We start from the raw sequence: 55,783 nt of genomic DNA, 5'->3' as shown, positions 1-55,783 counted from the left end.
CGGAGGTCGGATGGACCACTGGATTCGGCCACGTTCCTCCCCACACGGGGCCCGTGGCCGAGGGATGAGGATGCATGAGCGGCAACACTTCCCCCACTGGTGCACAGCACCAGGGAGAAGCCTCACAGAGCGAGACCCCTGTGCTCAGCACGCCCTACGGGCAGCCCGAAGGCGTGCGTCGTCAGTCCGTCTTCCAGGCGGCTGCAAAAGTCGCGGCACCGCACGCGCATTCCGCCAACACCGCCGCAAGCGGTATGAGCGCGGAGCAGAGCAGCACCGAGGAGATTGAGGCGGTCGTCCCGGCAATGACCTCAGAGCCCTCAGAGCCGGGTTCCGGCAGCGAGCCGAGTGATCAACCGAGCACCGAGGACGCCTCGGGAACCGAGGACACCGCAGGCGCCGACCATCCCGCCGCAGCCGACCCGGGCACGGCCGTTTCCCCTGCGCTCTCCCCTGCGCTCACGTCCCCCGATGCTGAGTCGTCCCCGTCGTCCCCGGACGAGCCGCGGCGTCGTCGCCGTTGGCCCCTGGGGGTCGCGGCCGCCGCGCTCATCCTGCTGGGCGTCGTCGGTGCCGGAGGCTACGCCTACGCCGCGCACTACGACGGCCGGGCCGTCCCGGGCACGACCGTGGCCGGCACCGACGTCTCCGGCAAGAGCCGGCAGGAGGTGGTGGCCGCCATTGAGGAGCGCGCCAAGAGCACCAAGGTCGACATCTCCGGGGACGTCACCGCCAGCGCCTCCCTGGCGGACCTGGGAACCACTGTGGACGCCCAGGCCACCGCCGACGCCGTCATGGCCCGAGGCGACACGCTCGGCGAGAAGCTCCGCGCCCTGGTCTCCCAGGGCAAGGGCGAGGTCCCGGTGGTCTCCACCACTGACAAGACCAAGGTGAGCAGCTACGCCACCTCCCTGATCCCCGAGGACCGCGCCAAGGCGCACAACGCCACCGTGGTCCTGGGCGATGACGGCACCGCCTTCACCATCACGAGCTCGTCCACGGGCTCCTCCCTGGACGCCGACGCCCTGGCTCAGGCAGCGCAGAAGGCCGCCACGTCCCTGGACTCGTCGTCGATCTCGCTGAAGATCACGAATGCCGACCCGAAGGTCTCCGACTCCGACGCCCAGAAGGTTGCCGACAAGGCCAACAGCTGGGTCTCCCAGGACGTCACCATCACCATGGGCGAGGACTCCTACACGGCGGAGGACACGGACAAGGCCTCGTGGATCAAGGTCACCAACTCGGCCGACTCCGCCCCGACCATCGCTGTGGACTCCGCGAAGGTCTCCCAGTGGGTCAAGACACAGGCCGAGGAGGCCAGCTCCAAGCCCGTCACCGGCGAGCGCAACGTCAATGCCAGTGGTCAGGTGGTCTCCACCCCGACAGAGGCCAAGGACGGCAAGACCGTTAACAACGCCGATGCGGTATCCACCGCGATCACACAGTCCCTGGGCAGCAACAAGGCCTACTCCGGCTCCTTCGAGGCCACAACGGTCAAGGCGGAGTGGAAGGAGCGCACCATCGCCAATGGCGCGGAGAAGCTGCCCTACCAGGCCGCCCCGGGTGAGAAGTGGGTCGACCTCAACCTGTCGAACAAGACGGTGACCGCCTACGAGGGGGCGACCGTCGTGCACGGCCCGGTCTCCATCGTCGACGGCGCCACCGATACCCCGACGGTGACCGGCACCTACAAGGTCTACCTGCAGTACGAGTCCCAGACCATGCGGGGGGAGAACGCCGACGGCTCCCCCTACGTCGCCGAGGACGTCCCGTGGGTGAGCTACTTCTACAGCGGCTATGCCTTCCATGGTGCGGGGTGGCGCTCCAGCTTCGGGTACTCCGGTTCCCACGGCTGCGTCAACATGCCGGTCTCCGAGGCGCAGTGGATCTACAACTGGGCCGACACGAACACGGTGGTCCAGAGCCACTACTGAGCCGGTATCAGGTATCAGGGCCAGTATCAGCCGAGTCGCAGCTGGGGCGGGGCACCTTCCGACAAAGGAGGTGCCCCGCCCCAGTCGTGAGTCCTCAGGAGACCGCCTGGGGTCCTCCATCCAGGAGCGCCACGAAACCCTCCTCGTCGAGGATCGTCAGTCCCAGCTCTCGGGCCTTGGTCTCCTTGGAACCCGCCTTGTCCCCCACGACGACGAAGCTCGTCTTCTTCGAGACACTCCCCGAGGCCTTGCCGCCGCGCGAGACGATGGCCTCCTTGGCGCTGTCTCGGGTGAATCCCTCCAAGGAGCCGGTGACGACGACGGTCAGGCCCTCCAGGGTGCGCGCCGGCTCCTCCTGCTCCTCCGAGGCCTCCTCCCGGGTACGGACCCCGGCGGACTCCCAGCGGCTGAGGATCTCGCGGTGCCAGTCGACCTCACGCCACCGTGCCCAGGACTCGGCGATGGTGGGTCCGACGCCGTCGACCTCGGCCAGCTCGGTGACGTCGGCCTGGCACAGGGCCTCCAGGGACCTGAATCGCGCCGCCAGGGCCCGGGCGGCAGTCGGCCCAACGTGGCGCACGGACAGGGCCACCAGGATGCGCCACAGCGGGCGGCTGCGGGCCTGCCGGAGCTGGGAGAGCATGGAGGTGGCGTTCTTCCCCGGCATCGTCGCCTTCTTGACCCGCCCGTCGGCGTCGTAGGTCTGCTTGGTCCAGAAGAAGCGGCTCAGGCGCCAGTCCCCGGTGGGGACCCCACGACGGGAGACGGGGCGCCAGACGAAGACCTCGCGCAGGTCGTCCTCAGTCAGGTCGAACAGGGTGGCCTCGCCGGTGAGCACCGGTGTCTGCTCGGTGATCCCCGCCTGCCTCAGGAGCTCCTCGACGGCCTCCACCCGCTGGGAGACGTGGAGGGAGTCGAGCTCGCCGGGCGGGAGGCTGAGACGTCCACCTTCGGTCTCCAGGCTCCGCCCCGCCGCGAGCGCGGTCAGGGCCTCGCGGCGTCCGGCGTCGGGTTGGGTGAGGGCGCCGGCGGCCTCATCTCCCAGCCCTTCGACGTCCAGGGCGCCCCGGGAGCCGATGTGGGCGATCCGTTCGGTGAGCTGGGCGGGGCAGGAACGGGTGTTGGGGCAGCGCAGGTCGACGTCGCCGTCCTTGGCCGGTGCCAGCTCGGTGCCGCAGGACGGGCAGTGCGTCGGCATGACGAAGTCCCGCTCGCTGCCGTCACGTAGGTCGGCGACCGGCCCCAGGATCTCGGGGATGACGTCGCCGGCCTTGCGCACGATGACCATGTCCCCGATGCGCACGCCCTTGCGGGCCACCTCAGTGGCGTTGTGGAGAGTGGCGCGAGCCACCGTCGAGCCGGCGACCAGGACCGGCTCCATCATGCCGAAGGGCGTGACGCGTCCGGTGCGCCCGACCTGGACGGCGATGTCCAGCAACCGGGTGCGTACCTCCTCGGGCGGGTACTTGTAGGCGGTGGCCCAGCGGGGCACTCGGGAGGTGTGGCCCAGGCGGCGCTGAAGGGAGTGGTCGTCGAGCTTGAAGACGATGCCGTCGATCTCGTGGATGAGGTCGTGGCGGTGGGTGGCGTAGCGCTCGATGTAGGCCTCGCGCTCGGCGCGTCCCCTCACCACGGCGTTGTAGGGGGACACCGGCAGCCCCCAGCCGGCCAGCAGCTCGTACCACTCGTGCTGCCGGGTGGGGAGACTCTCCCCCGGCGCGGGGGTGATCGCGCCGACCCCGTGGGCGATCATCGCCAGGGGCCGGGAGGCGGTGACGGCGGGGTTCTTCTGGCGCAGCGAGCCGGCTGCCGCGTTGCGGGGGTTGGCGAAGACCTGCAGGAGGGGGGCTCCGTCGGCCTGCCGCTGCAGGTTGCGGGTGCGGCGCTCCTCGTTGAAGGCCTCGAAGTCCTGGGTGGGGAAGTAGACCTCGCCGCGCACCTCGAGCAGGGAGGGGTGGGCGTCGCCGGCCAGGACCAGGGGGACCGAGGCGATGGTGCGCACGTTGCCGGTGACGTCTTCACCGGTGGTGCCGTCGCCGCGGGTCGCGGCCCGGGTGAGGATGCCGTCCTCGTAGGTCAGGGCCACGGCCAGGCCGTCGATCTTGACCTCGGCGGTCATGGCGAGGTCGTCGTCGCCGACCCCGGTCTCGGTGACCATGCGCTCGGCCCACTCCTGGACCTCGTCGAGGGAGAAGACGTCCTGAAGGGAGTACATGCGCTCGTGGTGCGGGGCGGGGGCGAAGTCGGTGACGGCGCGCCCGCCCACGGAGCGGGTCGGTGATCCGGCTCGGGCCAGGAGGGGGTGGGCCGCTTCCAGTTCCTCCAGCTCCCGGTAGAGGGTGTCGTAGTCGGCGTCGGACAGGGGGCTCTCGGCATCGATCGCGTTGTAGTAGGCGTCGCGGGCGGCCTCGATGTCACGCACCAGCTCGCTCCAGCGTTCCCGGGCGGCGGTGGGGATGGCGCTCAGATCCACGGGGCCGCGCTGATCGGAACGTGCCGAGGAGGGGGCCGGGGCGGGAGCGGAGCCGCGGGACGCATCGGTGTCAGTCATGGGGCCATCTTCCCCCAAGCGGGTTCACACCGGGTTGCGCCCGTGTCCACAGTGACCATGAGCATCCCCGAACGGCGAGGTTGTCCACACCCGGGGTTGCCCGACGGCGACGTGACGGTCTCCAGCAGCGATTCTGGAGGCATGAGCGCGACCGCCGATGTCCTGGACCTCCACCCGCTGCTGCCGGGAGAGGTCTCGCCCTCGTTGTTCCGGCGCTCGGCGGGTGAGGCGGCCGCGGACGCGGCTCTGGCCGCCTTGGCCGGCCCGTGGCACCTCGCGGTCCTGGACGGTCCTGACCGCGGCCTGGTGATGGCCGTCAGGGACGGCGCTCTCCTGGGACGCGGCGAGGTCCTCAGCGACCCGTTGGTCTCCCGCCGTCATCTGCGCCTGCGGGTTCACGGCGGCCGGGTCCTGGCGCAGGACTGCGGATCGGCCAACGGCTCCTACCGCTACTGGCACGTGGGGATGTGGCTGCGTGCACGCCGGGAGATGAGGTTGAAGGAGGGGGCGCTCCTGCGGCTGGGAGACAGCGTGCTCGAGCTGCGCAGGCGCCCCTGTGACCTGGTGGTGGCGGCCCCTGCGACGTCGGCCTCGTCAACGGCATGGTTGATGGTGGGCTCACTGGTCTGCGTCCTGGTCATGGCCGGCTCGGCGGTGATCGCGCTCAGGACGGGGAGCCGGGGCGCGATGGGCATGGTCATGGTGGCGCCGATGGTCGCGATGACGATCATGCGCCTGGTGCCCTTCCTGCAACAACGGAGAGCCCAGCGCGCCGGGCGCACCGGGCGTGCGGGTGGAGCCCGATGGCGCGCTCGCCGGCGCCGCCGGGGACGCCGGCCGGGCTGGAGGCACGGCGAGCCGGACCCTGCCACGATGCTGCTGGCCGTCGCGGCGCGCTCCAGCATGTCTCAACCCGTCCGGGACTCCCCGGCCGAGGACTCGACGTCCGTCTCCGGCGCCCAGGAGGTCCTGGCCGCCTGGAGTGCCGGACGCCGACGACGCTGCGTCCTGTCGCTCTGCGACGGCGAGAGCCTGGCCCTGGTGGGCAAGGGCGCCGGCAGTGCGCTCAGATGGTGGTGCGCCCAGCTTCTGGCCCGCGATGAGGTCCGGGTGACCGTGCTGGATGACCCACCGGGTGCCCCGCCGGATGAGCGCTCCGGTGATCGGGGCGGTGTGGAGCGTGAGTGGCAGCAGGCAGGCGACCGGCTGGGGGTCCGTCTCTCCTGGGGCCCGCAGGCGCATCCTCGCAGCGCGCAGATAGTGACCTGCTCGCACGATGGGGTCCCGCCCCAGGCGCTGAGCACGCGGCCCGCTCCGGCCGGGGCGCCGTCGTTCTCACCGACCTGGTGGGAGACGGTTTGTCACCTGAGCCGCTCCCGGATCACGTCACCACCCCGGGCGTCGTCCCAGGGCGATGGCGTCCCCGATCTGGTCCCCCTCAGTGCTGTCATGGACGACCTCGACGCCCACGAGCTGCGGGCGCGGTGGGAGGAGCGGACGCACTCCTCGGACCGGGGCGCGCCGGCGCTGTCGGCGGTGCTCGGAGTGGGAGCACGAGGACCGGTGCGTGCCGACCTGGTGGCGGACGGCCCGCACGCTCTGCTGGCCGGGACAACGGGTTCAGGGAAGTCCGAGCTGCTCATCTCGTGGCTGGTGCAGCTGGCGCTGAGCCGAGCGCCGGATCGCCTCACCCTGGTCCTCGTCGATTACAAGGGCGGTGCCGCCTTCGGACCTCTGGCCGGCCTGCCGCACACGGCCGGGGTTCTGACGGATCTGGATCCCGCTGGCACCCAGCGCGCCCTGTCCTCCTTGGAGGCCGAGGTGCGCCGCCGCGAGCGGATCCTGGCCGCCCACGGCGCCAAGGACCTCTCCTGCCTGCCGCCGCAGGTCATCGTCCCCGATCTGGTGGTGGCGGTGGACGAGTTCGCCACCTTGGCCGGCGAGCACGCCGAGGTCCTGGAGTCCCTGGTGCGTATCGCCGCCCAGGGGCGCAGCCTGGGGATCCACCTCATTCTGGCCACGCAGCGTCCTCAGGGGGCCGTGTCCCCGGCGATTCGGGCCAACACCTCCTTGCGGGTGTGCCTGCGGGTGCTCGACGCCGCTGACTCCAGGGACGTCCTGGGGCACGACGGGGCCGCCCGGCTCGGTCATCATCCCGGCAGGGTCCTGGTCAGTGGAGCCGGCAGCATCGAGGACGGCGGCCTCGATCCGGCAGGCCCCAGCAACGGGACCAGTGGTTGTCCCAGTCCTGGTAGTCAGGTGCTTCAGGCCCCCTGGTGCGGCTCGACGCGTGAGGTTCAGGAGGTCGTCGACCTTATCTCACGCGCGGCCGAGGGGCACGCCGCCCCGTGGCGCCCTTGGGCGCCGGCCCTGCCCACCTCGATCAGCGCGGCCGAGGCACTCGAGCTGGGACGGCTCCGAGGTCCCCGAGCACCGGGGGAGCTTGAGGAGGGGACGCAGGGGGCGCTGGTCCCCGCGGACCCGGCCGGCCACGCACCACTGTCCGGGCACGACGACGACCGTCTTCTCCTGGCTGTGACCGATCTTCCTCGCCAGCAGAGCCTGGGGGTGTGGCACTGGAGGGTCACGCGCCCGCTGCTGGTCCTCGGGGCCCCGAGGTCGGGGCGTTCCACCGTCATCGCCTCGGCTGCGATGGCGGCACTGGGCTCGGGCAGAGGGGTGCACCTGTGCGGCTTCGTTCCCCCGGCCGCCGGCGCCTGCGGCCGGGCCACAAACGCGACCTCCCCCGTGCGCAGGCTCTTCACCCACCCCGGGGTGGGCACGGTGGTCGGTACGGAGGACCCGCGACGCCTGGCCCGGCTATGGGGACTCGCCGCCAGCGGGCACCTCGGCGCAGACCTGCTGTGCCTCGACAACGTCGACGCTCTCATCCCGACCATTGATGAGGTGCTGGGCCCCGGCCAGGGCAACGCCCTGTTGGAGGCCGTCATCCGTACTGCGTCCGCGACGGGCACTCCCCTGCTGCTGACCGCCCCCTTGGCCGCCTCCACCGCCCGGTGGACCGGTTCCATGGGGCTCAGGCTGGTTCTCGGTGCGGCCACCAGCACGCAGGCCGCTCTCGCCGGTCTTCCACGCGGGGTGGTCACCGGTGGCGCCCCGGGGCGCGGCGTCATCCTGGACGGGGCGACGACGACCGCCTGCCAGATCGTGCTCCGTGAGGACTGCCCGGTTTCCGGATCCGAGCGCGACGGTGGCCACGCGCTGCGGCTCGAACCGCTGCCGACCCGGCTCACCTGGGAGGACGTCCCGGAGGGCACCTGGGCCGTGGGAGGGGACGCGGCCGCACCGGTCACACTTCCGGCCGGCACCAGCGTCCTGGTCGCCGGGCCGCCCGGCTCGGGGCGCTCCACGGCGCTGCGGGCACTGGCTCAGGCGCTTGCCTCCGACGCCCTCGTCGTCGACGACCTGGACCTGGCGGACGTCACCGCCGCCACTCAGGTGGAGGCTGCGCTAGCGCGCTCCGAGGTGGTCCTGGCCTCCGCCTCGACGGAGAAGGTCGCCACGACCTTCCGCGGCGCGATCTCCACCATGCGTGAGCGCGAGGCGCTCGTCGTGCTGTGGCCCGGTATGCGCCCTGCCGATCAGGCTGCCGGCATCTCCTTGCGGACGGTCACCGACCCCAGAGCGATGACGCTGCCCGGTCGTGGAGCACTCGTCTACCGTGGAACGTGCCTGCCCATTCAGATCGTGCTACCCCGCCCTGAAGACGACGATCGCCCTATTGAATACCCTGTTTAACAGGCATTCTCAATGAAGGAAAGTGGTGTTATCTCAACACCTCAGCATCCTGTGAGGATCACGACAGGGTATCGGCACAGGTCTCATGATCGAGGTCTTGCCCACCGCCCCCCGTCATGTGAAAGTTGTTCTCGGACGCGGCCGCCGTTCCCTGACAAGCTGGGCCGGCGCCAACCGCATGACCGATGACCTTGTAGGGGGCCCTTATGGACTGGCGCAGCCAAGCCGCATGTCTCACCGTTGACCCGGAGCTCTTCTTCCCTGTGGGAAACACCGGTCCCGCCATCGCCCAGATCGCCAAGGCGAAAGAGGTGTGCGGCCGCTGCGAGGTGGTGGACACCTGCCTGAAGTGGGCGCTGGAGAATGGTCAGGATGCCGGCGTCTGGGGAGGCATGAGCGAGGACGAGCGCCGTTCCCTCAAGCGCAGGGCGGCCCGGGCCCGCCGGTCATCCTGAAAACTGATCGAGTTCTTCGTACTGCGGTGTTCGCACGGTTAATCGTACGAACACCGTTTTGTTGATCCAGGTGTTGTCAACAGCCGGCCATCAAAAGGTCAGGCCTCAGCCCTGGCAGCCCTCTGGTTAAGGCGGGCGTGAATGACGACGTCAGTGCCCCCTCCGTTCAGAGGCTCCCAGTCAATGACCCCGCGCAGCTCCCCGCGCACGAGCGTGGTGACGATCCGTGTTCCCAGGCCGGTCATGAGGGTGTCCGGTGCCAGACCCGCACCGTTGTCCATCACGTGGACCTCGAGCCGGCCCTCGTCACGGTGGGCCGTGACTGTCACGCGGCCGTCACGGCCATCGAGGCCGTGCTCGACGGCGTTGGTCACAAGCTCGGCCAGCACCGTGGCCAGCGCCTGCGCCGTGTCGGCATCGACCACTCCGAAGGAGCCCTCCAGCTTGGTGCTGACCTCACCCGTGGGCGTGGCCACGACCGCGGCCATGCGCAGGATGGAGGAGAAGACCTCATCGAAGTCCACGTGCTCGTTGACGTTGTGGCTCAGGGCGTCGTGGACGGTGGCGATGGTAGTCACCCGGCGCTCGGCCTCGGACAGGGCCTGGCGGGTCTCCTCGTTCGAGGCGCGGCGGGCCTGCATGCGCAGCAGCGCCGAGACGGTCTGCAGGTTGTTCTTGACCCGGTGATGGACCTCCCGAATGGTGGCGTCCTTGTTGAGCAGGACCTGCTCACGCCGACGCACCTCGGTGACGTCACGAACCAGGAGCACCGCGCCGGAGCGGCGCCCCTTGAGCGTCAGCGGGATGGAGCGCAGGGAGAGGAACACTCCCCCGACCTCGACCTCGGTGAGCCAGGCCTGCCTGCCCATGAGGACCACGGCCAGCGTCTCATCGACGGGGGTGCGGGCGGGGATGATCGAGGTGACGGCCTCAGCCAGCAGGATCCCCTCCAGCTCGCCCTCGATCCCCAGGCGGTGGAAGCAGGAGCGCCCGTTGGGGCTGACATAGACGATCCGCCCCTCCTCGTCCAGGCGCAGGACGCCGTCGGCCACGCGCGGCGTGCCGTGTCGGATCGTGGTGCCGGCGTCCTGAATGGGGAAGTCGCCCGAGGCGGTCATCTGGCACAGGACCTCGGCGATCTCCTCCATCTCCCGCTCAACGATGCGCCCGCCCCGGATGACGCCCACCGAGGTCTCCCGAGTCACGACGGCGATCGGCGTACCGGCGTGAGCGACCGGGATGTACTCCTCCTGGACCGCGGCGGTACCGGTCCAGTAGGGCTCGGCGGCATCCTGGATCTGGGCGGTGGACAGTGACTCCATGGCCATGGCCTCGCGTGAGGCCGGCATGCGCCGCCCGATCACGTCCTCGAGGTGGACGGTGGTCCCACCAGAGGGACGGGTATGGCCCGCGGCGATGAAACGCCCCGCGCGGGTACGCACCCACAGGACCAGGTCAGAGGTGGATAGGTCCGCAATCAGCTGCCAGTCGGCCACCAGCTGGTGGATCCAGTCGAGGTCGGCCTCGGCGAGGTCGACTGCGTCTCTCAGGGCGCTGGGCAGAAGATTAGGCACCTCTCAAGGTTATCGGCAGTGAGCGGAACCGGCTCGTTGAGCCGACTAATTGCCAAGCAGGACACATGTTCGGGACCTGAGTGGTCCCGTGCTCAGCCCAGCGGGCCGCGCCACGGCTCCTGGTCCCCTCCGCGGTCGGAGCATGCCCCGGCCCGGCGAAACATGACAGGATCGCACCATGAGGAAGACCATCACCATCACCTATCCTGCAACTCCGGCACGCACTGCGCAGATGCTCGCCGATCCCGCCTACCAACAGGCGCGGGTCTCGCGAGCCGGGCTCGACAACACCTCGGTGGACGTCGCCCAGCGCGGTCAGGGTTTCGTGGCCACCATCGCCGGGAGCATCCAGCCCTCCCAGCTGCCCTCGGTCGCCTCGCGGTTCGTGCGCTCGGCGGTGTCCTTCTCCGTGGCTGAGTCCTGGGGCGAGCCGAAGGATGACGGCTCTCGCTCCGGCGGCTATGACGTGACGGTCAAGAACGCCCCGGTCAGGGTCAGTGCCACCTCCACCATGGCCCCCGCCGCGGACGCCGCCGGTGAGGCCACCACCGTCACCGTCGACGTCGACCTCAAGGTCACCGTGCCGCTGGTCGGCAAGACCATCGAGGAGAAGGCCATGGGCATGGTGGGGCGCGTCGTCGCCGATGAGGAGAGCCGGGCCACCACCTGGCTCGCCGAGCACTGATCCGCGTCTCGATCACTCACCTCGATCACTGACTGTGCGCTACGTTGCCCAGGGCTGTTATTCCCGTGCTGCGCCGCTGTCCGCCAGTGGCGCAGCACGGGGCTGTACGCCGGTTCCGCCGCCGAGTCTCGTCCGATTTCATGGCACGATCAGGCCATGAGCACTTCCAGCACAGCCGCCTCCGCCCCTAACGCCGTGTGGGCCGAGCGCGCGGGCACCCGCCAGTACATCGGCCGCAACTCCTCGGGCGCCGAGGTCCGCATCGGCATGGGCCCGGGCGAGTTCTCTCCCGGTGAGCTGATGAAGATCGCCCTGGCCACCTGCAACACCCTGTCTGCCGACCACCGTCTGGCCAAGGCCCTGGGCGAGGACTTCGAGGCCACCGTGGGCTGCTCGACCGTCAAGAACGACGCCGAGGAGCGCTACGAGTCCTTCCAGGTCGAGATTGTCACCGACCTGTCCTCGCTCGACGCCGAGCAGCGCGAGCTGCTCAGCCAGCGGGTCGCCGGCGCCGTCGACCGCCACTGCACGGTGGGCCACACCATCGAGCACGGCGCTTCCTACACGACGACGATCGTCGACCCCAACGAGGACTGAGCGCTCAGCGCCCCATCCGCTGAACCGGCCGCTCTCCCCGATTCCCCCTGTGTCACTCAGGCAAGGAGACCACCGTTGAACACCTCCCGATCTGGGCGCCCCACCGCGCTGGAGCGAGCCCTCGACAAGGCGATCGCCATCCCGGCCGCCCTCATCGAGGAGCGCGTCGCACGGATGCGCCGAGACCGTCCCGGGGCAGACGCCGCCGAGCTCGTCGAGATGGCCGGTGCCCGTTTCCGGAGGGACGCGGGGCTGTCATCGGGAGCGGTCGGGGCCTCCGCGGCCATTCCCGCCATCGGTACGGGCGCGGCCGCCGCCCTGACAGTGGGACAGAGCGCCGCCTTCATTGCCTCGGCCGTCACCTACATCCTGACTGTCGCGGAGATCCAAGGGGTCCACGTCGTCGACACCGAGCGCCGTCGAGCCCTGGTCCTCTCCGCCCTCCTGGGAAAGGAGGGATCCGAGGCGGTTCAGGGCCAGCTGGGCCTGTCCTCGATGTTCTGGGCGGCTCAGCTGCTCATGCAGATGCCCCTGCCGTCGGTGAAGTCGATCAACGCCCGCCTCATCAAGCGGATGGCCAAGCACTCGGCCGCCAAGGGCGGCGCACTGGCGCTGGGGCGTCTCCTCCCCTTCGGGATCGGGGCCGCCATCGGATGGAAGGGGGGCCGGGCGCTGGCCAACCAAGTCATCGAGGGGGCGCAGGCGGCCCTGGGACCCGAGCTCGCTGTGGGCGGCTACGTCGTCGACAGTTCCCATATCGAGGTGATCGAAGCATGAGCGCAGCCAGCAGCCAGAGCAAGCCGTCGCCGTCGGCCGCCCAGTACCCGGCGCTGGCGCAGATGGGGCTCCTCCCCCCGCCAGACGTCGACGTCGCCTACGAGAACCTCCTGGCCGACGTCCTGGCCAACGGGACCGCGAAGTCCGACCGTACCGGCACCGGGACGCGTTCACTCTTCGCCCGCCAGCTGCGCTACGACCTGCGCCGCGGCTTCCCGCGCATCACCACGAAGTTCGTGGCCATGAAGGCCGTCAAGGGTGAGCTGCTGTGGTTCTTGCGCGGGGAGACGAACGTGCGCTGGCTCCAGGAGCGGGGCATCACCATCTGGGACGAGTGGGCCGATGACTCCGGTGAGCTGGGGCCGGTCTACGGCTCGCAGTGGCGCTCCTGGCCCACCCGGGACGGGGGCGCGATCGACCAGATCGCCGGGCTCATCGACACGCTGCGCACCGACCCGGACTCGCGGCGCATGCTGGTGTCGGCCTGGAACGTCTCCGAGCTGGGTTCCATGGCGCTGGCCCCCTGCCACGCCTTCTTCCAGTGCTACGTGGCCGATGGCCGCCTGAGCCTGCAGATCTACCAGCGCAGTGCCGACCTGTTCCTGGGGGTGCCCTTCAACATCGCCTCCTATGCGCTGCTGGCCCACATGCTCGCCCAGCAGGCGGACCTGGAGCCCGGTGAGCTCATCTGGACCGGCGGGGACTGCCACATCTACGACAACCACGTCGAGCAGGCCCGCACCCAGCTCTCCCGGGTGCCCAGCGCCCATCCCTTCCCCACGCTGCGTCTGGAGCGGGCCGAGTCCATCGACGCCTACGACATGGACGACATCGACGCCTCCCAGGGCTACGAGCACCACCCCACGATCAAGGCCCCGGTCGCGGTATGAGCGGCCTGGGGATGATCTGGGCCCAGGACGTCACTGGCGCCCTGGGGGCCGACGGCAGCATGCTGTGGCGCGTGCCGGCGGACTTCGCCCATTTCAAGGCCACGACCATGGGCTGCGGGCTGGTCATGGGGCGCACCACCTGGGACTCACTGGGAGGGCCCCTGCCCGGGCGGCGCAATGTGGTTCTCACCCGTGACCGCTCCTGGCGGGCCGAGGGGGCGATCCGCGCCGGCTCGCTGCGCGAGGGGCTCTCGCTGGCGGCGCGGGGCCTGGCCGCTGAGCTGGGGCACGATCCTCGTGAGGGGGATGCTGCGGGGCTGCCCCGCCTGTGGGTCATCGGTGGCGGGAGCGTCTACGAGCAGGCGCTGGCTGATGGCCTGCCCGATGTGCTCGTCGTCAGCGTCCTGGACCTGGACGCCAGTAAGCGGGCCCGCGAGCGCGGCCTGCCCGACTCGGCGCTCGTGCGCGCGCCGGGGATCAGCACTCAGCAGTGGGCCATCGATCCGGCCCTCTCCGACCCGCAGGGCCGGTGGCGCCCTGTGTCCGGGGACGCGCGCTGGCGCGTGGAGACCTGGCGGCACCTGTAGACGCGCTCGAAACGCCCTCGGTGAGCGTCTCAGCGGATACTCAGTGGTCGGCGTCGTAGCGCGCCCGGGCCTGGCTGACAGCGCCGAGGTGCTCGGTGGCCCAGGCCTCAACGTGAGCGAGCGCCTCCGCCAGCCCCTTACCTGAGTCAGTGAGCTCGTAGGTCACTCGCGGTGGGATCTCCGGGTACTGATGGCGCTCAATGAGTCCATCGCGCTCAAGGCCCCTGAGGGTCTGGGTGAGCATCTTGGTGGAGATACCGTCGACGCGGGTCGATATCTCCTTGAAGCGCTGTGGCTGGCCCGCTTCGTGAAGCGCCCCGACGACGAGCACGGTCCACAGGTCGCCGAGCGACTTGAGCAGACGGCGTGAAGGACAGCTGCGGTTATAGGGGTTGGGCGCCATCTCCCCCGCCTTCTGCATGCCGGTCGGCTGCTCGGTATCAGCCACATTGTCTCCTCAGGTGCTTGGTCATCAGCCCGTCGTCGGTCGCCCACGAGTATGGACGACCGACGACGGACACGGACGACAGGCTACCTGCCAACCGGGCGCCTTACTCGGATACGACGGCGAGGCCCCCGGTCCAAGCGACCTGCTCCGTGACGCCCAGGGCGATGTTCAGCGCCCCGAGTGCCTCCAGACGCTCCGCCCGCTTGAGCTCGCCGGCGTCGGCCCACGTCAGTCCGGCGGCCTCGACGAACGAGCGCAGGCTCGTCTTGGCCTCCGCAGAGTCGGAGGCGGCCAGGACAGTGGCCGGGCGAGCGCCGATGGTGCCGCTCGCCAGGACGGCGGCGAAGACGGTGTTGAAGGCCTTGACCACCTGGGCGCCCGGGAGCCTCACGGCGAGCTCGGCGGCCGCAGAGCTACCGGCCGGTACGAGCGAGTCGAGGGTGGTGAAGTCAAGGGGGTTGGTCGGGTCGACGACGACCTTGCCGGCGAAGGCCTGCGCGCCGTAGGTGGCGATGACGTCGTCAATGGCGGCGTAGGGCAGGGCGAGGACGACGATGTCACCGGTCAGGGGCGAACCGATCTCGGCCACGTCGACGCCCGAGAGGTTGGAGGCCTTGGAGGTGTCGCGCACCAGGACCTGAGTGCTGGCACCGGCCTTGACCGCCAGACCTGCGACCGCCGATCCGATGTTGCCGGCGCCGATGACGGAGATAGAGGGGACAGACATGAGAGCTCCTTAGTGTTGTTGGTGGACGAACAACTAAACTCTCTCACACACAATCACTTTCCAAAAGAGAGTGACTGTATACAAGAGATCACATGCGGTTGTCCGCACGCTCTCTGCCATCACTGACACGCCGAGCACCGCGGGCCTCTCGTCGCTCAGAGCAGCTTCTTGGAGGTGAGCCAGTCGGTGGCGATGGTCTTGGAGCTGAGCTTCTCGCCGGTGGAGCGCTGGTTGAGGGAGCGCAGCTCGTCGGGGGTCAGCAGGGCCGAGACCCGGTTGATGGCGGTGGCCGCGATGGCCGGCAGTGAGGCGGAGACCAGCGGGGTGACGTTCTGCGGGAGGATCAGCATCTGGGGGTCGGAGAGGATGACGAGGTCCTTGACCCCGATGGCGGGATCGGAGGAGTAGATGTCGGCGACGTCGACGGTGCCGTCGGTGAGGGCCTTGACGGTCAGGGGCCCACCGGAGTCCTCCACCGGCGTGACGGAGGCGTCGACGCCGTAGACGGCCTTGAGGCCCTTGGGACCGTAGGGACGGGTGGCGAACTCCGAGTTCGCGGCGATCGTGACGGGCCGCCCCAGTGAGGCCAGGTCGCCGATGGAGGTCAGGGAGTGGGCCTGGGCGGTGGCCTTGGTGACGGTCAGGGAGTCCTGGTCCGTCGCCTCGGCCGGGTTCAGGACGGTCAGCGAGTGCGGCAGGATCCTCAGCAGGGTATCCTGGATGGAGGCGGTATCGCTGGCGGTGCGGGAGGCGGTCGCGGCGGTGGGGCTGCCCGAGGCGGAGGTTTTGCTGTAGTACTCCAGCAGGTTGCCGCCGTACTCGGGGATGACGTGGATCTTGCCGGCCTCGAGCTCGGGCAGGTAGACCTCCCGCTGGCCGATCTGGTACTGGCGGGTGACGCTCAGGCCCGTCTTCTCCATCATCTGGGCGTAGAGCTCGGCGATGATCTCGTTGGAGTAGTACTGCTGGCTGCCGATGATGATCGGGCCGCCGGAGTAGCCCCCCGAGGCTTGGTCGACGGCGAAGGGGTCGGTGTCGGAGCAGGCGCTCAGGGCGAGCAGGCCGGTGGTCGCGCCGATGCCGGCCAGCAGGCCGCGTCGCGTCAGCTGCTTGCCGGGGCGCGGGTTGGACGGTGCGGTCATGCTGATTCCTTCCGGTGCTGCCGGGCATCCGGGGGCGTGACCCCCCACTGGATGAGGGCGAAGACGGCCTCGGAGGCCAGGGCCAGGGCGATGACCAGGAGCGCGGAGGCGAGCATCATGACGTAGTCCTGGGTCTTGAGGCCCAGGAACATGAGTCGGCCGAGCCCGCCGGCGCCGGTGTAGGCGGCCAGTGTGGCGGTGGAGATGACCTGGAGGCAGGCTGAGCGCAGCCCGCCGACGAGCAGCGGCGCCCCCAGGGGGATCTCGACCCGGCCCAGCACCTGCAGCTCGCTCATGCCGCTGGCCCGGGCGCCGTCGACGGCCATGGTGGAGGCTGCCCGCACCCCGCTCATGGCTCCGGCCAGGACACTGGGCAGGGCCAGGATGACGAAGGCGATCATGGGGGCGCTCAGGCCGACCCCGAGCACGAGGCCGAACAGCGTGATGAGGCCGAGGGTGGGCAGGGAGCGGGCCGCGCCGCTGAGCGGCTGCACCCAGGTGCGCCCGCGTCCGGTGTGCCCCACCCACCAGCCGGCGGGGACCCCGATAAGAGCGGCGATGAGGACACCGGCCAGGGAGTAGAGGACGTGCTGGACCAGCAGTGGGCCGACCCCCATGGCCCCGCTCCAGTGAGTGGGATCGGCGATGTAGGCCAGTGCGGCCAGGACGAACCTCACGCCGTGCCCTCCTGGTTCTGCGAGACGGCTGCGCCGGCTTCGGCGCGCTTCCAGGTCCAGGGCAGGCACAGCCGCCCCAGCGCGAGGACGAGCCCGTCCAAGACGAGTGCCAGGGCCGCGGTGGCCGCCAGGCCGGTAACGATCTCCGCAGTGATGCCGCGCTGGAAGCCGTCGGTGAACAGCCAGCCGAGACTGCGCACACCGAGGACCGCCCCGACAGTGGTCAGTGAGATCGTCGAGACCGTCACCACGCGCAGGCCTGTGAGGATGGCGGGTCCCGCCAGCGGCAGCTCGACGGTGAGGAAGCAGCGCAGGCGCCCCATGCCCATGGCGGTGGCGGCATCCAGGACGCGGGCGTCAACGGCGTCGAGCGCGTCGGCGGTGGCCGGCACCAGGAGCGCCAGCCCGTAGAGAGTCAGGGCCACGATGACGTTGAGCGGGTCGCGGATGCCGGTGGCCAGGATGATGGGAAGGACGACGAACAGGGCGAGGGACGGCACGGCGTAGAGCAGCGAGGAGCCGGTCACGAGCACGGCGCGCAACGGGCGGGCCACGCGGGCCAGCCGGGCGATGGGGATCGCCAGGACGAAGGAGGCGATGATCGCGGGAACCGCCTGGAGAAGGTGGGCCAGCAGGTGCCCGGCGATGGTGGGCAGGTTGGCCAGGACCCAGCTCATGCCCGCTCCTCCGCCTCCGTGGAGACTTCGTCGGCCAGGCGCCCGACGGCGCGGCCGGCCCGGTCCAGGACGATCCGGGACTCGGCGACGTCCGTGAGCCGAAGCTGACGGGCGGCGTCGTCGAGGCCGAGGAAGCGGGCGACGAAGTCGTCGGCCGGGTCGGCCATCAGCTGGGGGCCGCTGCCGCGCTGGGCGACCTGGGCCCCTTCGCGCAGGAGGATGATCTCGTCGCCCAGGGCCAGGGCCTCGTCAACGTCGTGGGTGACGAAGATGATGGTCTTACCCAGCTCGGCCTGGATGCGGACCATCTCGCGCTGGAGGTCGCGGCGCACGAGCGGGTCGACGGCGCCGAAGGGCTCGTCCATGAGGAGCACCTCGGGGTCGGCAGCCAGCGCCCGGGCCACACCGACCCGCTGAGCCTGGCCGCCGGAGAGCTGGTGGGGGTAGCGCCCGGCCAGGTCGCGGTCAAGGCCCAGCATGTCCATGAGCTCGAGCGCCCGCTGCCGGGACTCATGGCGCCCTACGCCTTGAAGACTGGGGACCAGGGTGATGTTGTCGATGACGCGCCGGTGCGGCAGCAGCCCCGCGTTCTGCATGACGTAGCCGATGGAGCGACGCAGAGCCACGGCATCGCGGGTGGCGACGTCCTCGTCATCGATGAGGACCCGTCCGCTGGAGGGCTCCACCATGCGGTTGACCATGCGCAGCAGGGTCGTCTTGCCACAGCCGGACGATCCCAGCAGGACAGTGGTGGTGCCGGCCTCGATGCGGGCCGTGAAGGAGTCGACGGCAGGAGAACCTGATTCGGTGCCCCTCCCGGCCGGATACGACTTGGTAACGGCATCGAAGGTAATGGTGCTGCTCATTGCGGGTGCCGGGTGTCCTCTCATGGCCTCTGGGGCGGCGCGTCCCGATGTCGTATCGCAACCGTACCAGCCGTCACCTACCGATCTGCCAGGTGACGGCCTTTCCCAAGATGATTGGTGCAGGATTGCAAGCAAACACCCAGGGAGCCACCATCTGCCCACCGGAGGTACGAACATGCCAAGCCCGATCAACACTGCTATGCCTGCCACTCCCCCAACCATGATGGCGGCTCGACTCAGCGAGCCGGGGAGTATCGACAACCTCCGCGTCGTCGAGCTCCCGGTGCCGACTCCGCCGGAAGGCTGGGTACGCCTGAAGGTCATGGCCTTCGGCCTCAACCGCAGCGAGTACCACTCCGTGCACGGCATGGCTGAGGGGATGACCTTCCCTCGCGTCCTGGGGATCGAGGCCTCCGGGGTCATCGACCTGGACCCCGAGGGCACGCTGGAACCCGGCACCCAGGCGGTCACGATGATGGGCGAGATGGGACGGGTCTTCGACGGCGGCTACGCCCAGTACGTCGTCGTGCCGCGCACGCAAATCATCACCTTCCACTCCGCTCTACCGTGGGACGTCATCGGCTCGGTGCCGGAGACGCTGCAGACGGCCTACGGGGCTCTCACCACGGGGCTGGATCTCCAACCGGGGCAGAGTCTGCTCGTACGCGGGGGGACCTCAGCACTCGGGCTGGCCACGGCCGCGCTCGCAGCCGACATGGGCTGCCAGGTCTATGCGACCTCTCGCCGTGAGGCCGGGCTGGAACTGCTGCGCTCACGAGGCGCCACAGCGCTCCTGGATGACGGCGCCGTCGCCTCGCGGCTGCGCGAGGCAGAGCCGAGTGGGGTTCACGCCGTCCTTGAGCTGGTCGGGGTGCCGACGCTGCGCGACTCGCTGGCGGCGACGGCGGTTCACGGAACGGTGTGCTTCTGCGGGATGCTGTCGGATTCGTGGACGATTCCCAACTTCTACCCGATGGACTGGATCCCCAACGGGGTGCGCCTGACCACCTACTCCGGCCAGGCCCAGGACCTGCCAGCGGAGGTGCTTCAGCGAACCCTGGACCGGATCGAGTCAGGCGATCTCGATCTCCTGCCCGTCCACTCCTACCCTCTGGCAGACATCGCCCAGGCGCACGAGGACATGGCCTCGGGACGTCACGTGGGCAAGCTCGTTGGTCTGCCCTGGGACTGAGTCGACGCGCTCAGGCCGCCAGGGACACGGCGTCATCGACTCGGAAGTCACCCTTGATCAGGGCCTGAATGCCTTGTGCGTAGGAGCTTGCCGCAGGTCCTGCAGTGCGACCCAGCACATCCTCCAGCCACCGGGAGTAGGCGGCGTCGACGGCACTGGCAACACGGTTGAGAGCATTTCCGATCATGATGATCTCCTTGGTAAATCACTGGTGTATCAACGAGTTCTGTGTCGATCTCTTTCGACACCCACTACTGTAGGAGACCATATGATCATTGAGAATCTTCATTTCGACGTAAAGTGATCATCCGTGAGTACCTTCTCCCCCACCAGCCGTCAGCGTCAGATCCTCAAGAGCCTGAGCACGTCGACGATCATGAGCGTGAACGCTCTGTCGAGACTCACCGACGTCTCCGGGGTGACGATCCGTCGCGACCTGGCAGAGCTCGCTCACGAAGGCCTGATTACCCGCGTTCATGGCGGCGCCCTGCGCGCGCCTCGACGCGGGGCCAGCCAACCGATCTCCCTGCGCCGCAGCGAGGACCTGGGGGCCAAGAGGGTGCTGGCCCGAGCCACAGCAGCACTCGTTGATGACGGGGAGAGCGTCATCATCGACAACGGAACTACCTGCGAGATGGTGGCTGAGAACCTCGTTGGGCGCGACATCCGGGTCCTGTGCCTGTCGCTGTCGGCGGCTGCGACACTGGCCTCCGCACCCGGCCCGGTCGTCACTGTCCCCGGGGGGATCGTCGAGACCGACACGCTGGCGATGCTGACGACGACCGCAGTCGACGCCGTGCGCCGTTTCCGTGCCGACGTGGCCGTCCTGGGCGCCTGCGCAGTCTCAGCGCAAAGCGGCCTGACCTGCACCGAAGATCATGACGCCGTCCTCAAGGCGGCCATCATCGGTTCATCATCCCGGTGTCTCATGCCGGCTCCGCCACGCAAGCTGACGCGTTCGTCCACCTACGGCTTCGGTGCGCTGAGCGACCTGGACACCCTGCTGACGACGACCAACATCGACCCGGAGACGCTGACTAGTCTGCAGGAGGCAGGCGTGTCCGTCGAGGTGCACGACGTGTAGCGACCGTACAGAGACGCGGCCACTCAGCTCTCCGGTGGGGATCACCGAGTGCTTTCGTGGTCTGTCCGCCTCAGAAGGCCGGGCGCAGGGCGACGTCGTCGGAGTAGTCCGAGGCAACGAGCTCGACACGGTTGCCCTCGGGGTCGAGCACGGTGGCCTCATAGTAGCCGTCGCCGGTCTCGCGAGGTCCGTCGACGACCGGCACGCCGGCCTCGGACATGTACGAGGCCAGACGGTCGACGTCATCGCGTCCCGGCAGGCCGAAGGAGACATGAGCCCACCCCAGCCCGGCGGTCTCGCGCCCCTCGGCCAGCTCCGGACGGGTCATGATCTCCAGGCGGGTTCCCCGCTCGTCCGCGGGCCTCTCGGCGAAGTGGAGGATGTGGGTGCGCAGGCCGGTCCTCGGGTTCTCATAGAGACCGTTGGCATGCCCGTCGAACCAGTGGGAGTAGAAGTCGCGGGCGTCATCGAGGTCGGCGACCCAGATGGCAACGTGGTCGAGGTGCGGCATGATCGTTCCTTTCCTGACGAGGCGAAATCACTGTCGACAACCAGAGTTGATCGTACGATCACTCTTCTAGACAGTGATTTTCTAGCATTGAATCAACGGATCTCCGGAATTCCGACCCGTTGACACTAACGGTAGAAGAGCATACGATCATTGTCATTGTTCGTTCTCCAGCAAAATGATCACCTCATCGCCGTTGATGCGGAGGAAGCATGCCCAACAGTCCCCACGAGAGGCGCCGTACTATCCTGCGCGCCCTCAGCCCCACGACGGTCCACAGCGTGCAGGCGCTGTCCCGGCTGACCGGGGTCTCAGTCATCACCATTCGCCGGGACCTGACCGAGTTGGCACGCGAGGGTCTGGTAACCCGGGTCCACGGCGGTGCCCTACGTGCACCGCGGCGTGGAGCTGCCCGCCCGGTCTCCATGCGTCGCGGTCAAGACGTGGAGATCAAGCGCCGTCTGGCACAGGCCACCGCCGACCTCATTGAGGACGGAGAAGCGGTCATCATCGACTCCGGGACTACCTGCGAGATGGTGGCCGAGCAGCTCGCCGGCCGCGATATCCGGGCCCTATGCCTGTCGCTGGGCGCCGGCGCGGCGCTGGCATCCGTGCCTGGGGCCGCGGTGACCATCGCGGGCGGACCGGTTGATCCGGAGTCCCTCTCCCTGTTCTCCGCTGAGGCGGTCGAGGCGGTGCACGCATTCCGCGCCGACGTCGCGGTCCTATCCACCTGCGCCGTATCCACCCGTGAGGGCCTGACCGCCATGGAGTCCGACGACGCAATGATCAAGCGCGCCATCATGGCCTCTTCCACCCGACGCGTTCTACCGACCGCACCGAGCAAGATTACCCAGACCAACACCTACCGGTTCGGACGCATCGAGGACCTCGACGCGCTGCTGACAACAAGCAAGATCGACCCCGAGGCCCTCGAGGAGCTGCGGGGCGCCGGGGTTGACGTCGTGCTGTGCGACTAACGGCGAACGACCAGGTCGGAGCGGCGCAGCTCAGCCCGGGATGCTCCAGGATATCCTCCGGAACCTCAGGGATCAGGAGGCCGCCTGCTTGGTCACCCAGGCGATGAAGTTCTCCTCGCCGGTGCCGGTCAGCTCGGCCATCGTGTGCCCCTGCCCCCAGATGGTGGCGAAGTCGACGTTGCCGGCTCCGGCCTGCTGGAGCGCCAGGGCGAGGTTCACCTCGACGGTGGAAGCCGTGTCGCCCTGGGTGATGCCGGTGCGGATGCGCCAGGCGGGGGCGATGGTGGAGCTGCCCCGCCCCTTGGAGTCCTGGGTGAGGTAGTACAGGGGGTCGTACATCGCCACGCGCGTGACCATGTCGGTACCGACCGAGTCCTTGGCGGCCAGGTCCTTCTCGTAGGCGGCGACGCCGTAGTCCTTGTTCCAGCCTGACAGGCTCGCGTACCTCGACTGCCCCTTGGAGATGACCTCGCGGCTCAGGGAGGAGAAGTGCTGCTTATTCTCCCCCGAGCCCATGACGAGGTTCTCGGTCTGGGCACGGTCAACGCCGTCGAAGGCCCCCACGTCCTTGGAGGCGTTCTTCTGAGAGGTGACGAAGCCCTGCAGGCCAGTGATCGTCGCAGTCTTCTTGGAGGCGTCATAGGTGACCCACTGCGAGGAGGAGTTGAGGAAGGCGATGTACTCCTCCACCGTCTTGTAGGTGGTGGACTCGCCACTGCCCTGACTGCCGCCTCCGGGAGTCCCGCCCTTGGGGGGCGTGCCGCCACCGTCACTGGGTGGGGTTCCCGACGGCGTCCCGCCGCCTCCGCCGGGCCCCATCCCCGCCATCTCGGTGGAGGAGGGCGTGTAGGGGAAGGTGGTGGCCGACAGGAAGTCGTTGAGGGACTTCTGGATGACCGCCACGAGGTGATCGTAGTAGGAGCCCGACAGGTAGGTGCCCTGGGAGGAGGACTCCAGGGTCAGGGGCTTGCCCTGAGAGTCGGTGAGCTTCAGCCCGTTGAGGTAGGCGGGGAAGGCGGCCGCGAGGTCCTGGGAGTAGGCCCGCGTCCAGGTGCCCTCGGCCCGGGTGTCGGAGGAGGCGAACTGGCCCATGTTCCACTCGTAGGCGGCGTTGGCGCTGTCCAGGCTGGTGATCGGGCACCAGCACATGGCTCCGGCGACGGCGTCGGACAGGGCCTTGCCGCTGGTGTCAGTGGTGGCGGCCCCCAGGACGGCCAGGTAGGGGGCGAACAGCTCGCTGTCCCCGGAGGCTCCGGCGACGGCACTCTGCGCCCCTCCCCCGCTGTGCCCGAAGACGTAGACCTTCGCGGCGTCGCCGGGCACGGCGGCGGAGTTGTAGCGCCGGTAGCGCACGGCGGCCTTGAGGTCGGCAACGCCCCAGGGCGCGTTGCCGGAGTAGGTCTGGGAGTTGGAGTCCTTGCCGCGCAGGCCTGCGTGGACGTAGATGAAACCGGCCTCCATGTAGGCCTTGATGGTGTCGTAGGAGTACTCGGTGGGCGGCTTCTGGGCGGAGTATCCCGGGGTGTTGACCGGGACGACGGTGGGGGCGGTGGCGGCGGTGAAGCTGCCGACGGCGCCCGAGGCGTTGACGGTGACCGTGTAGGTGCCGTTGCCGTTGTCCTTTCCGGTGAAGTAGGCACCGGGCACGTAGATACCCAGGGTCTCATAGTCCGAGGCCTGGGGCGTGGCCACGTAGCGCAGACCCAGCTGGTAGTAGACCTTGTGGTCGGCGTCGTAGCGCCAGGCGGCGCGGTCCAGGGCGAGCTTGGCGTCGGTGGGTGCCTGCGACGAGGCCGTGGAGGAGGCCTGGGCGGTGGCCCCTCCGGTGGAGCAGGCCCCCAGGCCCAGGAGTCCCGCGGTGGCGGGCAAGGCGGCAAGGATGGTGCGTCGTGGCAGGTTCATCGTGGTTCCCTCCGGCATGCTCAGTCGCGTGCCTCGCTCGGGTGTCTGCGTACGTGGCTAGCACATCACCTTAAGGCAAGGACGATCCCAGGACGCGGCTGTGCCGCTTCTGTGAGTCGGCATCCGCCTGGTGGCGAGCGCGCCAGGATGCAGGCTCGGCTCGCACGACGACGGCGCCGTCCTCGCGTGAAGGGCGGCGCCGTCGTCGGATTGAGGGGCAGTCCTGAGAATCAGTCCTCAGCGGCGCTGGGGTGAGTCATGTCCATGGGCACGACCCACTTGTCGAACTCCTCGGCGGTGACGAAGCCGAGCTCGAGGGCGGACTCGCGCAGGGACAGGCCCTTGTGGTGCGCGTTCTTGGCGATCTTGGAGGCCTTGTCGTAGCCGATGTGGCGGTTGAGGGCGGTGACCTGCATGAGGTTGGTCTCCAGGTTGGCCTTGATCCGTTCGGTGTTGGGCTCGATGCCGTAGGCGCAGTGAGTGTCGAAGGAGACGCAGGTGTCACCCAGGAGCTGGATGGACTCCAGGACGCACCAGGCCATGACCGGCTTGAAGACGTTGAGCTGGAAGTTGCCCTGGGATCCGGCGAAGCCGACGGTGGCGTCGTTGCCGAAGACCTTCGTGGCCACCATGGTCATGGCCTCGCACTGGGTGGGGTTGACCTTGCCGGGCATGATCGAGCTGCCGGGCTCGTTCTCCGGGATGATGAGCTCGCCGATGCCGTTGCGGGGGCCGGAGGCGTACCAGCGCACGTCGTTGGCGATCTTCATGAGGGCGTCGCCCAGGACCCGCAGGGCTCCGGAGACCTGAACCAGGGCGTCGTGGGCACCCAGGGCGGCGAAGAGGTTGCCCGCCTGGGTGAACTCGATACCGGTCTCCTCGGAGATCTTCTTGGCGCACAGGGCCCCGAACTTCGGGTGGGCGTTGAGACCGGTGCCGACGGCGGTCCCGCCAATGGCCAGCTCACGGGCGCGGGAGTCGGCGTAGCGGATGCCGTCGAGGGCGAAGTCGATCTGGGCGACCCAGCCGCTGATGACCTGCCCCAGGGTGATGGGGGTGGCGTCCTGCAGGTGGGTGCGGCCCACCATGACGACGTCGGCGTAGGCCTTGGCCTTGGCGTCCAGGGTGTCGCGCAGCTGCTGGACGCGCGGGTACATGGCGGCCAGCTCGTTGACGACGGCGATGTGCATGGCCGTGGGGAAGGTGTCGTTGGAGGACTGGCCGCGGTTGACGTGGTCGTTGGGGTGGACCGGGGTCTTGGAGCCGCGCTCGCCGCCGGCCAGCTCGATGGCGCGGTTGGAGATGACCTCGTTGGAGTTCATGTTGGACTGGGTGCCCGAGCCGGTCTGGAAGACCACGAGCGGGAACTCGGCGTCGAGGTCACCGGCGATGACCTCATCGCCGGCCTTGGCGATGAGCTCGGCGATGTCGGCAGGCAGCTCACCGAGCTCGGCGTTGGCCAGGGCGGCGGACTTCTTGAGAATCCCCAGGGCCTTGATCATGGGGCGGCCCCACACGAAGGTCTCGCGGCCGATGTCGAAGTTGTGCAGGCTCCGCTCGGTCTGGGCCCCCCAGTAACGGTTGGCGTCCACCTCGACGGTGCCCATGGAGTCGGATTCGGTGCGGGTCGTGACAGCCTGGTTGGGCGTCTTTGCATCAGTTGTCATAGATGCAAGGTTAGGCGCTCGTGCTCGCCGCCGTGCGGGGACGGGCGTCCCAGACACGTCTCAGATCGCTACCGGCCAACACCGCCGAAGGCGCGTCACACGGGTCGCAGCTGCTCCAGGGCCAGGTCCAGCAGATCCGCAAGATGGTCATTGCCGTCAATGGTCCGGGGCTCATGGAGATGACCGGTGATCTGCAGGGCGGCGAGCCCATGAAGCAGAACCCAGATGACGGTGGCGATCTCACGGGTGGGGCCGGGTCGTAGCTGCCCGGCCCCCTGAGCCTGGGCAACGAGCTCGCCGACGGCGGCCATGGCGTCGTCAGCGGCCTCCTCCAGCCCGGGGTCCGGCTCCGCAATCGGAGCGTCCCCGAAGACCAGCTGGTAGTGGTGGGGGCACTCGACTGCGTAGTCGATGTAGGCCCAGCAACCGGCGCGCAGCCGCTGTCGCGCCCCCCGGTGCCGCTCCGCACCGTGACGAATCCGCTCTGCGATCTGCCGCAGTGTCCGGCCCGCCAAGGCACGCATGAGCGCAGCCTTGTCCGCGTAGTGACGATAGGGCGCCGAGCGGGACACGCCGGCAGCCTCACCAACGGCACGCAGCGTCACCGCCTCGGGTCCCTTGTCCTCGAGCAGCGTTGCAGCGGCGTCGAGGATGGCGGCGCGCGTCGGACCTGGATCACGAGGGCTCATGACCCAAGCCTACTCACATGTTGACACAGTCAACTTTCCAGTTATGCTGACATTGTCAACTTAACCTGAGAAGAGGAACGACTCATGACCGACACCACCCGAACCGATGCCGACTTCGACGCGAGCTACCTGCGTACCTGGACTGAGCCCGACGCCGGTCAGCGCCTTGCGCTCATCGAGCAGATGTGGGCCCCGCACGGGTCGCTGCACATCTCCTCACCCGCCTTGACCGTTACAGGAACAGCCGACATCGCTGAGCACATCAACCGCGTCCACAACGACCGCATTGCAGGTCAGGGCCTGATCTTCAGCTATGACCAGCGCATGGAGTCCGGCGACGCACTTTTGCTGCGCTGGTCGATGACCGCCCCAAGCGGCGACATCGTCGGGCGCGGAGTCGACACCGTCTTCCGCGACGTCGACGGCAAGGTGACGCGCGCCTACATGTTCATGGGCGTGAACTGACCCGAGCGAGCCCCTGCGACTCGCCTCGACGTCGGCAGCTCAGGACATCGCCGCCAGCACCGCCTCGATGCCGGCGGCGATCGTCGTGCGCGCGCCGGCCGCGAGGCGGACGACCTCGTCGGGATCGGTGGGCGCCTGCGCGAAGGACAGGTCGGAGACGACGCTCATGCCGGCCACGCGCACCCCGAGCTGGTGCAGGGCGATGGCCTCCAGGACGGTGGACATGCCCACGCAGTCGGCACCGGCGGACTCCAGCATTCGCGTCTCCGCCATGGTCTGATACTCCGGCCCGCGCACAGCGGCATAGACGCCTGACCTCTCTGTGACACCGCGCAGGACGTCAGCGAGCTCGTCGTCCCACACGCTGCGAACGTCAGTGAAGACCGGGCCGTCGAAGGGTGAGGAGCCGGTGAGGTTGAGGTGGTCGGTGATCGTCATGACCTCGCCGATGTGCCAGCTGCGCAGGCACCCGCCGGCGTTGACCAGGACGGCCCCGCGTACGCCGGCAGCGGCCGCGATACGGGACAGGGCGACCACGGGTCCGGGCCCGTGCCCCTCGTAGAGGTGGGTCCGTCCGCGAGCCACGAGGACGCGCCGCTCTCCCCCATCCTCCTGGGCGCCCGCCTTCCGGCCACGAGCGACGGCATAGGAGTCGAGGCGATCCTCATGTCCCGGCGCGACCGGGACCATGACCTCGGGCAGGTCGGACAGGTGCAGGCTCGCCGCCGGCTCACCCCAGGAGACCAGGGCGTCGGCGGCGCCGGACCCCAGGACCACCAGCAGGTCGTGGCCAGGCGCGCCGGTACGACGGGCGATCTGATGGGCGCCCTCCACGGCCGGGCCCGGACCTTCTGCGCCGGCAGAGGCGCTCAGGGCCTCCAGACGCTCAGGCTCAAGGGAGAGGACAGCTGCATGGTCGTTCACGAACGCGCCTCCTGGCGGGCCACCCGGCCTCGGCCGAGGGCGAGGTGCCCGAGCACACCGATGAGCAGGGAGACCAGCACACCGAGGTTGGCTCCGGCCCAGGCCCCGTCGCGACCCCCGAGAGGCCCGAGCAGGTAGCCCTGCCAGGACAACCAGGAGGCGGCCGAGTTGACGACCAGCCCCCAGCCGACGACGGAACCGACAGCCACGAGGGTGATGGCCTCCCAGTTGACCGAGCCGTAGACGCCGTCGGGAGTGAAGAGGGCCTCCTCGTCGTAGTCGCGCCTGCGCAGAATGACCTCGGCGACCATGACTCCGGCCCAGGCGGCGATGACCACTCCCAGGGTGGTGAGGAACCCCTGGAAGGGGCCGAGGAAGTCATCGGCACCGAAGATGACGGCGATGGTGCCCACGGTCATGATGGTGGCGTCGATGGAGGTGGCCACGTGCCGGCGCACGGGCAGGCCGGTCGCCAGGAGCGACAGGCCCGATGAGTACAGGTCCATGATGATGCCGCCGGCCAGCCCGAGGATGGCGACGATCGCGAAGGGGATGAGGAACCACGTGGGCAGGATCGTGGTCAGAGCACCAATGGGGTCGGTGTTGATGGCCTGGCCGAGCTCGGCGTCGGAGCCCACCAGGAGGATGCCGAAGAAGACGAGCACCACGCAGGGCAGCGCCGATCCCAGCGTGGTCCAGCCGATGACGCCGGCTGTCGAGGCCTTGCGGGGCAGGTAGCGGGAGTAGTCGGCGGCGGCATTGACCCAACCGAGGCCGAAGCCGGTGGCCACCATGACCAGGGCTCCGATGAAGGCCGCGGGGCCGCCCGACGGCAGGGCCAGGAGCGTGCGGAAGCTGATCTGGGGAGCGACGAGGACGAGGTAGATGATGGTGAGGACACCGGTGGCCCAGGTGATCCAGGTCTGGACCCTCATGATCGCCTCGAAGCCGAGGATGCCGGCGCTGGCGGCCAGGCCGACGGTGAGCAGGAAGCCCAGGATCTGGGCACCGACCTGGTTGTGCCAGCCCAGAGCCTGGAACACCGTGGCCGAGGCCAGGGTGGCGGAAACGCACAGGACGGTCTCCCAGCCGACCGTGAGGATCCAGGACAGGGCCGCGGACAGGCGGTTGCCGTTGTAGCCGAAGGCAGCTCGGGACAGCGCCAGGGTGGGGGCGCTGCCTCGTTTGCCCAGGACGGCCACGACGCCGCACAGGAGGAAGGAGACGATGACACCGACGCTGCCGGCAACGACCGCCTGCCAGAAGGACAGTCCGAATCCGAGGACCCAGGCGCCCCAGGACAGTCCCAGCACGGAGATGTTGGCCGCGAACCAGGGCATGAAGAGATCGCTCGGTCGTCCCTTGCGATCGGACTCGGAGATGACGTCAAGACCGGCGTTCTCGACGCGGGTGGCGGCGGGAACGTCCGCGGGTGCACTGCTCATGGGCGATCGACCTCGGTGTCGGTATCAGGAGGCTCTCGAAGGAGAGATGCCTGAAGTCTACGGGCTTGGAGATGCGGCGAACGACGCCGGAGAGAGGAATCGAGCGACCGCACCCTCAAAGAAATAGGATATATCACACATTTGAAGTGATTTCTATAGAAAATCTCACTGGATATCGGGCTGTGTCTCAGATGCACACATGTATAGTCGAACCATCCCCCCGTCTCCACCTCGCGGAGACTCACTACGGAAAGGAGCTCTCATGAGCGACAACGGAACCTTCGACAGGATCGCCGGCAAGGCCAAGGAGGCCGCGGGCAAGGTCACTGGCAACAAGGACACCGAGACCGAGGGCAAGCTCCAGCAGGCCGAGGGCAAGATCAAGGAGGTCGCCGAGGACGCCAAGGACGCCATCAAGGGTGCGGTCAACCACCTCAAGGGCGACAAGTAAGCGTCGTCGCGACATACGTCGAGCGCCCAGCCTCCTTCAAGAGGCTGGGCGCTACTGCGTTGCCGAGACCGGCGTCAGCTACTCGCAGGGATCAGGGTCGGAGCCACGTTGACCACGCTCTGCGAGGGGTCGGCCTGCCCCCAGGAGTTGTTCCCCCAGGTCCAGGTCCCCTTGTCAACCGTGGCCCACGTGTCATAGCCGGAGGTGCCGATCTGGGTGGCCCCGTCGATCTTGTCCACCTGCACCAACCCTGACGGGGTGTCGGAGACAGTTCCGTTGACCTGCCCGTAGCGGTTGGAGCCGAAGCACCAGACTGTGCCCTTGGCGAGCGCACAGGTGTGCTCGTAACCGGAGACGAGCGCGGTGGGAGCGGCCGGCAGCTTGCCGACCTCCACGGCCTGGTTGACCAGCGCCTCATCAGTCTTCTTGCCGAGCTGGCCGACCTCATTGGCGCCCCAGGCATAGACCTTGCCCGAGTCATCCACGGCCACGGCGAAGCCCTTGCCCACGCTCAGCGCAGACACTTTGACCTTCTCCAGGCCGGGCACCGCCGTCGGCGAGACACGTGCGCCCTGAGTGTTGGCCTGGGCGTCAGCGCCCCAGCAGGAGACTCCGGTGCCACCGGAGGAGCAGACGAAGGAACCGCTGCCGGCGCGCAGGGTCGTAGGCTTGCTGGCAGCAGGGGCCGCCGCAGCGGAGGACGACGGAGCCGCCGCGTCCTTGCCGGGCCACAGCCAGTGCCCTCCCAGGGCACCCCCGACCAACCCGAGGGCGAGCACACTGACCGCTACGACCGGGAGGACCCAACCGCGACGTGGAGCACTACTCGGGTACTGGGAGACATCGCTCTGCGGCGCCTCCATCTCTGTCACCGCGGGCAACGGCTGAAGCCTGTAGCCCTGCGGCTGAGGCTGCGTCGGTGTCGCCATCTGCGGCTGGAGCGGCGCGACCGCAGCCGGCTGCTGAGCAGGCTGAGTCGGCTGAGCCGCTCCGTAGTCCACAGTGTCGCCACGAGCGCCGTCGCCCCTGAATACGCCGTCAAAGGCCGCTGGCTGTGTGGGCGCCCCGTACATGGGCGCGGACTCCTGAACGGGCACCTGCTGCTGAGCAGGCGGGTACCCGGCAGGCTGCTGAGGGGAATATCCGGCAGATGCTGCGATCTGTTCTAGCTGCGCACGCTGCTCGGGCGTCCAGGCGTGTCCGGCGGCAAGGGCCTCCTGAGCACGCTCAGGACTGCCGCCGATGAACCACAGCACCCTGTCCCCGTCGAGCATCCGGTCATCCATGGGCCAGACCTCTCCTCAACGTCAAGGACCGATGTGTGTCAGTAGGTCAGCCTACGGCGAGCCATGAGCATGGCGGCGCCTGTCGCACCGGTGCCCAGCACCATCCAAGCCGCGGTCGTTCCCGCCCCGGTCTGGGCGAGGGTGGAGCGACCTGCGGTGGCGGTGCCCTGCTGGCCAGAGGCAGCCTGCTCGCGGGGCGCAGCGGCCTGCTCACCGGGAGCCTCCGCGGCGCCCTGGGGGGCGCTCTCCTCGGCAGCCGCAGGGGCGCCACCCTCAGAGGACTGCTCGGGGGCCGGGGCCTGCTGCTCGGGAGCGGCCTGAGAACCGGCAGGATCACCCTGCTGCTGGTCTCCCTGGTTCGGCTGGGGCTGCTCAGCCGGAGCCTCCGGCTTGTTCTCCTGCTGCTGCGCCGCGGTGTTGTTGGCAGCCGGAGCCTGGGGTGCCGCCTTACCCGCGTCCTCGGCGGGGGCCGGAGCAGGCTCCGGGGCGGGGGCAGGCTTGTCGCCATCGGGCTTGGGGGCGGCCGGGGAGGGGGTGTCGGGCTGGGGAGCGTCGGCCTTCGCGCCACCGGCCTGCGGCGCCACCTGCTCGGCGGCGGGAGCGGGGTCCGTCTCGGCAGCAGCCGCGCCGACCGGGACGACGGACAGGGCCACGGCCGCGGACGCGGCCATCCATACGCTTCGCTTCATGGGAACTCCTTCAGGATGTGAAAGCGACAACTCTCACATCGGGTGATGAGGATGTGGATGCGGACACCTTACCCAACGCAGCCCGGGTCCTGTCACGCCACCGACACGGGCACTACTCCACTGTTGGGCACTTCACATCTCCGCCGCGCGGGGGTGGTGGAAGACGATCAGACCCTCAGGCCCAGCCCTCTCATGCGCGAGACCGCCCCCTGGCTCAGCACTGAGTGGAGCTGCTCCTGCGCCATCTGTCCGAGGAGCTCGGGGAACTGCCCCAGGAGCCTCTGGAAGGTTCCGATCTCCTCACCGATGACGCGCCGCCCCCACAGCCCCAGCCGGGCGGCCAGCTGCGGGTCGGCCGCGATGACCTCCTCCAGCTCGGCGATGGCGTAGGTGCTGATCGGGTCCTGGCTGAGCTCGTGGACGAGCCCCCTGCGCAAGGGCTCCTCCAACGACTCGCTCAGCGCCATCCCGAAGTCGATGAGCAGCCCGAAGGTGATGTAGGTCTTGAGCAGGCGCTCGGCCCAGTCCAGTGGCCGCAGCCGCTCGTCGAAGTCGCCCAGGACGTCGGTGAATCGCTCGGCCGCCCCCAGGGCGTCGATGCCGTGGGTCGCGGCCAGCTCCACCACCCGATCGAAGGAGGCGACCTCCCAGGCGCTCATACGCAGCAGGTCGACCCGGGCCGTCATCCGCGGAGCCCGGTCGGCATCCTTTGCGTAGCGGGTGCAGGCGGCCGTCCGGGAGATCGCGACGACGCCGACGACGGACAGCTCGTGTGGACCGACCTGTATCGGAGTGGAGGCGCTGGGCTGAGGTGACGGAGTCGGCATCTGGGACATGGCCACCATCGTAGTCAGCCCTCCCTCACCGAGCAGCCTTGCCGTCGCGCCCGCATCAGCCGCCACTACAGCCGCCACTGCAGCCGCCACTAGGAGAAGACATGACTTTCAATTGTGAGTCGATGAATCATCGAAGGTGAGGCAGGTATTACCCGAATGAGACTCCTTAACATACTCAGACATCTTTCAATCTTGACCACAAGCCCCCTGACGACGCCCCTCGTCATCTATTTTTTCAATGAACTGCCAGAAAGGCTTTACTTGAGGATCACACCAGACAGGCACAGTAGCAGATTCGCCCCGCACTGATTCACCACATGCACCCCCTCCGCCTCCGCCTGATCTCCCCCACACCCGTCGTGACATCACCCACACTCAAGCCGTCAAAGTGACGCCCAACGCCGCGAATATGCTGGAAAGCCGCTACGCTGACGGCGTCCACGGTTGCCCGGTCGTCAGATGGACTCAGATATGACTCGCGATCGGCTGCCACATCCGACGGCGCTAACGCCCACGCAGCGCACCCCGCTGTGCGCGCGAGCAACAGCCGCGCCGGACCGGTTCAACCTGATCAGAAGACAAGGAACCTCGTGAGCAACGAGCAGCACGGGGCCGACGCCGTCGAGCCCAACCACAACTCCACAGACGACCAGACCACCATCGAGGATGCCGACGCCACTGCCGCCACGTCCGGGATCATCGAGACGGCCGGCGCCCACGCCCCCGTCCTGGACGAAGCCACTCCCGACATCACCGACGAGGGTGCCCAGACCGACCTGAGCCGCAAGACCTTCGCCGACTTCGGTGTCGAGCCGGAGATCTGCGAGGCCCTGGACGCCAAGGGCATCACCCACCCCTTCCCCATCCAGGCCCTCACCCTGCCGGTGGCCCTGGAGGGGCAGGACATCATCGGTCAGGCCAAGACCGGCACCGGCAAGACCCTGGGCTTCGGCATCCCCCTGCTCATGGACACTCTGGGCCCCGGGGAGGAGGGCTGGGACGAGGATCCCGCCTCCGGCAGCCCCCAGGCCCTGGTTATCCTGCCCACCCGTGAGCTGGCCAAGCAGGTCGCCGAGGAGCTGTCCACGGCTGCCGCCAAACGCACCGTGCGCATCGTCCAGGTCTACGGCGGGCGCGCCTACGAGCCCCAGATCGAGGACCTCGAGCGCGGGGCCGAGGTCGTCGTGGGGACGCCCGGCCGCCTCATCGACCTCATGGAGCGCGGCGTGCTGGACCTGGCTCACGTGACCACCGTCGTCCTGGACGAGGCCGACGAGATGCTGGACCTGGGCTTCCTGCCCGACGTGGAGAAGATCCTGGCCCGCACCCGCGCCGACCGGCACACGATGCTCTTCAGCGCCACCATGCCCGGGGCCGTGGTCGCCCTGGCGCGCCGCTACATGACCCGCCCCACACACATCCGCGCCCAGGACCCAGGTGACGAGGGCATGACCGTCCAGACGGTCCAGCAGGTCGTCTACCGAACTCACTCGATGAACAAGGTGGAGGTCGTCTCCCGGATCCTCCAGGCCGAGGGACGCGGGCGCACCATCATCTTCGCGCGCACCAAGCGCACGGCGGCCCGGGTGGCCGATGACCTGCGCGCCCGCGGCTTCGCCACCGCGGCCCTGCACGGCGACCTCGGCCAGGGGGCCCGCGAGCAGGCCCTGCGCGCCTTCCGCCACAACAAGGTGGACGTCCTGGTGGCCACCGACGTGGCCGCCCGCGGCATCGACGTCGACGACGTCACCCACGTCATCAACTACCAGTGCCCCGAGGACGAGAAGATCTACGTCCACCGCATCGGGCGCACCGGCCGCGCCGGCAACTCCGGCACGGCGGTCACCTTCGTGGACTGGGACGACGTGCCGCGCTGGCGAATCATCGCCAAGGCCCTGGGCCTGCCCATCGAGGAGCCGGTGGAGACCTACCACACCAGTAAGCACCTGTTCTCCGACCTGTCGATCCCGGAGAAGGTCACCGGCCGCCTGCCCCGCCACAAGCGCATCCTGGAGGGGCTGGACGCTGAGGAGATCGAGGACCTGGGTGAGACCGGCAGGCGCGGACGCAAGCAGTCCGGTCGGAAGGGCGGGCGCTCGGAGCGCGGCCGGGGCCGCGGCGGCAGGGACGCCAAGCGCGGCGAGCGTTCCCGGCGCTCCGCCGACGGCGAGGCCAAGCCCCGGCGCAAGCGCACCCGTAAGCGCACTCGCGGCGGCCGTCCCATTGACAGGACCGTCGGCGAGTAGGGCGGCATAGAAACGGCTGAGACGCACGTGGGTCTCAGCCGCTGTCCAACTCCGGGGCGGACCGGGGTCAGAGGCGGGTCTCCAGGAAGGCGAAGACGCCGTCGGCCATGATCTGGACGGCGATGGCTGCCAGGAGCAGTCCCATGACCCGGGTGAGGATCCGGATGCCGGAGGTGCCCAGCACCCGGTTGAGCCCCAGGGAGAAGCGCAGCGAGGCCCAGATGGCGACGTGCGTGCCGATGATCGCGGCCGTCACGGAGACCCATCCGGCTACCCCACCTCCGGTGGTGTCCACGGCGACCATCGCCGCGACGATGGCGCCGGGCCCGGCCAGCAGCGGCGTGCCCAGAGGAACGAGAGCGGCGTTGGCGGTGACGGCCTCAGGGTCAGGGCTCTCATCGACCTTGTCGGTCAGCAGCTCCAGGGCCACCAGGAGCAGGAGCAGACCTCCGGCCACTTGGAGAGAGGGCACCGAGATCCCCAGGAACTTCAGGATGTAGCGTCCGAAGACCGCGAAGAGCACGATGACGGCGAAGGAGACGACCGTGGCCTGGCGTGCGGAGGCGGCGCGCTCGGTGGGCGTCTGCCGCGAGGTCAGGGACAGGAAGATCGGGATGGCGCCCAGGGGGTCCTGAATGACCAGGAGCGTCGTGAAGGTCGTGGCGAAGACCGTGGTGTCGAAGGCGGACTGCAACATGGGGGTGTTTCTATCACCGCCGCTCGGCGGGAGTCGGGTACCGGGGCCGGTCGGCCCTCAGGGTCGGACGAGGTCGAGGGCACCCTCATCGAGGATCCGTTCCAGCAGCTCGGGCGGCATGAGGTTCTCCCCCAGGCGGTTGGGCTTACCGGTGCCGTGATAGTCCGAGGCCCCCGACAGCCCCAGCCCCAGGCGCTGGGCCAGGAGGCGAACCTGCTCGCGCTGCTCGGGGCCCTGGTCGCGGTGGTTCATCTCCAGGGCCGCCAGGCCGGCCTCGGCCATCTGGGCGAAGGTCTCATCGGGCACGAGGCGGCGCTGGCGCGAGGAGGCGCGCGGGTGGGCCGCCACCGGGACTCCGCCGGCGGCGCGCACCAGGCGGCAGGCCTCCACCGGGTCCAGCGCCCAGTGATGGACGTAGTAGGGCGAGGAGGTGGCCAGCGGCCCGGCGAAGGCGGCGTTGCGATCGGGGAAGGAGCCGGCCGCAACCAGGGCGTCGGCAATGTGGGGGCGGCCGATCGTGTGGGAGTCGGCGCACTGGGACAGGACATCCTCCCAGGTGATCGGGAAGTCCTCGCTGAGGCGTTCGACCATCCGCTGCGCCCGGCTGTCGCGCGAGCGGCGGGCGCGGGCGAAGGCGGCCTCCAGTCCGGCGTCGTCGGCCCGGTGCAGGTAGGACAGCAGGTGGAGGGTGACCCCGTCCGCGGCGCAGGAGATCTCGGTGCCGCGCAGCAGGGCGACGCCGGTATCCGGGACGGCCCGGGCCGCCTCCTCCCATCCGGCCGTCGTATCGTGGTCGGTCAGCCCGACGACGTCGAGGCCGGCCCGGGCCGCCTGAGCCATGAGCCCGGCGGGAGAGTCGGTGCCGTCGGAGCAGGCCGAATGGGTGTGGGGATCGATACGCACCGTGACAGTGTAGGTAAGTGTAGGTAGGAGCATCGGGAGACGTGGAAGACTGGACGACATGAGCGAGCCGAGCCGTACGACGGATACTGCGCCTCCCACACGCCTGCCCGACGACGCCCCGATCCGCTTCGGGGTGATCGGGGCCGGTTTCATCGCCCGATGGTTCGCCGAGGCAGTCGCCTGTGAGCCGGGCGCCCAGATCGTGGCAGTCACCTCCGTCCACCGCGAGCGCGCCGCCGCCTTCGCCGCCGAGCACGGGATCGCGCATGCCTATGCCTCGCTCGAGGAGATGCTTGCCGCCCACGGCCCGGGCTCGCAGGCCCCGATCGACGTCGTCCACGTGGGCTCCCCCAACTCCTTGCACGCACAGCACGCGATCGCGACCCTGGAGGCCGGTTTCCACGTCCTGGTGGAGAAGCCCTTCGCCCTGACGCGCTCGCAGGCCGAGGCGATGGTGGAGGCGGCGCGGGCAGCCGACCGTTTCCTCATGGAGGGGTGGCTGTCCGCCTTCGAGCCCGGGGTGGCTCGGCTGCGTGAGCACCTGCCGCGGCTGGGGCGGCTGCATCGGGTAGTGCTGTCCAAGGAGCAGTTCTCCTCGCGGATGGAGGTCTACCGCTCCGGTGGTCTGCCGCCGGCCTTCGATCCGGCACTGGGTGGCGGCTCCCTCATGGACCTGGGCATCTACCCGGTCAGCCTGGCCATCCACCTCTTCGGTGAGCTGGACCGGGTGACGGCCACCGGGACGCTGCTGGAGTGCGGTGTGGACGCACGGGGCACGGTGGTCCTGTCCTACGACTTCGGTGAGCACGCCGGGCTGGAGGTCGTCTGCCTGCACTCCAAGACCTCCCCGGGGACACAGTCGAGCTTCGCCGGGGACCATGACGTGCTGAGCATTGATGACTGCCAGTGGCCCAGACGCATCGAGCTGCGCGGCCCGGCGGCGGAAACGGGCGCGAGTGAGGATCTGTCGGTCGAGCGCGGCGTCCAGGCGCCCGGCCACCAGCTCGCCTACGAGCTGGCCGAGGTGTGCCGTCTGGTACGTGCCGGCGCGCGCGAGTCCGATCTGCACCCGCTGAGCCGCTCCGTGGCGGCGGTCGGGGTCCTGCAGGAGGCCCGCCGCCAGGTGGGGGTACGTTTCCCGGCCGACGAGCAGGGCTGATCCGCCCCGGTAATCTTGAGACCCCCACCGAGCACCGGCAGGGGCTCGACAGTGGGATGATGCCCCTATGGCATCGACTTCTCCCGCAGACACTCACCCGTCCGACGAGGCCCCCGCCTCCTCGCAGGAGGCCCCCCAGTCCTTGGCGGCGCGAGGCTCCAACCGGTCCCGCCAGCCCGACAACCAGGCCTTCCGCGACTTCATCGGCTCGGGGTGGGGCCCGCGCCCCGAGGGTCTGCCCGCCCGCAGCGAGGCGGCCCCCTGGGCGGCGGCCCGGCGTGAGGCCCTCGGAAGGCTCTTCCCCGGTGAGCGTCTGGTGCTGCCCGCCGGCGCGCTCAAGGTGCGCAACAACGACTGCGACTACCGGTTCAGGCCCCACAGCGCCTTCGCCCACCTGGCCGGCACCGGCACGGACTTCGAGCCGGACGCCGTGCTCGTCCTGGACCCCCTGACCGCGCCGGGTCAGGATGCGGGCTCCCCGGGCCACGCCGCCGACGCCGACAACACCGCCCCGACGCATGAGGCGGTCCTCTACTTCCGACCCCGGGCCTCGCGCTCCAGCCAGGAGTTCTACGGCGACCCCCGATACGGCGAGCTGTGGGTGGGCGTGCGACCCTCCCTGGAGGAGGTCGAGGCATCCACCGGCATGCGCTGCGCCGACATCGACTCCCTGCCCGACGCGCTGGCCAAGGACGCCGGCCCCGACGCGGTCCGGCTGCGCGTCGTCGCCGAGGCCGATGAGTCCGTCACCGCCCTGGTGACCTCCACGCGAGAGAAGGTCGGGCTGCAGACCGGCCAGGGAACCGCGGAGGTGGACGCCGGTCTGGCCGAGGCCGCCAGCGAGCTGCGCCTGATCAAGGACCCCTGGGAGATCGATCAGCTGCGTGCCGCCGTCGCCGCCACCAAGGCCGGCTTCGACGACCTCATCCGCTCCATTCCCCGTGCCCGCGGCCACTGGCGCGGTGAGCGGGTCCTGGAGGGGGCCTTCGGGGCCAAGGCCCGCGAGGAGGGCAACGGCCTGGGCTATGACACGATCGCAGCGGCCGGCAACCACGCCAACACCCTGCACTGGATCAACAATGACGGCGCCGTTGAGCCCGGCCAGCTGGTCCTGGTGGACGCCGGCGTCGAGGTCGACTCCCTCTACACCGCCGACGTCACTCGCACGATCCCGGTCGATGGTCGCTTCACCGAGGCTCAGCGCCGGATCTATCAGGCGGTTCTCGACGCCGCCGACGCCGCCTTCGCCCGTGCGGGCACGCCGGGCTGCCGCTTCAAGGACGTCCACGCCGCCGCCATGGAGGTGATCGCCGCCCGCCTGGAGGAGTGGGGGATGCTGCCCGAGGGCGTGAGCGCCGCCGACTCCCTGGCCCCCGAGGGCCAGTACCACCGGCGCTGGATGGTTCACGGCACCAGCCACCACCTGGGTCTGGACGTCCACGACTGCGCCCAGGCGCGCCGCGAGATGTACATGGAGGCCGAGCTCAGGCCGGGCATGTGCTTCACCATTGAGCCGGGGCTGTACTTCCGCCAGGACGACCTGCTGGTGCCCGCCGAGATGCGCGGCACGGGCGTGCGTATCGAGGACGACGTCGTCGTGCGCGAGGACGGCAGCGTGGAGCGCCTCACCCAGGACGTGCCCCGCACTGTGGAGGAGGTCGAGGCCTGGGTCAGTGGGCTCATCGCCGACTGACTGCCGACTGACTGCTGGTCACCCCCTTGCCCCTCATCGTTACTCGCAGATAGCATCGGCGTATGACGATGAAACATGGGCTGTTGCCCGAGGACCGACCCCAGGACCACGGCGCCGTGCGCGAGGCCTCCACCGTGGCCTCCCTGCTTGACGTCCTGGGGGACGCCACCCGCCTGGCGATCCTGCGTCACCTCCACGGTGGCGAGCACCGGGTGGTGGAGCTGACCGAGCACCTGGGCCTGGCCCAGTCGACCGTCTCCCAGCACCTGGCGATCCTGCGCAGCGCCGGTCTCATCTCCAGCCACTCCCACGGGCGGGCCAACGTCAGCCGGATCGAGAACCCCGAGGCGATCGAGCAGGTCCTGGCCGCGGCCGAGTCCCTGGCCGCCACCATCTGCGCGGACGGAGCGAGCCGGAGCAAGGAGCCACAGTGAGCACCCCAGTCGGCCACGAGCCCCACGACCATTTCCCCAACAGCTCCCACGGTCACTCGCACAACCACGGCGCCGGGGCCTCGCGCGGGCGGCTCCTGGTCGCCCTGTGCCTGTCGGCCACCGTCCTGGTGGCCGAGATCATCACTGCTCTTCTCACCGGCTCACTGGCGCTGCTGGCCGACGCCGGGCACATGCTCACCGACGTCGCCGGTCTGGCCATGGCCCTGACGGCCGCGCACCTGTCCGCGCGTCCGACCACGGACCGCTCCACCTGGGGCATGCGCCGCGCCGAGGTCATCGGGGCCGCGCTCCAGGCGGGCATGCTCGCCGTCGTCGGCCTCTTCGTGGCCTTCAAGGCGGTTCACAACCTGCTGGTGGCCCCGCAGGTCGAGGCCTCCGGCATGCTCGTCATGGGGGTCATCGGCCTGGCCGCCAACGTCATCGCGCTGCTGGTCCTCTCCGGCGGCCGGGGGCATGACGGACACGGCGAGAACCTCAACATGAGGGCCGCTCTCCTGGAGGTCCTCAATGACGCCCTGGGATCGGTGGGCGTCATCATCGCCGCCGCCGTCGTGGCCCGCACCGGCTGGACCCGGGCCGACGCCGTGGCCTCCCTGCTCATCGCCGTCCTCATCCTGCCCCGGGCGGTGACGCTGCTGCGCTCGGCCCTGGCGGTCCTCATGGACTTCACCCCCCGGGAGCTGGACCTGGCGCAGGTGCGCTCGCACATGCTCGGCATCGACCACGTCGAGGAGGTCCACGACCTGCACGCGTGGACCGTCGCCTCGGGCATGCCGGTGCTGATCGCGCACGTCGTCGTGCGCGACGAGTGCCTGCGAGACGGTCACACCGAGGAGATCCTCGACCGGCTCCAGCGCTGCGTGGCCGAGCACTTCCCGGTCAGAATCCAGCACGCGACCCTCCAGCTCGAGCCCGTCTCGCACCTGGAGCACGAGACCGCCTACTGCTAGGCCGGATCAGGTACGGCGGTAGCGTTTGCGGGTCGGCTCGGGAATGTGGGCCGGTTCCCCGCCCTCCAGGTACTCGCGGGCAAAGGCCAGGGCGCTGGCGAGGCCCTCGAGACGCTGGGCGGCCGTCATGGACCGGGTGGTCACCTCGACGACGACCTGTCCCCCACCAGCCTCGAAACCGGTGGCCACCAGGTGCTTGAGGACCCCGGCGCAGTCCTGGTTGCCCTGCCCGGGCAGCAGGTGGTCGTCCAGGGGCCCGGGCACACCGTCGGTCAGGTGCAGGTGACGCAGCGTGGGCCCCAGCGCACGGGCCATGGCCAGGGCGTCGGAGCCGGAGGTGGCGGCGTGGGAGATGTCCAGCGTCACCGACTTGTAGCCCTGCCCCACCGGGTCCCAGGTGGGCGAGTAGGCTTGGAAGTCGCGCGTGGAGTGGGCGTGGCGGGGCCGCCAGGTGAACATGTTCTCCACCGCCAGGTGGATGCCCGTGGTCGCCTCGCGCTGCGCGACCCCGGCGATGAAGGAGCGCGCGTAACGGGTCTGCCAGAAGAAGGGCGGGTGCAGCACCACCGTGGGCGCCTCGAGGTAGTGGGCCAGCTCAATGGAGCGGTCCACCTTGTCCCACGGATCGGCGCCGAAGACCCCGCGGGTCACCAGCAGCGTGGGGGCGTGGACGGCCAGCACCGGCTGGTCGAACTTCTCCACCAGGGCCGCCAGCCGGGTGGCGTCCTGGGACGCCTTCTCGCTCCAGACCATGATCTCGACACCGTCATAGCCCAGTTCCCGGGCGATGGCGAAGGTGTCTGGAACACTGCCGGGAACCACGCAGGCGGTCGACAGCCCCACCGGAATGCTCATTGTCGCGCTCCCTCGTCCCTCAGCACCGGTCAGCCCTCGTTACCGGAGCCGGTCTCATCACCGGTCTCCTGCGACGACTCCGAGGCCCCCGGCTCCTTGCGATCCCCCGATCGCGAGGGGCGCAGGAAGGGGTCGTAGTCCTCGGCAGCGGCCGGGGCACCGGAGGCGCGTCCGGCCGAGGCGGTGGAGGTCCGCTCAGGAGCGTCGCTGCCGGGCTGCGGCAGTCGCACCCCGAAGCGGGGCTGCTCGTCGGGGCGCGATCCGAAGGCGGTGGGCCCGGGAGCCTCCTGCCGTGCCCGACGCCGCTCTTGGGAGCGCCGCAGCGCCCCTCCCCCGCGTGCAAGGTTGCCCGGGACATCGGCCAGGGCCTGGCTGGCCTCGTGAATGTCACGGGCGGCGATGATCGAGTAGCGCGAGGCCACGACCTGGCTGATGGAGGTGAAGTCGCGCCGCCCTCGGGTCAGGGCGTAGCTGAAGAGCTGGAAGACGATGCCCCACAGCACCCCCAGCAGGACGCAGGCCCAGAAGTTGAGCCTGGGACCGCTGCTGCCGGCCACCGACATGATGATGCCGAAGAACATCCCGATCCACAGGCCGTTCATGGCCCCCGACATCGCTGCGCGTCCCCAGCTCATGCGTCCGGTGATGCGCTCGACCTGACGCAGGTCGGTGCCGATGATCGCCAGGTGCTGAACCGGGAAGCCCTGGTCCGACAGGGCATCCACCGCCCTCTGCGCCTCGGGGTAGGTCGCGAAGGAGGCCACTTCCTCCCCCTGGGGCATGACACCACCACTGGACGAGGTCAGGGAGGACAACGGGCTCGGATTGGCGTTCATGGGGGCTATCGTCGCACGCGCGGGCACGCGGTACGGACCCATCGGCCGGCAATCACGCCTCAGGCGCATAGGCTTGGCTTGTGGAGAACACCAGGACGCACACGACCACCAGGGTTTTTGTGGCCCGCCTCATCGGCACCTCTGTCTTCGACCCCTTGGGCGATGCGGTGGGCAAGGTCCATGACGTCGTCGTCCTGCTGCAGATGCGTGGAGAGCCCAGGGCCGTCGGCTTCGTCATCGACGTCTCCAGCCGGCGTCGCGTCTTCCTGCCCCTGTCGCGGATCACCGCGATCAAGCCCGGAGCCGTCATCACCACGGGCCTGATGAACATCCGCCGCTTCACCCAGCGCCATGTGGAGACCCTGGTCGTCGGCGAGCTGCTGGACCGGGTGGTCACCATGCGCGACGGCTCGGGGACCGTCACCGTGCGGGACGTGGCCATCGAGCGCGACCGCGGCATGGACTGGAAGGTGACCCGCCTGTTCGTCCAGCGGGCCTCCTCGGGTCCCCTGGGCCTGCGCCGCGGGGAGACCTTCACGGTGCGCCCCGATGAGGTCAGCGGCCTGGCCGACAGCGCCGACAAGCAGGGCGCCACCGCGTTGCTGGCCACCCTGGAGGACCTCAAGCCCGCCGACCTGGCCGACGTCATGCGCGACCTGCCCCAGGACAGCCAGATGCGCGTGGCCGCCGAGCTGGCCGACGAGCGCCTGGCCGACGTCCTGGAGGAGCTTGGCAACGAGGACGCCGTCGCCCTCCTGTCCCGCCTGGAGGCCGGTCGCGCCGCCGACGTCCTGGACGTCATGCAGCCCGACGACGCCGCCGACCTGGTCGCCGACCTCCCCCAGCTCAAGGCCACCGAGCTGCTGGGCCTCATGGAGCCCGAGGAGGCCGAGGACGTGCGCCGCCTCATGGCCTACGACGACTACACCGCCGGCGGCCTGATGACCACCGAGCCGATCATCCTGCCCCCCGAGTCGACCGTGGCGACCTTTCTGGCCCAGTCCCGCAAGGCCGAGGTTCCTCCCGCCCTGGCCGCCGTCGGCTTCGTGTGCCGCCCGCCCCTGGAGTCCCCCACCGGCAAGTTCGTGGGCATGATCCACTTCCAGAGGGCCCTGCGCGAGCGTCCTCAGCGCTTGGTCGGCTCCATCGTGGACACCGACGTCGACTCCGTGCGCCCCGAGGACTCCATCGGTACCGTCACCCGTCTGCTGGCCACCTACAACCTGACGGCCCTGCCGGTCCTCGATGACGCCGGGCGCCTGCTGGGTGCTGTCAGTGTCGACGACGTCCTGGACCACCTCATGCCCGACGACTGGCGCGTGGCCGACGAGGCCGTCACCGACGAGACGATCGAGAGGGGAGCCAATGCCTGACCAGCTCGACCAGCCCTTGCCCGACAGCCGCCTGCGGTGGCTGCGCAGGACGCATCCGACCCACGCCTCGCGCTCCGACGGCTTCGGCCGCTTCGCCGAGGCCACCGCCCGCTTCATGGGCTCACCCCGGTTCGTGCTCTACATGTCGATCTTCGTCGCTGTGTGGATCGTGGCGAACCTCGTCCTGGTCAAGATGCAGCGGGCCTGGGACCCCTACCCCTTCATCCTGCTCAACCTGGCCTTCTCCACCCAGGCCTCCTACTCGGCCCCCCTCATCATGCTGGCCCAGAACCGGCAGGACGACCGCGACCGCGTCACCGCCGAGCAGGACCGCCAGCGCGCCCAGCGCAACCTGGAGGACACCGAGTTCCTCACCCGGGAGATCGCCGCCCTGCGCCTGGCCATGAACGACGTCGCCACCCGCGACTTCGTGCGCAGCGAACTGCGTGACATGCTCAGCGAGATTCTCGCCGAGGAGCGCCTCACCCGTGAGGAGATCGCCGAGTTCCAGGACAGCGGCGACGACGAGCCCGACGCCGCACCGGGGCAGCGCACCGCCCACTGAGAGCGTCTCCCGCCCCCACGTGGGGCTCGCCACCTGTCGTGGCACTCCGGGGCGCCCCTAGGATGGGCTCATGACGCAACCGACTCATGACGCCGTCATGGAGGCGCTGGCCAGGGTCATCGACCCCGAGCTGCACCGCCCCATCACCGACCTGGGAATGGTCTCCTCCGTTGACATCGCCGAGGACGGCGTTGTCAGTGTCGAGGTGCTCCTGACCGTGGCCGGGTGCCCCCTGAAGGACACGATCACCGCTGACACCCGTCGCGAGGTCAGCACCGTCGAGGGCGTCACCGAGGTCCAGGTGAGCCTGGGCGTCATGAACGACGAGCAGAAGGCCGAGCTGCGGCGTCGCCTGCGCGGAGGGGCCGCCGAGCCGGTGATTCCCTTCACCCGGCCGGGCAACCTCACCCGCATCTACGCCGTCACCTCCGGCAAGGGTGGGGTCGGCAAGTCCTCGGTGACCGCGAACCTCGCCGCGGCCATGGCCGCCCAGGGCCTGAGCGTGGGCGTGGTCGACGCCGACATCTACGGCTTCTCCATTCCCCGCATGCTGGGGGTGGACCGGGTGCCCACCCAGCTCGACGGCATGATCGTGCCGCCCGTGGCCCACGGGGTGAAGGTCATCTCCATCGGCATGTTCGTGGAGGACAAGCAGCCGGTCGTCTGGCGCGGCCCCATGCTGCACCGCGCCGTCCAGCAGTTCCTCTCCGACGTGTTCTGGGGCGACCTGGACGTCCTGCTGCTGGACCTGCCGCCCGGCACCGGCGACGTGACGATCTCCGTGGCCCAGCTGCTGCCAGGCGCCGAGATCCTCGTGGTCACCACCCCGCAGACGGCCGCCGCCGAGGTGGCCGAGCGCACCGGCCTCATCGCCGCCCAGACACACCAGAAGGTGGTGGGCGTCATCGAGAACATGTCCTACATGCCCCAGCCCGACGGCTCACGCCTGGAGATCTTCGGCTCCGGCGGGGGCCAGATCGTCAGCGCCTCCCTGAGCGAGACCCTCGGCTACGAGGTGCCGCTGCTGGCCCAGCTGCCGCTGGACATCCGCCTGCGTGAGGGGTCCGACACTGGCCTGCCGGCCACCGTGGCCGAGGACGGCAAGCCGGCTGCCGACGCCCCCGCTGCCCTGGAGCTGTCCGCCGTGGCCCAGCGCCTGACGCACCGCTCCCGCGGCCTGGCCGGCAAGAGCCTGGGGGTCACCCCGGCCTGACGCCGGCCCCGCGCGTCCCTCTGGCCGAGGTCAGAAGTCGACGGCGATACGCGCGGCCTCGGCGCGAGTGCGGGCGGCGGCGTTGGCGGCGCGCACGATGTCGCGCGGGGACAGGGGCCGCACGCGGGTGCGGGTGTCATCGCCCGCCGCGGTGGTGTCCCCTGCCTCCTCATCGCAGGCAGCGGTCTGCGGCTCGACCAGGCTTGCCGGGACCTCCACCGGCTCCGACTCAGCCGACTGGTCGTCCTCCTCGGTCGCCTCCGACTGCTCGGCGGCGTCGCTCTCCTGGGCCTGCTCGGTCACCTTCGGCACGGTCTCATCAGCCCCGTCAGCCGACTCGACCGGCTCAGCCGACTCGGACACGGCCTCGGCGTCGCCCGTCTGCTGGAGCACTCCCCGCGGTGGGGTGGAGACTGCCTGCTGCTCAGCGCTCTGCAGGCGCTCTGCGTTCTCGGCACCCTCAGTGCTGCTCTCGGAGCTCGTGGGGCTCTCGCTGTTGTCAGCATTGTCGGCGTCGTTCTCGGCCAGCCGCTCCTCGCGCTTGGCCTCGATCTGCTTGCTCAGCGACGTGGCCCGATCCTGCTTGACCACATCGTTGACGGCCTGAGCGGCGTCGTCGGAGATCTCCTTGACGGCTGAGCCGACGGAACGGAAGGGGTGGGCGAGGTCCTCGCGAATGGCGTCGATGTCCTCCCCCAGGGCGTCACGCACGATCTTGCGAGGGTCGTACTGGCGCGGGTCGAGGCTGGACAGGTCCAGGTCGGCCATCTCGGGACCGACCTCCTCGGCGATCTGGCTGCGCGCGTTGTCCAGGAACACCCTGAGCTGACGTACCATCTGCGTGAGCTTGCGGGTGTACTCGGGCAAGCGCTGCGGCCCCACCACGATCACCGCCACCAGGATGATGACGAGGAACTCAGATCCGTTGATGCCGAACACGCCGCTCAGTATAGGGAGTCCTGACCGCCCCGGTCCGCCTCGGTTCGCCTACCGGCGGACTCACCCGAGCGAGCGCCCTTCCGCCTATTGGGCCGAACACCTGGAACAATGTGGCTTGATGGGTGCGCCTGGCACCCCGCAGCAGAAGAAAGGCTCACAGTGAGTGCGGACAAGACGCTGAGCTGGTCCTACACGGAGGACTTCACCGCGGAGGACGAGGCCACCGCCCAGGCCCGCATACGCGGGCTCGAGCTCGGCATCACCCCGGTGTCCTCGGGGACCGGAGCGGCGCTGCGGATGCTGGCCGCCTCAGTGGGGGCCAAGTCCGTGGCCGAGGTCGGCACCGGCACCGGAGTCTCGGGCCTGTGGCTGCTAGGCGGCATGGGGACCGACGGGGTCCTCACCACGATCGACGTCGAGCCCGAGCTCCAGCGCGAGGCCCGCCGCGCCTTTGACGGAGCCGGCTACCCCTCCTCGCGCACCCGCATCATCCAGGGGCGGGCATCGGACGTCATGCCCCGGATGGCGGCCCGCTCCTACGACATGGTGGTGCTCGACGTCGCCCCGGAAGAGGCCATCCTCCTGGCCTCCAACGCCCTGCGGATGCTGCGCCCCGGCGGGGTCCTGGCCGTCACCCGCGCCCTGTGGAACGACCACGTGGCCGACCCTGCCCGCCGTGACGTCACCACTGTGGCAGCCCGTGAGCTCGGTAAGGCGCTGCGCGCCTCCCGGGCCCTGCTGACCACACTGCTGCCCGTTGGAGACGGCCTGCTCGTCTCCGTGCGTCAGACCTGACCGCCAGCGGGGCGGAACGAGGAAGAGGGTCGGACCCGCATGGGGTCCGACCCTCTCTCGTGAGGCTGGGTGACTCGGCCACCGGCTACTCGGCCCCGAGGACCGAGTGGTACCGGCTGCCCCGGGGTGCCTGGATCGCTCAGATCTTGGCGTTGGCCAGAGCCTCTCCGAGTGCCTTGACCTCATCAGCCGTGATCTCGAGGACGAGTCGACCACCGCCCTCAAGCGGAACCCGCATGATGATGGCGCGGCCTTCCTTGACGACTTCGAGGGGGCCGTCTCCGGTCCGGGGCTTCATGGCAGCCATGTGCTCACCTTTCGTCAGTGCTGCGCGGGCACATCGCCGCGCGACCTGTCATATTCTACGACATTCAAGGTGCGACGTTCGATGATGGGTCCGCCATGACACGATTCACGCACCAGCCCGGCCATCACGCAGTCGGCGGGCAGCACTGACCACATAGTCCACGGCGGCCTCGGCGTCGTCGGCAACATGCAGCAGGTCGGGGTCAGCCGAAGAGATCATGCCGCGCGCGACCATCGTGGTGCGCAGCCACTCCAGCAGCCCGCCCCAGTAGCCGCTGTCCACCAGGACGATGGGGAAGGAGGAGATCTTCTGCGTCTGGACCAGGGTGAGGGCCTCGAAGAGCTCGTCGAGGGTCCCCATTCCGCCGGGCATGACGACGAATCCGTCGGAGTACTTGACGAACATGGTCTTGCGGGCGAAGAAGTAGCGGAAGTTGACCCCGAGGTCGACGTACTCGTTCATGCCCTGCTCATGGGGCAGCTCAATGCCCAGCCCCACCGAGGTTCCACCGGCCTCGTGGCACCCGCGGTTGGCGGCCTCCATCATGCCGGGGCCGCCTCCGGTGATGACGGCGTAGCCGGCGCGCGCCAGCCCGGCGCCGACCTCCATGGCCACGCGGTAGGCGGGGTCCTCGGGCTTGCTGCGGGCCGAGCCGAAGACGCTGATGGCCGCCCCCAGCTCCGCCAGCGCCCCGAAGCCCTCGACGAACTCCGCCTGGATGCGCATGACCCGCCACGGGTCGGCGTGGAGCCACTCGGCGTCGGCGTCACTGCTCAGCAGGCGTGCGTCGGTGGTCTGGGTGGGGATCTGGGTGCCGCGCAGCACCACTGGTCCCTTGCGGTAGGACTCGCGTGTACTCATGGCGCCATGATCCCTTAATCCTGGCCAGGCGGCGACGTGTTCGACGCTCAGGAGCCAAGGACACATGGGAGACAAAAGTCCCAGACATTCGTTCCCGCCACCCACTTCCTTCTCAACATCAACACACCTCTCAGGACTCTCAAAACAACCTCGAATTATACTGCCAATTTAACTCAAGAAATCTTATCTTTAGGTATGTTCCGTCATTTTGGTGACTGAATTCTCCTTGTGTTTGGAAACACCAGTGAGGAGCGTCATTGTGAGCGTTTCCAGAAGTTCTGGCGCGGTACCGTCACGGATATGACCCGAGGCCCTGAAGATGTGTACGACGACGTTGCCGTGGACGCGTGGATCCAGGACGATCCGGATCCCGCCACTCGCGCCGAGCTCACTGAGCTCCTGAGCACCGCCCGCTCTCATGGCGAGCAGGCCCAGGCGGCTCGCAGGGCACTCAGTGATGCCTTCAGCGGCACCCTCGCCTTCGGCACAGCCGGCTTGCGCGGCCGCCTGGGCGGCGGCCCCAACCGGATGAACCGGGTCGTCGTCATCCGCGCCGCAGCAGGCCTGTCCGCGTACCTCAAGGACCGTCTCGGTGAGGGTTTCAGCGTGGTCATCGGCTACGACGCCCGCCACAACTCTGAGCAGTTCGCCCGCGATACGGCCGCGGTCGTCACCGGCGCGGGCGGACGGGCCATTCTCTTCGAGTCGCACTGCCCCACCCCGGTGCTCGCCTTCGCGCTGCGGCGCCTGGAGGCCGACGCCGGCGTCATGGTCACGGCCTCGCACAACCCGCCGCAGGACAACGGCTACAAGGTCTACCTGGGCGGGCGGGCCGTAACCGACTCGGGGCAGGGAGCCCAGATCGTTCCCCCCTATGACAGCCAGATCGCTGCGGCGATCGACGCCGTCGGCCCGGTGTCCTCCGTACCCCGCCCGCAGTCGGGCTGGGAGACGGTCGACCCGCAGATCCGGGAGGAGTACATCGAGCGGGCCGCTCAGGCGGCCCGGATGACGGCCCCCGCCCCGGTGAGGATCGTGCTGACGGCGATGCACGGCGTGGGCGGGGCCACCTGCCGGGAGGTGCTCGCGCGAGCCGGGTTCACCGACGTCGTCGAGGTGGCCGAGCAGTTCGAGCCGGATCCGGACTTCCCGACGGTCGCCTTCCCCAACCCGGAGGAGCCCGGGGCGCTGGACCTGGCGCTGGATAAGGCCCGGCAGGTCGATGCGGACCTGGTGATCGCCAACGATCCTGACGCTGACCGTTGCTCGGCGGCGATCCCGGACGAGGACGCTCCCGGTGGCTGGCGTCAGCTGACAGGCGATGAGGTCGGCGCGCTCCTGGGGGAGCAGGCCGCCGAGCTGGCCGCTTTCGCCGGCAACGGGGTCCTGGCCTGCTCCGTGGTCTCCTCCCGCCTGCTGCGCCGGATCGCCCAGTCCCACGGCTTGGGCTTCCGCCGCACCCTGACGGGTTTCAAGTGGATCAGTCGGGAGCCGGGCCTGGTCTTCGGCTACGAGGAGGCACTGGGGTACTGCGTCGATCCCGCCGCGGTGCGGGACAAGGACGGTATCTCCGCCTCGGTGCGGTTGGCGGTGCTGACCTCCGTGCTCAAGCAGCAGGGCCGGACCCTGCAGGATCTGCTCAACCGGCTCGCACGCGAGCACGGGCTGCACGCCACGAGCCCATTGAGCATGCGGGTCGAGGACCTCGACATCATTACCAGCACCATGGAGCGCCTGCGTTCGGGCGGGGCACCGGCCAAGCTTGCCGGCTCCCCGGTCACCACGACGGTGGATCTGCTCGACGGCGTCTCGGACGGTAACGGCGGCACCCTGCCCCCCACGAACGGGCTGGTGTGGGTGACGGCCTCGGATGACCGGGTGGTCGTGCGCCCCTCGGGGACAGAGCCCAAGCTCAAGTGCTACTGCGAGGTGATTCTGCCGACGAATGGCACTCCGGTGGCGCAGGTGCGCAAGGCGGCCGCTGAGCGCCTGGAGGCCATCAAGGCCGACCTGCGCGGCGTCCTGGGGATCGCCGCCTGAGAGCCGGCCTTCGGCCCTGCCGCGAGCCTCGCTCCGGCGTCGCTGGGAGCACCCGCACAGGATCGGCGGGCTCAGCCCCGGCGTAGCAGCGGCACTCGCACCCAGACTCCGCTCATCACGGACCAGTGGACCAGGGCCGAGACCAGGTAGACCACTCCGGAGGTCACCGCGATGACCCCACCGGCGGACAGGTTCAGCTGCACCGCGATCAGCAGCCCGGCCAGGGCCGAGGCCGCCCCCAGCACCGGGGCACCGATCAGCAGCTGGCGCATGGTGCGCGTCCACGGCGCCAGAGCGGCCGCGGGCGCGGCGATGAGCGCGATGGGCAGAATCGTGCCGACGGCGGGAACGAGCATCACGATGGTCAGGGTGATCATGACCATGACGGTCCCCTCGGCCCAGGCGGGGTTCAGCCCGCTGGCGCGGTACCCCAGCGGGTCGAAGCTGTAGAAGGTGAGGAACCGTCCGCCTACTAGGAGCACGAGGATCGTCATCGCCAGGACGACTCCGGCGGCGATGACATCGATGTGGTTGACGTTGAGCACGGATCCGGCCAGGAAGGAGTCCACCTTGATCGGCAGCGGGGCGAACCACTTGTTGAGGAAGTAGCCCAGGGCGAATCCGAAGGTGAGGACGACGCCGGCTGCCGACTGGGAGGAGATCCCGGGAACCTGGGAGAGGCGCCGCATGAGCCAGATCATTGGCAGGCACATGAAGGCGGCTCCCACCAGAACCAGCGTGGACAGGAGGGTGAAGTCGGCGCGCTGGCCGAGGGCCGCCCGCGAGAACCAGGCGGCGGCGACCACACCGACGATCGCTCCGGGGAAGGTCGCGTGGGTGAGTGACTCGGTGAAGAAGATCCGGCGATGGACCAGTGCGAGCGCGCCCACGAGCCCGGCCAGCAGTCCCATGAGAACGACCTCGATGATGGGCAGCAGGAGGATGTCGAACCCGATCCTCATACTCGGCTCCTCTCGGCCACCGGGGTCACGCCGCTCGCCGAGTCCTCCGCTCCCCCGGCGCGATCAGTGGTGGCCTCCGTATCCGCCGTCGTCGAGGCCGCCGCAACCGTGACCGGCTGCGTCGAGTGATCGCGGTGGCGGATCCTGTCCAGCCGTTCGCGCGCGGTGGAGACGCCGACGGCGAGCAGGAGGATTCCGGTCATCACCAGGGCCACGGTGGCCTGCGGGGAGATCGGCTTGTCGAGGGTCTCGGGCAGGACCATGAGCAGCATTCCGAGGTATCCGCCGCCCACACCGACGGCGATGGCGACAACGACCATGGTGCGCGCCCGGGAGGCGAGGACGCGCGCCGTCGCGCCGGGGATGACGAGGTAGCCGATGACCAGGAGGATGCCCACCGCGGTCGAGGCGGAGACGACCGCGGCCGCGATGGCGGTGTTGAGGACCAGGTCGAGTGCGAGGATCCTCAGCCCGGAGGCGCGGGCACCGGTGCGGTCGAAGGCGTAGGCGACCTGCTCCTTCCAGGTCGCCGCAATGAGCAGCAGCGCGACGGCGCACACGATGAGCGCCTGGGCCAGGCGCGCATCGGTGACCTCCAGGAGGCGGCCGAACATGAGGGCCTCGAGCTGGCCGGACATGTCGCCTTTGGCCAGGGACAGGATGAGCCCGATGGAGAAGAAGCTGGTGAGGACGACGGCGGTGCCGGCCTCGGAGGCCTCACCCCGACGAGAGCGGTGGGAGACGATGGTCAGGACCAGGGCCGCGGCGACGGCGACAACGGAGGCCGCCGGGATGATCGCGTCGATCCCCCAGTAGACGGCGCCGGCGACGATTCCGGGGAAGACGGCGTGCACCATGGCCTCGGCACTGAACTCGGCGCTGCGCAGGTTGACGATGACGCCGATGACGCCGGCGACGACGCCCAGAAGCACCAACATCACCAGGGGGCGGAAGAGGAAGGGGAACTGAGCCAGCTCCGTGAGCCCGGGGACGTTGACGGCCGCCAGGCGCAGCTGCTCGAGGGCCTGGCTGAAGAGCGTCATCGCCTCACTCATGACCGCTCCTGCGTGTCCACGCCGGAGCGCAGCCCCAGCAGCCGGGTGGTGCCGTGGCCGCCGTAGGCCTCATCGATGTAGCGGGCCACGAGCACGTCGTCGCGCGGCCCGAAGGCGATCTGACGTCCGGCCAGGAGGGCCGCCTGCTCGCAGGTCTCCTGGGCCAGGACGAGGTCATGGGTGGAGATGATCAGGGAGATGCCCTGGTCCTTGAGGTCGGTGATGATGGACAGCAGGGCCTCGCGGTTGGGCTGGTCCAGGCCATTGAAGGGCTCATCGAGGAGGATGAGGCGGGGCCGGGCGGCCACGCAGCGCGCCACGAGGACGCGTTGCTGCTGGCCGCCGGACAGGGTGCCGAAGCGCCTGTCAGCGCGGTCGGCCAGCCCCACGCTCTCAAGGGCCTCCAGCGCCCGACGACGGGCCTCGGCGCCGGGGCGCCGCAGGATGCCGAGCTGGGAGTACATGCCCATCTGGACCACCTCCCGCACGGTGACGGGGAAAGTGGGGTCGAGGTCGCTGAGCTGAGGAACGTATCCGACCGACCCCCGGGGCGCTCTGCCCGGTGCCGCCCCGTTGACACGCACCCGGCCTCTGCTGATGGTCACCATGCCGAGCAGTGCCCGCATGAGTGTCGTCTTGCCCGAGCCGTTGGGGCCCACGAGGGCGAGGGCCTGCCCGGCCGAGACCCGACCGGTGACGCCGGTGAGCACGGTGGAGGAGCCGTAGGAGAAGGAGGCGTCCTCCAGGGTGACGACCGGCTCGGCAGCAGCGGTCGGAGTGGTCAAGGTAGTCATGTCTGGAGTGCGATCACGGGGGCCGGTCATACGTTCCTCACTTGACGTCGGAGGCCTTGGGGGTCCACTGGGCGAGGTCGGCGGGGATCTCGGTGACCGTACCGCCCCAGGCCTTGGTGAGGTTGGAGACGTTGTGGAGGATGGAGCCGATGTAGGTCTCGCCGTCGGATCCGGGGGTCCCCAGGGAGTCGCCGTAGAGGGCATCGTCACCGATGACCGCCTTGACGCCGGCGACCTCGGCGACCTTCTGGATGGACTTGGGGTTGTTGGAGTTCTCAGCGAAGATCGCCACCGCCCCGGAGGCCTTGACCTTGTCCGCGGTCTGCTGGATCTTGTCGGCGGTGGCGTCCTGCTGGGCGTTGAAGTCGGACAGGGCGGCGCCCTCGAACTTGACGCCGAACTCCTTGCTGAAATAGCCGAAGGCGTCGTGGCTGGTGAACAGGACCCGCTTGTCCTGGGGCACCGAGCTGAGGGAGCCGGCGGCCCACTCGTCGAGCTTCTTGAGCTTGGCGACGTAGGCGTCCACGTGGCTGCGGAAGACTCCGGCCTGGTCGGGGGCGGCCTTCTCCAGGGCGGCACCGATGTTGGTGACCTGGACGATGGCGTTCTTCGGTGAGGTCCACACGTGCGGGTCGAAGCGGAACTCGGGCTCGCTCTCGCCCTCCTCCGGCGGGAAGGGCCACTTGGCGACCTCGACCTTCGCACTGCCCCGGTCGACCTTGTAGGGCTTGGCTTCCTCCTTCTTCTTCTGGGCGGCCAGGTCATCGACGTCGACGGCCCCGGCGATCCCGGAGGTCACTACCATGGTGCCCTTGAAGCCGGTGGACTCAACGGCGGAGTCCAGGAAGTGCTCGAGGTCGACGCCGGAGATGAAGAAGAGATCCGCCTCGGACAGGGCCTTGGACTGGGCTGTGGTCATGTCGTGCTCGTGCGCCGAGGCGTTGGGGGCCAGCAGGCAGGTGAGCTTGAGGTGGGACGTGGCCTTGGCGGCGTCGGCTCCGAAGTGCTGGGTCTTGCCGTCCGCGCCGGTGCGGTCGAAGGAGAGGTCACTGGAGGCGTCGCCGGTGGCGAGCTGGGTGATGTAGTCGCAGATCTGCGTGGTGGAGGCGACCGCCTTGACCGTTCCCGCGGCGTCGGCCGAGGTCGAGCTGTGACCGCAAGCAGCCAGGGCGGGAGCGGACAGGGCGAGACAGGCGAGCGCCGCGACGCTGCGGCGACTCATACTGGGGATGGTTCTCATGGAGCCGAGTATAGTTTCGGGAACCCGAAATTTGGCAAGTTGAGGTGATCCTTCCCGATTCGTGCCGAGTGGGGACGTCGACGGGCCCGGCTGTCATGCCGGGCCCGTCCGTGAGGTGCGGTGATGTGCGACGACGCAGGGTTCCCGTCAGTCGTCCAGCCCCTCCAGGACGGCGGCGCTGGCGGACAGACCCAGGCGGTTGGCGCCGGCCTCGACCATGGCCAAGGCGTCGGCGGAGGTGCGGATGCCGCCGGAGGCCTTAACGCCGAGGCGGTTTCCCACCGTGGCGCGCATGAGGGCGACGGCGTGGGTGGAGGCGCCGCCGGCGGGGTGGAAGCCGGTGGAGGTCTTGACGAAGTCGGCGCCCGCGGCCTCGGCGGCGCGGCAGGTGGAGACGATCTCCTCATCGGTAAGGGCTGCGGACTCGATGATGACCTTGAGGACGGCGCCCCGGCAGGCATCGCGCACGCCGCGGATATCGGCCTCGACGGCGTCGGCGTCACCCTCCTTGACGAGGCGGAGGTTGACGACCACGTCAATCTCCTCAGCGCCCTTGTCCAGGGCGTCGGCGGCCTCAGCGGCTTTGACGGAGGTGGCGTGGGCGCCGGAGGGGAAGCCGCAGACGGTGGCCAGGTGCAGTCCGTCGGGCAGGTTCAGCGGAAGGAGGCTCGGGGAGACGCACACGCTGTAGGTGCCCAGGTCCGCGGCCTCGGCGATGAGCGCATTGACCTGGGCGGTGGTGGCCTCGGGCTTGAGGAGGGTGTGGTCGATGAGGCGGGCGATCCGGGCGCGCGTGGTCATGGGGGTCCTTCCTGGTGGGCAGTCACGACATCATGGCCCGGTCGCCCTCATCGGGGCAAAGTCGTGGCTAGGCGCTTGAGGAGACGGAGCCCCCACCCCTGCAGGGCGAGCGGGATGAGGAGAACCGCAGGGATCCACAGCCCGCGCAGACCGTACAGGCCAATGGCGAACGGGACCGACAGGATCGCCACCGCCCCGAGGACTCCAACAGCGAGGATCATGATCGCCGCGGCTCGCTGAACATCCCAGAGATGCACATCATGGCTGACAGTCATCATCAGGCACCACCCTCACCGAAACGTAGAAGAGAACACGTGCCCGCCTTTCAGGGTGACGGAACCTTTTCCCACCCCTCGAGTCAGGATAATACTCTTGATGGTCAGTTCTCGGGCGCGATGACGGCGAGGATGCGGGGCCAGCCGCCGAGCTCGCGGGGGCCGGGGCGGTGCGGATCGCGCGGGGCAGTCAGGTCGAGGGGGCGCACGGCGCCGCTGGAGGGCTCGTAGATGTGCACGCTTCCCTCACCGGGGTCGTCCTGCTCGATGACCTGCCAGGGCAGGGCCAGGACGTAGTGGCGGGG

54 protein-coding genes and 1 pseudogene are annotated in these 55,783 nt (G+C 69.3%); 23 read left to right on the top strand and 32 right to left on the bottom strand.

Annotated features, from left to right (window positions below; all coding sequences use genetic code 11):
- Positions 1-74 precede the first annotated feature (74 nt).
- Positions 75-1,934 carry a L,D-transpeptidase gene (locus BKH20_RS08595; RefSeq protein ID WP_075390714.1) on the top strand — a complete coding sequence of 620 codons (1,860 nt, stop codon included), beginning with the start codon at positions 75-77 and terminating at the stop codon, positions 1,932-1,934.
- 94 nt (positions 1,935-2,028) lie between these two features.
- Here BKH20_RS08595 and ligA read toward each other — a convergent pair whose 3' ends face one another.
- Positions 2,029-4,485, bottom strand: a complete 2,457-nt coding sequence (gene ligA / locus BKH20_RS08590; protein WP_075390713.1) for an NAD-dependent DNA ligase LigA — start codon at positions 4,483-4,485, stop codon at positions 2,029-2,031.
- 141 nt (positions 4,486-4,626) lie between these two features.
- Here ligA and BKH20_RS08585 point away from each other — a divergent pair, with 141 nt between their 5' ends.
- Both BKH20_RS08585 and BKH20_RS08580 read left to right on the top strand, forming a co-directional pair.
- Positions 4,627-8,244 (top strand): FtsK/SpoIIIE domain-containing protein, encoded by a 3,618-nt coding sequence (locus BKH20_RS08585; RefSeq protein ID WP_075390712.1) that lies wholly within the window; start codon positions 4,627-4,629, stop codon positions 8,242-8,244.
- Positions 8,245-8,450: 206 nt separating this feature from the next.
- Entirely contained in the window at positions 8,451-8,699 is a 249-nt protein-coding gene (locus tag BKH20_RS08580) for a WhiB family transcriptional regulator (protein WP_003779481.1), read from the top strand.
- A 98-nt stretch (positions 8,700-8,797) separates the two neighbouring features.
- Here BKH20_RS08580 and BKH20_RS08575 read toward each other — a convergent pair whose 3' ends face one another.
- The gene (locus tag BKH20_RS08575) at positions 8,798-10,273 is read right to left on the bottom strand and encodes a sensor histidine kinase (RefSeq protein ID WP_075390711.1); all 1,476 of its coding nucleotides are present in this window, start codon (positions 10,271-10,273) and stop codon (positions 8,798-8,800) included.
- Positions 10,274-10,451: 178 nt separating this feature from the next.
- Here BKH20_RS08575 and BKH20_RS08570 point away from each other — a divergent pair, with 178 nt between their 5' ends.
- The 5 genes from BKH20_RS08570 to BKH20_RS08550 all read left to right on the top strand — a co-directional run bounded on the left by BKH20_RS08570 (position 10,452) and on the right by BKH20_RS08550 (position 13,809).
- Complete coding sequence (locus BKH20_RS08570; RefSeq protein ID WP_075390710.1) at positions 10,452-10,958, top strand: DUF2505 domain-containing protein; 507 nt, start codon at positions 10,452-10,454, stop codon at positions 10,956-10,958.
- Positions 10,959-11,114: 156 nt separating this feature from the next.
- A complete protein-coding gene (locus BKH20_RS08565; protein WP_075390709.1) occupies positions 11,115-11,555 on the top strand; it encodes an OsmC family protein in 441 nt (146 codons plus the stop codon).
- A 75-nt stretch (positions 11,556-11,630) separates the two neighbouring features.
- Positions 11,631-12,332 (top strand): hypothetical protein, encoded by a 702-nt coding sequence (locus BKH20_RS08560; protein WP_075390708.1) that lies wholly within the window; start codon positions 11,631-11,633, stop codon positions 12,330-12,332.
- The gene (locus tag BKH20_RS08555) at positions 12,329-13,222 is read left to right on the top strand and encodes a thymidylate synthase (RefSeq protein ID WP_075390707.1); all 894 of its coding nucleotides are present in this window, start codon (positions 12,329-12,331) and stop codon (positions 13,220-13,222) included. The genes BKH20_RS08560 and BKH20_RS08555 overlap by 4 nt, the downstream gene beginning before the upstream one ends.
- A complete protein-coding gene (locus BKH20_RS08550) occupies positions 13,219-13,809 on the top strand; it encodes a dihydrofolate reductase (protein WP_075390706.1) in 591 nt (196 codons plus the stop codon). The genes BKH20_RS08555 and BKH20_RS08550 overlap by 4 nt, the downstream gene beginning before the upstream one ends.
- 40 nt (positions 13,810-13,849) lie before the next feature.
- On the opposite strand, the gene BKH20_RS08545 is transcribed toward BKH20_RS08550, so the two are convergent.
- The 6 genes from BKH20_RS08545 to BKH20_RS08520 form a co-directional block, all read right to left on the bottom strand.
- Positions 13,850-14,257 (bottom strand): winged helix-turn-helix transcriptional regulator, encoded by a 408-nt coding sequence (locus BKH20_RS08545; RefSeq protein WP_081381664.1) that lies wholly within the window; start codon positions 14,255-14,257, stop codon positions 13,850-13,852.
- Positions 14,258-14,360: 103 nt separating this feature from the next.
- Complete coding sequence (locus BKH20_RS08540; RefSeq protein WP_075390705.1) at positions 14,361-14,984, bottom strand: NADPH-dependent F420 reductase; 624 nt, start codon at positions 14,982-14,984, stop codon at positions 14,361-14,363.
- Between the two features lie 155 nt (positions 14,985-15,139).
- Entirely contained in the window at positions 15,140-16,126 is a 987-nt protein-coding gene (locus BKH20_RS08535) for an ABC transporter substrate-binding protein (protein WP_075390704.1), read from the bottom strand.
- Positions 16,123-16,803 carry an ABC transporter permease gene (locus tag BKH20_RS08530; RefSeq protein ID WP_075390703.1) on the bottom strand — a complete coding sequence of 227 codons (681 nt, stop codon included), beginning with the start codon at positions 16,801-16,803 and terminating at the stop codon, positions 16,123-16,125. The genes BKH20_RS08535 and BKH20_RS08530 overlap by 4 nt, the downstream gene beginning before the upstream one ends.
- Positions 16,800-17,480, bottom strand: coding sequence for an ABC transporter permease (locus BKH20_RS08525; protein ID WP_075390702.1), 681 nt, complete (start codon positions 17,478-17,480; stop codon positions 16,800-16,802). Before BKH20_RS08525 ends, BKH20_RS08530 begins: the two co-directional genes overlap by 4 nt.
- A complete protein-coding gene (locus BKH20_RS08520) occupies positions 17,477-18,346 on the bottom strand; it encodes an ABC transporter ATP-binding protein (RefSeq protein ID WP_075390701.1) in 870 nt (289 codons plus the stop codon). Before BKH20_RS08520 ends, BKH20_RS08525 begins: the two co-directional genes overlap by 4 nt.
- Before the next feature lie 199 nt (positions 18,347-18,545).
- On the opposite strand from BKH20_RS08520, the gene BKH20_RS08515 reads away from it, so the two are divergent.
- On the top strand, positions 18,546-19,538 hold the full coding sequence (locus tag BKH20_RS08515) for a zinc-binding dehydrogenase (RefSeq protein WP_143224971.1): 993 nt from the start codon (positions 18,546-18,548) through the stop codon (positions 19,536-19,538).
- 10 nt (positions 19,539-19,548) lie between these two features.
- Here BKH20_RS08515 and BKH20_RS08510 read toward each other — a convergent pair whose 3' ends face one another.
- A complete protein-coding gene (locus BKH20_RS08510; protein ID WP_256693105.1) occupies positions 19,549-19,725 on the bottom strand; it encodes a hypothetical protein in 177 nt (58 codons plus the stop codon).
- A 123-nt stretch (positions 19,726-19,848) separates the two neighbouring features.
- Here BKH20_RS08510 and BKH20_RS08505 point away from each other — a divergent pair, with 123 nt between their 5' ends.
- Positions 19,849-20,622: a DeoR/GlpR family DNA-binding transcription regulator gene (locus BKH20_RS08505; RefSeq protein ID WP_075390700.1), complete on the top strand. Its 774-nt coding sequence runs from the start codon at positions 19,849-19,851 to the stop codon at positions 20,620-20,622.
- 70 nt (positions 20,623-20,692) lie between these two features.
- On the opposite strand, the gene BKH20_RS08500 is transcribed toward BKH20_RS08505, so the two are convergent.
- Complete coding sequence (locus tag BKH20_RS08500; protein ID WP_075390699.1) at positions 20,693-21,133, bottom strand: VOC family protein; 441 nt, start codon at positions 21,131-21,133, stop codon at positions 20,693-20,695.
- 209 nt (positions 21,134-21,342) lie between these two features.
- Here BKH20_RS08500 and BKH20_RS08495 point away from each other — a divergent pair, with 209 nt between their 5' ends.
- Positions 21,343-22,110 carry a DeoR/GlpR family DNA-binding transcription regulator gene (locus BKH20_RS08495; RefSeq protein ID WP_075390698.1) on the top strand — a complete coding sequence of 256 codons (768 nt, stop codon included), beginning with the start codon at positions 21,343-21,345 and terminating at the stop codon, positions 22,108-22,110.
- A gap of 72 nt (positions 22,111-22,182) precedes the next feature.
- Here the strand turns inward: BKH20_RS08495 and BKH20_RS08490 are convergent, their stop codons facing one another.
- The 3 genes from BKH20_RS08490 to BKH20_RS08480 form a co-directional block, all read right to left on the bottom strand.
- On the bottom strand, positions 22,183-24,012 hold the full coding sequence (locus BKH20_RS08490; RefSeq protein ID WP_075390697.1) for a subtype A tannase: 1,830 nt from the start codon (positions 24,010-24,012) through the stop codon (positions 22,183-22,185).
- Between the two features lie 230 nt (positions 24,013-24,242).
- A complete protein-coding gene (gene fumC, locus BKH20_RS08485; protein WP_075390696.1) occupies positions 24,243-25,679 on the bottom strand; it encodes a class II fumarate hydratase in 1,437 nt (478 codons plus the stop codon).
- Between the two features lie 95 nt (positions 25,680-25,774).
- On the bottom strand, positions 25,775-26,368 hold the full coding sequence (locus BKH20_RS08480; protein WP_075390695.1) for a TetR/AcrR family transcriptional regulator: 594 nt from the start codon (positions 26,366-26,368) through the stop codon (positions 25,775-25,777).
- An 84-nt stretch (positions 26,369-26,452) separates the two neighbouring features.
- Here BKH20_RS08480 and BKH20_RS08475 point away from each other — a divergent pair, with 84 nt between their 5' ends.
- A complete protein-coding gene (locus tag BKH20_RS08475; RefSeq protein WP_075390694.1) occupies positions 26,453-26,833 on the top strand; it encodes a nuclear transport factor 2 family protein in 381 nt (126 codons plus the stop codon).
- Positions 26,834-26,872: 39 nt separating this feature from the next.
- Here BKH20_RS08475 and BKH20_RS08470 read toward each other — a convergent pair whose 3' ends face one another.
- On the bottom strand, positions 26,873-27,757 hold the full coding sequence (locus BKH20_RS08470) for a purine-nucleoside phosphorylase (protein ID WP_075390693.1): 885 nt from the start codon (positions 27,755-27,757) through the stop codon (positions 26,873-26,875).
- Positions 27,754-29,202, bottom strand: a complete 1,449-nt coding sequence (locus BKH20_RS08465) for a purine-cytosine permease family protein (RefSeq protein ID WP_075390692.1) — start codon at positions 29,200-29,202, stop codon at positions 27,754-27,756. Before BKH20_RS08465 ends, BKH20_RS08470 begins: the two co-directional genes overlap by 4 nt.
- Positions 29,203-29,464: 262 nt before the next feature.
- On the opposite strand from BKH20_RS08465, the gene BKH20_RS08460 reads away from it, so the two are divergent.
- On the top strand, positions 29,465-29,653 hold the full coding sequence (locus BKH20_RS08460; protein WP_075254120.1) for a CsbD family protein: 189 nt from the start codon (positions 29,465-29,467) through the stop codon (positions 29,651-29,653).
- A 74-nt stretch (positions 29,654-29,727) separates the two neighbouring features.
- Here the strand turns inward: BKH20_RS08460 and BKH20_RS08455 are convergent, their stop codons facing one another.
- From BKH20_RS08455 to BKH20_RS08445, 3 genes are all read right to left on the bottom strand, one after another.
- Complete coding sequence (locus BKH20_RS08455) at positions 29,728-30,939, bottom strand: RCC1 domain-containing protein (protein ID WP_075390691.1); 1,212 nt, start codon at positions 30,937-30,939, stop codon at positions 29,728-29,730.
- 38 nt (positions 30,940-30,977) lie between these two features.
- Positions 30,978-31,628, bottom strand: a complete 651-nt coding sequence (locus BKH20_RS08450; RefSeq protein ID WP_075390690.1) for a peptidase — start codon at positions 31,626-31,628, stop codon at positions 30,978-30,980.
- 167 nt (positions 31,629-31,795) lie between these two features.
- Positions 31,796-32,473: a ferritin-like fold-containing protein gene (locus BKH20_RS08445; RefSeq protein WP_075390689.1), complete on the bottom strand. Its 678-nt coding sequence runs from the start codon at positions 32,471-32,473 to the stop codon at positions 31,796-31,798.
- A gap of 581 nt (positions 32,474-33,054) precedes the next feature.
- Here BKH20_RS08445 and BKH20_RS08440 point away from each other — a divergent pair.
- The gene (locus tag BKH20_RS08440) at positions 33,055-34,710 is read left to right on the top strand and encodes a DEAD/DEAH box helicase (protein ID WP_075390688.1); all 1,656 of its coding nucleotides are present in this window, start codon (positions 33,055-33,057) and stop codon (positions 34,708-34,710) included.
- A gap of 67 nt (positions 34,711-34,777) precedes the next feature.
- Here the strand turns inward: BKH20_RS08440 and BKH20_RS08435 are convergent, their stop codons facing one another.
- Together BKH20_RS08435 and BKH20_RS08430 are read right to left on the bottom strand one after the other, a co-directional pair.
- Positions 34,778-35,407, bottom strand: coding sequence for a MarC family protein (locus BKH20_RS08435; protein ID WP_070660047.1), 630 nt, complete (start codon positions 35,405-35,407; stop codon positions 34,778-34,780).
- Positions 35,408-35,464: 57 nt separating this feature from the next.
- Positions 35,465-36,310 carry a PHP domain-containing protein gene (locus tag BKH20_RS08430; protein WP_075390687.1) on the bottom strand — a complete coding sequence of 282 codons (846 nt, stop codon included), beginning with the start codon at positions 36,308-36,310 and terminating at the stop codon, positions 35,465-35,467.
- Between the two features lie 58 nt (positions 36,311-36,368).
- Between BKH20_RS08430 and BKH20_RS08425 the strand changes: the two genes are divergently transcribed.
- From BKH20_RS08425 to BKH20_RS08410, 4 genes are all read left to right on the top strand, one after another.
- Positions 36,369-37,469 carry a Gfo/Idh/MocA family protein gene (locus tag BKH20_RS08425; protein ID WP_075390686.1) on the top strand — a complete coding sequence of 367 codons (1,101 nt, stop codon included), beginning with the start codon at positions 36,369-36,371 and terminating at the stop codon, positions 37,467-37,469.
- 67 nt (positions 37,470-37,536) lie between these two features.
- Positions 37,537-39,162 (top strand): aminopeptidase P family protein, encoded by a 1,626-nt coding sequence (locus BKH20_RS08420; RefSeq protein ID WP_075390685.1) that lies wholly within the window; start codon positions 37,537-37,539, stop codon positions 39,160-39,162.
- A 62-nt stretch (positions 39,163-39,224) separates the two neighbouring features.
- Entirely contained in the window at positions 39,225-39,596 is a 372-nt protein-coding gene (locus BKH20_RS08415) for an ArsR/SmtB family transcription factor (RefSeq protein WP_075390684.1), read from the top strand.
- Entirely contained in the window at positions 39,593-40,567 is a 975-nt protein-coding gene (locus BKH20_RS08410; protein WP_075390683.1) for a cation diffusion facilitator family transporter, read from the top strand. The genes BKH20_RS08415 and BKH20_RS08410 overlap by 4 nt, the downstream gene beginning before the upstream one ends.
- 6 nt (positions 40,568-40,573) lie before the next feature.
- On the opposite strand, the gene BKH20_RS08405 is transcribed toward BKH20_RS08410, so the two are convergent.
- Both BKH20_RS08405 and BKH20_RS08400 read right to left on the bottom strand, forming a co-directional pair.
- Entirely contained in the window at positions 40,574-41,422 is an 849-nt protein-coding gene (locus BKH20_RS08405) for a sugar phosphate isomerase/epimerase family protein (RefSeq protein ID WP_070660066.1), read from the bottom strand.
- A 29-nt stretch (positions 41,423-41,451) separates the two neighbouring features.
- Positions 41,452-42,258, bottom strand: a complete 807-nt coding sequence (locus BKH20_RS08400; protein ID WP_075390682.1) for a general stress protein — start codon at positions 42,256-42,258, stop codon at positions 41,452-41,454.
- 80 nt (positions 42,259-42,338) lie between these two features.
- Here BKH20_RS08400 and BKH20_RS08395 point away from each other — a divergent pair, with 80 nt between their 5' ends.
- The 3 genes from BKH20_RS08395 to BKH20_RS08385 all read left to right on the top strand — a co-directional run bounded on the left by BKH20_RS08395 (position 42,339) and on the right by BKH20_RS08385 (position 45,409).
- The gene (locus tag BKH20_RS08395) at positions 42,339-43,631 is read left to right on the top strand and encodes a magnesium transporter MgtE N-terminal domain-containing protein (RefSeq protein WP_075390681.1); all 1,293 of its coding nucleotides are present in this window, start codon (positions 42,339-42,341) and stop codon (positions 43,629-43,631) included.
- Positions 43,624-44,196: a DUF1003 domain-containing protein gene (locus BKH20_RS08390; RefSeq protein ID WP_075390680.1), complete on the top strand. Its 573-nt coding sequence runs from the start codon at positions 43,624-43,626 to the stop codon at positions 44,194-44,196. Before BKH20_RS08395 ends, BKH20_RS08390 begins: the two co-directional genes overlap by 8 nt.
- A gap of 70 nt (positions 44,197-44,266) precedes the next feature.
- Positions 44,267-45,409 (top strand): Mrp/NBP35 family ATP-binding protein, encoded by a 1,143-nt coding sequence (locus BKH20_RS08385; protein ID WP_075390679.1) that lies wholly within the window; start codon positions 44,267-44,269, stop codon positions 45,407-45,409.
- A 30-nt stretch (positions 45,410-45,439) separates the two neighbouring features.
- On the opposite strand, the gene BKH20_RS08380 is transcribed toward BKH20_RS08385, so the two are convergent.
- Entirely contained in the window at positions 45,440-46,348 is a 909-nt protein-coding gene (locus BKH20_RS08380) for a twin-arginine translocase TatA/TatE family subunit (protein WP_075390678.1), read from the bottom strand.
- 159 nt (positions 46,349-46,507) lie between these two features.
- Here BKH20_RS08380 and BKH20_RS08375 point away from each other — a divergent pair, with 159 nt between their 5' ends.
- Positions 46,508-47,143 (top strand): O-methyltransferase, encoded by a 636-nt coding sequence (locus BKH20_RS08375; RefSeq protein ID WP_009406302.1) that lies wholly within the window; start codon positions 46,508-46,510, stop codon positions 47,141-47,143.
- A gap of 139 nt (positions 47,144-47,282) precedes the next feature.
- Here the strand turns inward: BKH20_RS08375 and BKH20_RS08370 are convergent, their stop codons facing one another.
- Both BKH20_RS08370 and BKH20_RS08365 read right to left on the bottom strand, forming a co-directional pair.
- Positions 47,283-47,450 carry a DUF3117 domain-containing protein gene (locus tag BKH20_RS08370; protein WP_009396029.1) on the bottom strand — a complete coding sequence of 56 codons (168 nt, stop codon included), beginning with the start codon at positions 47,448-47,450 and terminating at the stop codon, positions 47,283-47,285.
- A 105-nt stretch (positions 47,451-47,555) separates the two neighbouring features.
- On the bottom strand, positions 47,556-48,311 hold the full coding sequence (locus BKH20_RS08365; protein WP_075390677.1) for a TIGR00730 family Rossman fold protein: 756 nt from the start codon (positions 48,309-48,311) through the stop codon (positions 47,556-47,558).
- Between the two features lie 300 nt (positions 48,312-48,611).
- Between BKH20_RS08365 and BKH20_RS08360 the strand changes: the two genes are divergently transcribed.
- A complete protein-coding gene (locus BKH20_RS08360; protein WP_075390676.1) occupies positions 48,612-50,351 on the top strand; it encodes a phospho-sugar mutase in 1,740 nt (579 codons plus the stop codon).
- A gap of 71 nt (positions 50,352-50,422) precedes the next feature.
- Here the strand turns inward: BKH20_RS08360 and BKH20_RS08355 are convergent, their stop codons facing one another.
- The 7 genes and pseudogenes from BKH20_RS08355 to BKH20_RS08325 all read right to left on the bottom strand — a co-directional run.
- Positions 50,423-51,313, bottom strand: coding sequence for a metal ABC transporter permease (locus tag BKH20_RS08355; protein WP_075390675.1), 891 nt, complete (start codon positions 51,311-51,313; stop codon positions 50,423-50,425).
- Entirely contained in the window at positions 51,310-52,368 is a 1,059-nt protein-coding gene (locus BKH20_RS08350) for a metal ABC transporter permease (protein WP_075390674.1), read from the bottom strand. Before BKH20_RS08350 ends, BKH20_RS08355 begins: the two co-directional genes overlap by 4 nt.
- Entirely contained in the window at positions 52,365-53,192 is an 828-nt protein-coding gene (locus BKH20_RS08345) for a metal ABC transporter ATP-binding protein (protein WP_081381662.1), read from the bottom strand. The genes BKH20_RS08350 and BKH20_RS08345 overlap by 4 nt, the downstream gene beginning before the upstream one ends.
- Positions 53,193-53,199: 7 nt before the next feature.
- On the bottom strand, positions 53,200-54,384 hold the full coding sequence (locus BKH20_RS08340) for a metal ABC transporter substrate-binding protein (RefSeq protein WP_075390672.1): 1,185 nt from the start codon (positions 54,382-54,384) through the stop codon (positions 53,200-53,202).
- A gap of 165 nt (positions 54,385-54,549) precedes the next feature.
- Entirely contained in the window at positions 54,550-55,203 is a 654-nt protein-coding gene (gene deoC, locus BKH20_RS08335; RefSeq protein WP_075390671.1) for a deoxyribose-phosphate aldolase, read from the bottom strand.
- 47 nt (positions 55,204-55,250) lie between these two features.
- Complete coding sequence (locus BKH20_RS08330; RefSeq protein WP_256693104.1) at positions 55,251-55,478, bottom strand: hypothetical protein; 228 nt, start codon at positions 55,476-55,478, stop codon at positions 55,251-55,253.
- 104 nt (positions 55,479-55,582) lie between these two features.
- Positions 55,583-55,783 (bottom strand): annotated as a pseudogene (locus BKH20_RS08325) (hypothetical protein); the annotation flags it as partial.

Origin of the sequence: Actinomyces oris, assembly GCF_001937445.1 — a bacterium.
Lineage (GTDB): Bacteria > Actinomycetota > Actinomycetes > Actinomycetales > Actinomycetaceae > Actinomyces > Actinomyces acetigenes.
The sequence above is the reverse complement of the archived record's forward strand: the minus strand, read 5'-3'. Positions and strand labels throughout refer to the sequence as shown.

Excerpts from the sequence above, each read along its gene's own strand:
- BKH20_RS08595 (WP_075390714.1), top strand. The coding sequence starts at position 75 with ATGAGCGGCAACACTTCCCCCACTGGTGCACAGCACCAGGGAGAAGCC.
- ligA (WP_075390713.1), bottom strand. The coding sequence starts at position 4,485 with ATGACTGACACCGATGCGTCCCGCGGCTCCGCTCCCGCCCCGGCCCCC.
- BKH20_RS08585 (WP_075390712.1), top strand. The coding sequence starts at position 4,627 with ATGAGCGCGACCGCCGATGTCCTGGACCTCCACCCGCTGCTGCCGGGA.
- BKH20_RS08580 (WP_003779481.1), top strand. The coding sequence starts at position 8,451 with ATGGACTGGCGCAGCCAAGCCGCATGTCTCACCGTTGACCCGGAGCTC.
- BKH20_RS08570 (WP_075390710.1), top strand. The coding sequence starts at position 10,452 with ATGAGGAAGACCATCACCATCACCTATCCTGCAACTCCGGCACGCACT.
- BKH20_RS08565 (WP_075390709.1), top strand. The coding sequence starts at position 11,115 with ATGAGCACTTCCAGCACAGCCGCCTCCGCCCCTAACGCCGTGTGGGCC.
- BKH20_RS08555 (WP_075390707.1), top strand. The coding sequence starts at position 12,329 with ATGAGCGCAGCCAGCAGCCAGAGCAAGCCGTCGCCGTCGGCCGCCCAG.
- BKH20_RS08550 (WP_075390706.1), top strand. The coding sequence starts at position 13,219 with ATGAGCGGCCTGGGGATGATCTGGGCCCAGGACGTCACTGGCGCCCTG.
- BKH20_RS08540 (WP_075390705.1), bottom strand. The coding sequence starts at position 14,984 with ATGTCTGTCCCCTCTATCTCCGTCATCGGCGCCGGCAACATCGGATCG.
- BKH20_RS08535 (WP_075390704.1), bottom strand. The coding sequence starts at position 16,126 with ATGACCGCACCGTCCAACCCGCGCCCCGGCAAGCAGCTGACGCGACGC.
- BKH20_RS08525 (WP_075390702.1), bottom strand. The coding sequence starts at position 17,480 with ATGAGCTGGGTCCTGGCCAACCTGCCCACCATCGCCGGGCACCTGCTG.
- BKH20_RS08520 (WP_075390701.1), bottom strand. The coding sequence starts at position 18,346 with ATGAGCAGCACCATTACCTTCGATGCCGTTACCAAGTCGTATCCGGCC.
- BKH20_RS08515 (WP_143224971.1), top strand. The coding sequence starts at position 18,546 with ATGCCTGCCACTCCCCCAACCATGATGGCGGCTCGACTCAGCGAGCCG.
- BKH20_RS08510 (WP_256693105.1), bottom strand. The coding sequence starts at position 19,725 with ATGATCGGAAATGCTCTCAACCGTGTTGCCAGTGCCGTCGACGCCGCC.
- BKH20_RS08500 (WP_075390699.1), bottom strand. The coding sequence starts at position 21,133 with ATGCCGCACCTCGACCACGTTGCCATCTGGGTCGCCGACCTCGATGAC.
- BKH20_RS08495 (WP_075390698.1), top strand. The coding sequence starts at position 21,343 with ATGCCCAACAGTCCCCACGAGAGGCGCCGTACTATCCTGCGCGCCCTC.
- BKH20_RS08490 (WP_075390697.1), bottom strand. The coding sequence starts at position 24,012 with ATGAACCTGCCACGACGCACCATCCTTGCCGCCTTGCCCGCCACCGCG.
- fumC (WP_075390696.1), bottom strand. The coding sequence starts at position 25,679 with ATGACAACTGATGCAAAGACGCCCAACCAGGCTGTCACGACCCGCACC.
- BKH20_RS08480 (WP_075390695.1), bottom strand. The coding sequence starts at position 26,368 with ATGAGCCCTCGTGATCCAGGTCCGACGCGCGCCGCCATCCTCGACGCC.
- BKH20_RS08475 (WP_075390694.1), top strand. The coding sequence starts at position 26,453 with ATGACCGACACCACCCGAACCGATGCCGACTTCGACGCGAGCTACCTG.
- BKH20_RS08465 (WP_075390692.1), bottom strand. The coding sequence starts at position 29,202 with ATGAGCAGTGCACCCGCGGACGTTCCCGCCGCCACCCGCGTCGAGAAC.
- BKH20_RS08460 (WP_075254120.1), top strand. The coding sequence starts at position 29,465 with ATGAGCGACAACGGAACCTTCGACAGGATCGCCGGCAAGGCCAAGGAG.
- BKH20_RS08455 (WP_075390691.1), bottom strand. The coding sequence starts at position 30,939 with ATGGATGACCGGATGCTCGACGGGGACAGGGTGCTGTGGTTCATCGGC.
- BKH20_RS08450 (WP_075390690.1), bottom strand. The coding sequence starts at position 31,628 with ATGAAGCGAAGCGTATGGATGGCCGCGTCCGCGGCCGTGGCCCTGTCC.
- BKH20_RS08445 (WP_075390689.1), bottom strand. The coding sequence starts at position 32,473 with ATGGTGGCCATGTCCCAGATGCCGACTCCGTCACCTCAGCCCAGCGCC.
- BKH20_RS08435 (WP_070660047.1), bottom strand. The coding sequence starts at position 35,407 with ATGTTGCAGTCCGCCTTCGACACCACGGTCTTCGCCACGACCTTCACG.
- BKH20_RS08425 (WP_075390686.1), top strand. The coding sequence starts at position 36,369 with ATGAGCGAGCCGAGCCGTACGACGGATACTGCGCCTCCCACACGCCTG.
- BKH20_RS08420 (WP_075390685.1), top strand. The coding sequence starts at position 37,537 with ATGGCATCGACTTCTCCCGCAGACACTCACCCGTCCGACGAGGCCCCC.
- BKH20_RS08415 (WP_075390684.1), top strand. The coding sequence starts at position 39,225 with ATGACGATGAAACATGGGCTGTTGCCCGAGGACCGACCCCAGGACCAC.
- BKH20_RS08405 (WP_070660066.1), bottom strand. The coding sequence starts at position 41,422 with ATGAGCATTCCGGTGGGGCTGTCGACCGCCTGCGTGGTTCCCGGCAGT.
- BKH20_RS08400 (WP_075390682.1), bottom strand. The coding sequence starts at position 42,258 with ATGAACGCCAATCCGAGCCCGTTGTCCTCCCTGACCTCGTCCAGTGGT.
- BKH20_RS08390 (WP_075390680.1), top strand. The coding sequence starts at position 43,624 with ATGCCTGACCAGCTCGACCAGCCCTTGCCCGACAGCCGCCTGCGGTGG.
- BKH20_RS08385 (WP_075390679.1), top strand. The coding sequence starts at position 44,267 with ATGACGCAACCGACTCATGACGCCGTCATGGAGGCGCTGGCCAGGGTC.
- BKH20_RS08370 (WP_009396029.1), bottom strand. The coding sequence starts at position 47,450 with ATGGCTGCCATGAAGCCCCGGACCGGAGACGGCCCCCTCGAAGTCGTC.
- BKH20_RS08365 (WP_075390677.1), bottom strand. The coding sequence starts at position 48,311 with ATGAGTACACGCGAGTCCTACCGCAAGGGACCAGTGGTGCTGCGCGGC.
- BKH20_RS08360 (WP_075390676.1), top strand. The coding sequence starts at position 48,612 with ATGACCCGAGGCCCTGAAGATGTGTACGACGACGTTGCCGTGGACGCG.
- BKH20_RS08355 (WP_075390675.1), bottom strand. The coding sequence starts at position 51,313 with ATGAGGATCGGGTTCGACATCCTCCTGCTGCCCATCATCGAGGTCGTT.
- BKH20_RS08350 (WP_075390674.1), bottom strand. The coding sequence starts at position 52,368 with ATGAGTGAGGCGATGACGCTCTTCAGCCAGGCCCTCGAGCAGCTGCGC.
- BKH20_RS08345 (WP_081381662.1), bottom strand. The coding sequence starts at position 53,192 with ATGACCGGCCCCCGTGATCGCACTCCAGACATGACTACCTTGACCACT.
- BKH20_RS08340 (WP_075390672.1), bottom strand. The coding sequence starts at position 54,384 with ATGAGTCGCCGCAGCGTCGCGGCGCTCGCCTGTCTCGCCCTGTCCGCT.
- deoC (WP_075390671.1), bottom strand. The coding sequence starts at position 55,203 with ATGACCACGCGCGCCCGGATCGCCCGCCTCATCGACCACACCCTCCTC.
- BKH20_RS08330 (WP_256693104.1), bottom strand. The coding sequence starts at position 55,478 with ATGACTGTCAGCCATGATGTGCATCTCTGGGATGTTCAGCGAGCCGCG.